The sequence below is a fragment of the Kribbella ginsengisoli genome, assembly GCF_039537185.1.
Classification (GTDB): domain Bacteria; phylum Actinomycetota; class Actinomycetes; order Propionibacteriales; family Kribbellaceae; genus Kribbella; species Kribbella koreensis.
In genome coordinates this window covers 227377-283282 of record NZ_BAABAA010000005.1, presented here as the reverse complement: position 1 = coordinate 283282, position 55906 = coordinate 227377, and the positions used below count along the sequence as shown (strand labels likewise).

Annotated in this window: 55 protein-coding genes (2 of these 55 running past the window's edge); 30 read left to right on the top strand and 25 right to left on the bottom strand. The window is 68.0% G+C overall.

Features of this window, described 5'->3' with window-relative positions; genetic code table 11:
- From ABD768_RS20080 to rsgA, 6 genes are all read left to right on the top strand, one after another.
- On the top strand, positions 1–356 hold the 3' portion of the coding sequence (locus ABD768_RS20080; protein ID WP_343964574.1) for an alpha/beta fold hydrolase. The gene continues 349 nt to the left of window position 1, outside the view; 356 of the gene's 705 nt are visible here — the last part of the coding sequence; its start codon lies off the left edge, out of view; it ends in the stop codon at positions 354–356.
- Between the two features lie 34 nt (positions 357–390).
- The gene (locus ABD768_RS20075) at positions 391–1188 is read left to right on the top strand and encodes an alpha/beta hydrolase (protein WP_343964572.1); all 798 of its coding nucleotides are present in this window, start codon (positions 391–393) and stop codon (positions 1186–1188) included.
- A gap of 91 nt (positions 1189–1279) precedes the next feature.
- Positions 1280–2005, top strand: coding sequence for a DsbA family oxidoreductase (locus ABD768_RS20070; RefSeq protein WP_344842716.1), 726 nt, complete (start codon positions 1280–1282; stop codon positions 2003–2005).
- 90 nt (positions 2006–2095) lie between these two features.
- Positions 2096–2686, top strand: coding sequence for a DoxX family protein (locus ABD768_RS20065; RefSeq protein WP_343964568.1), 591 nt, complete (start codon positions 2096–2098; stop codon positions 2684–2686).
- A 132-nt stretch (positions 2687–2818) separates the two neighbouring features.
- Positions 2819–4090, top strand: coding sequence for a 3-phosphoshikimate 1-carboxyvinyltransferase (gene aroA / locus ABD768_RS20060; RefSeq protein ID WP_344842713.1), 1272 nt, complete (start codon positions 2819–2821; stop codon positions 4088–4090).
- Complete coding sequence (gene rsgA / locus ABD768_RS20055; RefSeq protein WP_343964564.1) at positions 4090–5082, top strand: ribosome small subunit-dependent GTPase A; 993 nt, start codon at positions 4090–4092, stop codon at positions 5080–5082. The genes aroA and rsgA overlap by 1 nt, the downstream gene beginning before the upstream one ends.
- A gap of 41 nt (positions 5083–5123) precedes the next feature.
- Here rsgA and ABD768_RS20050 read toward each other — a convergent pair whose 3' ends face one another.
- Positions 5124–5618 (bottom strand): DUF2231 domain-containing protein, encoded by a 495-nt coding sequence (locus ABD768_RS20050; protein ID WP_343964562.1) that lies wholly within the window; start codon positions 5616–5618, stop codon positions 5124–5126.
- Positions 5619–5817: 199 nt separating this feature from the next.
- On the opposite strand from ABD768_RS20050, the gene hisN reads away from it, so the two are divergent.
- Positions 5818–6597: a histidinol-phosphatase gene (gene hisN, locus ABD768_RS20045; protein ID WP_343964560.1), complete on the top strand. Its 780-nt coding sequence runs from the start codon at positions 5818–5820 to the stop codon at positions 6595–6597.
- A 64-nt stretch (positions 6598–6661) separates the two neighbouring features.
- On the top strand, positions 6662–7477 hold the full coding sequence (locus ABD768_RS20040; protein ID WP_343964558.1) for an SAM-dependent methyltransferase: 816 nt from the start codon (positions 6662–6664) through the stop codon (positions 7475–7477).
- 4 nt (positions 7478–7481) lie between these two features.
- On the opposite strand, the gene ABD768_RS20035 is transcribed toward ABD768_RS20040, so the two are convergent.
- Positions 7482–8738 (bottom strand): MFS transporter, encoded by a 1257-nt coding sequence (locus ABD768_RS20035; protein WP_343964556.1) that lies wholly within the window; start codon positions 8736–8738, stop codon positions 7482–7484.
- Positions 8739–8822: 84 nt separating this feature from the next.
- Here ABD768_RS20035 and ABD768_RS20030 point away from each other — a divergent pair, with 84 nt between their 5' ends.
- On the top strand, positions 8823–9248 hold the full coding sequence (locus ABD768_RS20030; RefSeq protein ID WP_343964554.1) for a CBS domain-containing protein: 426 nt from the start codon (positions 8823–8825) through the stop codon (positions 9246–9248).
- Positions 9249–9298: 50 nt separating this feature from the next.
- Complete coding sequence (locus ABD768_RS20025) at positions 9299–10102, top strand: DUF4190 domain-containing protein (protein ID WP_344842707.1); 804 nt, start codon at positions 9299–9301, stop codon at positions 10100–10102.
- A gap of 58 nt (positions 10103–10160) precedes the next feature.
- Here the strand turns inward: ABD768_RS20025 and ABD768_RS20020 are convergent, their stop codons facing one another.
- From ABD768_RS20020 to ABD768_RS20005, 4 genes are all read right to left on the bottom strand, one after another.
- Positions 10161–11879, bottom strand: coding sequence for a S8 family serine peptidase (locus ABD768_RS20020; protein ID WP_344842705.1), 1719 nt, complete (start codon positions 11877–11879; stop codon positions 10161–10163).
- Between the two features lie 135 nt (positions 11880–12014).
- Positions 12015–12350, bottom strand: a complete 336-nt coding sequence (locus ABD768_RS20015) for a DUF4190 domain-containing protein (protein ID WP_344842702.1) — start codon at positions 12348–12350, stop codon at positions 12015–12017.
- Between the two features lie 57 nt (positions 12351–12407).
- Positions 12408–13760, bottom strand: a complete 1353-nt coding sequence (locus ABD768_RS20010; protein ID WP_343964546.1) for a M16 family metallopeptidase — start codon at positions 13758–13760, stop codon at positions 12408–12410.
- On the bottom strand, positions 13757–15064 hold the full coding sequence (locus ABD768_RS20005; RefSeq protein WP_344842699.1) for a M16 family metallopeptidase: 1308 nt from the start codon (positions 15062–15064) through the stop codon (positions 13757–13759). Before ABD768_RS20005 ends, ABD768_RS20010 begins: the two co-directional genes overlap by 4 nt.
- Before the next feature lie 30 nt (positions 15065–15094).
- Between ABD768_RS20005 and ABD768_RS20000 the strand changes: the two genes are divergently transcribed.
- On the top strand, positions 15095–15724 hold the full coding sequence (locus tag ABD768_RS20000) for an SGNH/GDSL hydrolase family protein (RefSeq protein ID WP_344842697.1): 630 nt from the start codon (positions 15095–15097) through the stop codon (positions 15722–15724).
- Positions 15725–15839: 115 nt separating this feature from the next.
- Positions 15840–16532 (top strand): Ig-like domain-containing protein, encoded by a 693-nt coding sequence (locus tag ABD768_RS19995; protein WP_344842695.1) that lies wholly within the window; start codon positions 15840–15842, stop codon positions 16530–16532.
- A 37-nt stretch (positions 16533–16569) separates the two neighbouring features.
- On the opposite strand, the gene ABD768_RS19990 is transcribed toward ABD768_RS19995, so the two are convergent.
- The 6 genes from ABD768_RS19990 to ABD768_RS19965 form a co-directional block, all read right to left on the bottom strand.
- Entirely contained in the window at positions 16570–17226 is a 657-nt protein-coding gene (locus ABD768_RS19990) for a response regulator (protein WP_343964539.1), read from the bottom strand.
- Positions 17220–18632 (bottom strand): sensor histidine kinase, encoded by a 1413-nt coding sequence (locus tag ABD768_RS19985; RefSeq protein WP_344842692.1) that lies wholly within the window; start codon positions 18630–18632, stop codon positions 17220–17222. Before ABD768_RS19985 ends, ABD768_RS19990 begins: the two co-directional genes overlap by 7 nt.
- Before the next feature lie 77 nt (positions 18633–18709).
- Complete coding sequence (locus tag ABD768_RS19980; protein ID WP_343964537.1) at positions 18710–19537, bottom strand: carbohydrate ABC transporter permease; 828 nt, start codon at positions 19535–19537, stop codon at positions 18710–18712.
- On the bottom strand, positions 19534–20469 hold the full coding sequence (locus tag ABD768_RS19975; RefSeq protein ID WP_343964535.1) for a carbohydrate ABC transporter permease: 936 nt from the start codon (positions 20467–20469) through the stop codon (positions 19534–19536). The genes ABD768_RS19980 and ABD768_RS19975 overlap by 4 nt, the downstream gene beginning before the upstream one ends.
- Before the next feature lie 28 nt (positions 20470–20497).
- Entirely contained in the window at positions 20498–21892 is a 1395-nt protein-coding gene (locus ABD768_RS19970; protein ID WP_344842687.1) for an extracellular solute-binding protein, read from the bottom strand.
- A gap of 180 nt (positions 21893–22072) precedes the next feature.
- Positions 22073–23089: an ABC transporter permease gene (locus ABD768_RS19965; RefSeq protein WP_344842684.1), complete on the bottom strand. Its 1017-nt coding sequence runs from the start codon at positions 23087–23089 to the stop codon at positions 22073–22075.
- A gap of 107 nt (positions 23090–23196) precedes the next feature.
- Here ABD768_RS19965 and ABD768_RS19960 point away from each other — a divergent pair, with 107 nt between their 5' ends.
- From ABD768_RS19960 to ABD768_RS19905, 12 genes are all read left to right on the top strand, one after another.
- Positions 23197–23811: a TetR/AcrR family transcriptional regulator gene (locus tag ABD768_RS19960; protein ID WP_344842682.1), complete on the top strand. Its 615-nt coding sequence runs from the start codon at positions 23197–23199 to the stop codon at positions 23809–23811.
- 37 nt (positions 23812–23848) lie between these two features.
- Entirely contained in the window at positions 23849–24082 is a 234-nt protein-coding gene (locus ABD768_RS19955; RefSeq protein ID WP_343964528.1) for a hypothetical protein, read from the top strand.
- 173 nt (positions 24083–24255) lie between these two features.
- Positions 24256–25578: an MFS transporter gene (locus tag ABD768_RS19950; RefSeq protein ID WP_344842679.1), complete on the top strand. Its 1323-nt coding sequence runs from the start codon at positions 24256–24258 to the stop codon at positions 25576–25578.
- Between the two features lie 10 nt (positions 25579–25588).
- Positions 25589–26764, top strand: coding sequence for a radical SAM protein (locus tag ABD768_RS19945; RefSeq protein ID WP_344842676.1), 1176 nt, complete (start codon positions 25589–25591; stop codon positions 26762–26764).
- Position 26765: 1 nt separating this feature from the next.
- Entirely contained in the window at positions 26766–27020 is a 255-nt protein-coding gene (locus tag ABD768_RS19940; protein WP_344842674.1) for an acyl carrier protein, read from the top strand.
- Positions 27017–28279, top strand: coding sequence for an ATP-grasp domain-containing protein (locus ABD768_RS19935; RefSeq protein ID WP_344842672.1), 1263 nt, complete (start codon positions 27017–27019; stop codon positions 28277–28279). The genes ABD768_RS19940 and ABD768_RS19935 overlap by 4 nt, the downstream gene beginning before the upstream one ends.
- Positions 28269–29219, top strand: coding sequence for a Gfo/Idh/MocA family protein (locus ABD768_RS19930; protein ID WP_344842669.1), 951 nt, complete (start codon positions 28269–28271; stop codon positions 29217–29219). Before ABD768_RS19935 ends, ABD768_RS19930 begins: the two co-directional genes overlap by 11 nt.
- Positions 29216–30106, top strand: coding sequence for a phosphotransferase family protein (locus ABD768_RS19925; RefSeq protein ID WP_344842666.1), 891 nt, complete (start codon positions 29216–29218; stop codon positions 30104–30106). Before ABD768_RS19930 ends, ABD768_RS19925 begins: the two co-directional genes overlap by 4 nt.
- Entirely contained in the window at positions 30103–31140 is a 1038-nt protein-coding gene (locus ABD768_RS19920) for a glycosyltransferase family protein (RefSeq protein WP_344842663.1), read from the top strand. Before ABD768_RS19925 ends, ABD768_RS19920 begins: the two co-directional genes overlap by 4 nt.
- Positions 31137–32291, top strand: a complete 1155-nt coding sequence (locus ABD768_RS19915; RefSeq protein WP_344842660.1) for a hypothetical protein — start codon at positions 31137–31139, stop codon at positions 32289–32291. The genes ABD768_RS19920 and ABD768_RS19915 overlap by 4 nt, the downstream gene beginning before the upstream one ends.
- Before the next feature lie 94 nt (positions 32292–32385).
- A complete protein-coding gene (locus ABD768_RS19910) occupies positions 32386–33201 on the top strand; it encodes an ABC transporter ATP-binding protein (RefSeq protein ID WP_344842657.1) in 816 nt (271 codons plus the stop codon).
- Positions 33198–35702, top strand: a complete 2505-nt coding sequence (locus tag ABD768_RS19905; protein WP_344842654.1) for an ABC transporter permease — start codon at positions 33198–33200, stop codon at positions 35700–35702. The genes ABD768_RS19910 and ABD768_RS19905 overlap by 4 nt, the downstream gene beginning before the upstream one ends.
- Before the next feature lie 281 nt (positions 35703–35983).
- Here ABD768_RS19905 and ABD768_RS19900 read toward each other — a convergent pair whose 3' ends face one another.
- The 3 genes from ABD768_RS19900 to ABD768_RS19890 form a co-directional block, all read right to left on the bottom strand.
- Positions 35984–36598 (bottom strand): NADPH-dependent FMN reductase, encoded by a 615-nt coding sequence (locus ABD768_RS19900; protein ID WP_344842651.1) that lies wholly within the window; start codon positions 36596–36598, stop codon positions 35984–35986.
- Between the two features lie 61 nt (positions 36599–36659).
- Positions 36660–37313 (bottom strand): DedA family protein, encoded by a 654-nt coding sequence (locus tag ABD768_RS19895; RefSeq protein WP_343964506.1) that lies wholly within the window; start codon positions 37311–37313, stop codon positions 36660–36662.
- Positions 37314–37388: 75 nt separating this feature from the next.
- Positions 37389–37988: a maleylpyruvate isomerase family mycothiol-dependent enzyme gene (locus ABD768_RS19890; RefSeq protein WP_344842648.1), complete on the bottom strand. Its 600-nt coding sequence runs from the start codon at positions 37986–37988 to the stop codon at positions 37389–37391.
- Between the two features lie 76 nt (positions 37989–38064).
- Here ABD768_RS19890 and ABD768_RS19885 point away from each other — a divergent pair, with 76 nt between their 5' ends.
- Entirely contained in the window at positions 38065–38499 is a 435-nt protein-coding gene (locus ABD768_RS19885) for a MarR family winged helix-turn-helix transcriptional regulator (RefSeq protein ID WP_344842645.1), read from the top strand.
- 11 nt (positions 38500–38510) lie between these two features.
- Here the strand turns inward: ABD768_RS19885 and ABD768_RS19880 are convergent, their stop codons facing one another.
- Genes ABD768_RS19880 through ABD768_RS19860 form a run of 5 tightly spaced genes read right to left on the bottom strand, consistent with a single transcriptional unit; the run spans position 38511 to position 44026 of the window.
- Positions 38511–39521: a LacI family DNA-binding transcriptional regulator gene (locus ABD768_RS19880; protein WP_343964500.1), complete on the bottom strand. Its 1011-nt coding sequence runs from the start codon at positions 39519–39521 to the stop codon at positions 38511–38513.
- Complete coding sequence (locus ABD768_RS19875) at positions 39518–40933, bottom strand: glycoside hydrolase family 1 protein (RefSeq protein WP_344842642.1); 1416 nt, start codon at positions 40931–40933, stop codon at positions 39518–39520. The genes ABD768_RS19880 and ABD768_RS19875 overlap by 4 nt, the downstream gene beginning before the upstream one ends.
- On the bottom strand, positions 40930–41781 hold the full coding sequence (locus tag ABD768_RS19870; protein ID WP_344842639.1) for a carbohydrate ABC transporter permease: 852 nt from the start codon (positions 41779–41781) through the stop codon (positions 40930–40932). The genes ABD768_RS19875 and ABD768_RS19870 overlap by 4 nt, the downstream gene beginning before the upstream one ends.
- On the bottom strand, positions 41778–42731 hold the full coding sequence (locus ABD768_RS19865) for a carbohydrate ABC transporter permease (protein WP_343964494.1): 954 nt from the start codon (positions 42729–42731) through the stop codon (positions 41778–41780). The genes ABD768_RS19870 and ABD768_RS19865 overlap by 4 nt, the downstream gene beginning before the upstream one ends.
- Positions 42728–44026 (bottom strand): ABC transporter substrate-binding protein, encoded by a 1299-nt coding sequence (locus ABD768_RS19860; RefSeq protein ID WP_344842636.1) that lies wholly within the window; start codon positions 44024–44026, stop codon positions 42728–42730. The genes ABD768_RS19865 and ABD768_RS19860 overlap by 4 nt, the downstream gene beginning before the upstream one ends.
- Positions 44027–44183: 157 nt before the next feature.
- Here ABD768_RS19860 and ABD768_RS19855 point away from each other — a divergent pair, with 157 nt between their 5' ends.
- On the top strand, positions 44184–44957 hold the full coding sequence (locus tag ABD768_RS19855) for an AlkZ-related protein (protein WP_344842633.1): 774 nt from the start codon (positions 44184–44186) through the stop codon (positions 44955–44957).
- Between the two features lies 1 nt (position 44958).
- On the opposite strand, the gene ABD768_RS19850 is transcribed toward ABD768_RS19855, so the two are convergent.
- The 3 genes from ABD768_RS19850 to ABD768_RS19840 all read right to left on the bottom strand — a co-directional run bounded on the left by ABD768_RS19850 (position 44959) and on the right by ABD768_RS19840 (position 48181).
- Positions 44959–45309, bottom strand: coding sequence for a VOC family protein (locus ABD768_RS19850; protein WP_344842630.1), 351 nt, complete (start codon positions 45307–45309; stop codon positions 44959–44961).
- Positions 45310–45315: 6 nt separating this feature from the next.
- Positions 45316–46137 (bottom strand): MerR family transcriptional regulator, encoded by an 822-nt coding sequence (locus tag ABD768_RS19845; protein ID WP_344842628.1) that lies wholly within the window; start codon positions 46135–46137, stop codon positions 45316–45318.
- 145 nt (positions 46138–46282) lie between these two features.
- Positions 46283–48181: a ricin-type beta-trefoil lectin domain protein gene (locus tag ABD768_RS19840; protein ID WP_343964484.1), complete on the bottom strand. Its 1899-nt coding sequence runs from the start codon at positions 48179–48181 to the stop codon at positions 46283–46285.
- 287 nt (positions 48182–48468) lie between these two features.
- Between ABD768_RS19840 and ABD768_RS19835 the strand changes: the two genes are divergently transcribed.
- Positions 48469–49740 (top strand): ricin-type beta-trefoil lectin domain protein, encoded by a 1272-nt coding sequence (locus ABD768_RS19835; protein ID WP_344842625.1) that lies wholly within the window; start codon positions 48469–48471, stop codon positions 49738–49740.
- Between the two features lie 97 nt (positions 49741–49837).
- On the opposite strand, the gene ABD768_RS19830 is transcribed toward ABD768_RS19835, so the two are convergent.
- Positions 49838–51187: a GH1 family beta-glucosidase gene (locus ABD768_RS19830; RefSeq protein WP_344842623.1), complete on the bottom strand. Its 1350-nt coding sequence runs from the start codon at positions 51185–51187 to the stop codon at positions 49838–49840.
- 106 nt (positions 51188–51293) lie between these two features.
- Positions 51294–52499, bottom strand: a complete 1206-nt coding sequence (locus ABD768_RS19825; protein WP_344842620.1) for an ROK family protein — start codon at positions 52497–52499, stop codon at positions 51294–51296.
- A 356-nt stretch (positions 52500–52855) separates the two neighbouring features.
- On the opposite strand from ABD768_RS19825, the gene ABD768_RS19820 reads away from it, so the two are divergent.
- The 3 genes from ABD768_RS19820 to ABD768_RS19810 all read left to right on the top strand — a co-directional run.
- Positions 52856–53881 (top strand): LacI family DNA-binding transcriptional regulator, encoded by a 1026-nt coding sequence (locus tag ABD768_RS19820; protein WP_343964476.1) that lies wholly within the window; start codon positions 52856–52858, stop codon positions 53879–53881.
- 208 nt (positions 53882–54089) lie between these two features.
- The gene (locus tag ABD768_RS19815) at positions 54090–55772 is read left to right on the top strand and encodes an ABC transporter substrate-binding protein (RefSeq protein WP_344842616.1); all 1683 of its coding nucleotides are present in this window, start codon (positions 54090–54092) and stop codon (positions 55770–55772) included.
- Positions 55773–55850: 78 nt separating this feature from the next.
- Positions 55851–55906, top strand: partial view of an ABC transporter ATP-binding protein gene (locus ABD768_RS19810; protein WP_343964472.1) — the beginning only. 1012 nt of this gene lie beyond the right edge of the window; only the first 56 of its 1068 coding nucleotides appear in the window; the start codon lies at positions 55851–55853; its stop codon lies off the right edge, out of view.

Sequence of the window (55906 nt, the reverse complement as noted above, 5' to 3'; positions counted from 1 at the left end):
GCCTCGCCCCGCACAACCTGCCGGCCGACGGCGACGACGAGACCTGGCTGAGCATCGCCACGGACAAGTTCCACGCGCTGTTCGCCGCCGACGTACCGGCCGCGCAGGCCGACGTGATGGGTCGCTCGCAGCGCCCGATCGCCGCCGCCGCGTTCGGTGAGCCGGCCCCCGCGGCCAGCTGGAAGCGCCTGCCCACCCACTTCCTGATCGCGACCGGCGACCAGGCGATCCACCCCGACGGCGAGCGCGAGATGGCCAAGCGCGCCGGCGGCACCACCATCGAGGTCGACGCCTCGCACGCCGTCTCGGTCTCCCAGCCGAAGGCCGTCGCCGACTTCATCGCCTCCGCCCTCTGATCTGCCACCCACGAAACCGCCAGGAGCAAAGACAATGAATCCCCTTCGCAAGGTCCTCGTGATCGCCGCCAGCGCTGCCCTGCTGGCCACCGGCGCCACCGCCGCCACCGCGACCACCGACAAGCACCCGAACAAGCCCAAGCCGACCATCGTCCTGGTCCACGGCGCCTTCGCCGACGGCGGCAGCTGGAACAAGGTCTCCGAGAAGCTCCAGCGCGACGGCTACAAGGTCGTCGTCCCGGCCAACCCGCTGCGCGGCCCGGAGAGCGACACCAAGTACCTGACCGGCGTACTGGCCGGCATCCCCGGCCCGAAGGTCCTGGTCGGCCACTCGTACGGCGGCGCGATCATCACCGAACTCGCCTCCACCCCGGACGTGAAGGCCCTCGTGTACGTCGCGGCCTTCATCCCGCAGGCCGGTGAGACCGTCGGCGGACTCAACTCCCAGTTCCCGGGCAGCGAGATCGGCCCCGACACCACCGATGTCATCCAGTACGACGGTGGCGTCGACCTGGCGATGAAGCCCGAGGCCTTCCGCACCGTCTTCGCCGACGACCTGCCGTACCGCGAGCAGTCCCTGCTCGGCGCCTCCCAGCGCCCGATCGCGGCCTCGGCCTTCACCGAGGTGATCCAGAAGTCCGCCCCGGCCGACCTCCCGAAGTACGCGGTCCTGCCGTCGAAGGACCGTGCGATCGCCCCCGCCGCCGAGGCCTGGATGGCTCAGCGGGCCGGTGCCAAGACCGTCAAGGTCCAGGGCGCGTCCCACCTGGTGATGCTGTCCGAGCCCACCCCGGTAACCAAGCTGATCGAGCAGGCCGCCACCAACCGCTGACCATCCTTCCAGCCCAAGTCGCCCGGTCCCGGATCCTCGGGGCCGGGCGTTCTTGGGAATACAGCGGCAGTACTGACTGTTTTTCACCTTCATGCGTATTGATATCTGGTCCGACGTCGTCTGCCCGTTCTGCTACATCGGGAAGCGGCACCTGGAAGAGGCGCTGACCGCCTCCGGCGAGCAGGCCGAGATCGTCTGGCACAGCTTCCAGCTGGACCCCTCGTCGACCAACGACGACCCCCGCGACCTGGCCTTGCGGCTCGGCGAGAAGTACGGCCAGGGCCGCGAGTGGGGCGAGCAGGCGAACGCCCACGTGACCAAGAGCGCCGCCGCGGTCGGGCTGGACTTCCACCTCGAGAACGCGAAGTCGGCGAACACGCTGGACGCGCACCGGGTCCTGCACCTCGCGCTCGAGCTCGGCGAGGCCGGCGACGTACCGGCCGACACGCAGGACCGGCTCAAGGAGCGGTACCTCAAGGGCTACTTCACCGACGGCCTCCCGATGGGCGACCACACGACGCTGACCAAGCTCGCAGTCGAGGTCGGCTTGCCTGAGGACCAGGTGACAGAGGTCCTCGCCGGTACGGCGTACGCCGACGACGTCGCGGCCGACCAGGCTCAGGCGCTCGCGTACGGCGCGAACGGCGTCCCCTTCTTCGTGATCGACCAGAAGTACGGCGTGAGCGGCGCCCAGCCCGTCGAGGTGTTCACCGAAGCGATCCGGCGCGCGGCCGCGGACCGCCCAGCGGTGACGCTGATCACCACTCCCGGCACCACCGACGACGCCGCTTGCGGACCCGACGGCTGCGCGATCTAGCCCGAATCGCACGACCGGATTCAAGCTGGGTACAAGACACACGGGCACCTGGTGCCCCACCGGGATTGTCGGACCAGGTAAGAAGGAGCCATGACTGTCGTGCGTGCACTGGCCAGGCCGTTGCTGTCCACCATCTTCGTCGTCCAGGGCGCGAAGGCGGTCCGGGACCCCGAGCCGCACATCGCGAAGGCTCAGCCGGTCGCCGACCGGTTCGTCCCGCTGATCCAGAAGGTGACGCCGCCGCAGATCGGCGACCGGATCCCGGAGAGCACGGCGAACCTCGTCCGGCTCAACGGCGCCGCCCAGGTGATCGGCGGGCTCGCGCTCGCGACCGGCAAGGGCCGCCGCCTCGGCGCGGTACTGCTGGCCGGCTCGCTCGTGCCGACGACCCTCGCCGGGCACTCGTTCTGGCAGGAGACCGACAAGGCAGCCAAGGCGGCTCAGAAGGTCCAGTTCATGAAGAACCTGGGCATCATGGGTGGGCTGCTGCTCGCAGCCGTCGACACCGAGGGCAAGCCCGGCGTCGCCTGGCGCGCCACCCACGGCGCCAAGGCGGCCAAGCGCGAGACGAAGCGCGGCGCCAAGCTGGCGAAGCGGGAGGCGAAGCAGTTCGCCCGCACCGCCCGCCGCGAGGCCAAGCTGGCAGCCCACGCCGCCAAGGCAGAACTCCCCTTCGGCTGAAGCTGAGGCTTGTTCCAGTGCAGGTTCGGGGCCGTGAGTGCCTCGAACCTGACTTCGTACGGTTCCGCCGCGCACGGGCGGCAGGCCCGACCGATAGGCTCGGGGCGGAATCTTCGGAGAGCTGGGAGTGAGATGACAGCGCAGCAGGGGTGGCCGGCACCTTCCGCGACGGTAGCGGTCCGCGGCCGGGTGACCGTGCCCGGGTCGAAGTCGATCAGCAACCGGGCGCTCGTGCTCGCCGCGATCGCCGACGGCCCATCCACCCTGTCCGGGCTGCTCGTGGCCCGCGACACCAACCTCATGCGCCAAGCTCTGGTCTCCCTGGGCGTCGGCATCACCGAGCAGGACGGCCTGGTCACCGTCACCCCCGGCTCCCTCAAGGGCCCGGCGAGCGTCGACTGCGGCCTGGCCGGCACGGTCATGCGCTTCGTACCCCCGGTCGCCGCGCTGGCTGACGGCGAGATCGCGTTCGACGGCGACGCCTACGCCCGCGAGCGTCCGATGAACGTCATCCTCGGCGCGCTGCGCGCTCTCGGCGTACAGATCGAGGACCACGGCACCGGCCGGATGCCGTACTCCGTGAGCGGCACCGGCTCCGTCCGGGGCGGCCAGGTCACCCTCGACGCGTCCGGATCGAGCCAGTTCGTCTCGGCTCTCCTGCTGGCCGGCGCCCGGTACGACGAGGGCGTCGACATCATCCACGACGGCAAACCCGTCCCGTCGCAGCCGCACCTGGACATGTCCGTCGCGATGCTGCGGGAGCGGGGCGTGCAGGTCGACGACAGCCAGCCCAACCGCTGGATCGTTGCCCCCGGCCCCATTCGCGCGCTCGACTACGCGATCGAGCCCGACCTGTCCAACGCGGCGCCGTTCCTGGCCGCCGCGATCGTCACCGGTGGCGAGGTGACCGTGACCGGCTGGCCGGCCCAGACCACCCAGCCGGGCGGCCAACTGCCCGACATCTTCACCCGCTTCGGCGCCGACGTCACGCTGGCCGACGGCGAGCTGACCGTCCGGGGCACCGGCCGGATCGAAGGCCTGGACCTCGACCTGAGCGAGGTCGGCGAGCTGACGCCGGTGCTGCTGGCGATCGCCGCGTTCGCCGACGGCCCGTCGTACCTGCGCGGAATCGCCCACCTGCGCGGCCACGAGACGGACCGGCTGGCCGCGCTGGAGACCGAGTTCAACGCGCTCGGCGGCGACGTCACCCAGACCCCCGACGGCCTGGAGATCCGCCCGAAACCCTTGCACAGTGGGCTTTTCGGCACGTACCACGATCACCGGATGGCACATGCCGCCGCCGTGCTCGGCCTGGTCGTTCCCGGTCTGGAGATCGAGAACATCGCGACCACCGCGAAAACCCTGCCGGAATTCCCCGAGCTCTGGTCGGCGCTGGTGAGCTGATGTCGAAGTACGACGAGGAAGCCAAGTACGACCGGCCCAAGCGCCACACCCGGCCGCGGACCAAGGACCGGCCGACCTACGACAACGCCGTCATCGGCTTCGTGATCACCCGCGACCGCGGCCGCTACACCTGCTGGGTCGGCGAGTCTGATCGCGTCGTCACGGCGATGAAGGCCCGCCAGCTCGGCCGCAAGGGCGTCATCGTCGGCGACCTGGTCAAGCTCGACGGCGACTCCAGCGGCGACAAGGACACGCTGGCCCGGATCGTCGAGGTGCTCCCCCGCAAGACCCTGCTGCGCCGGTCCGCCGATGACGACGACCCGGTCGAGCGGCCGCTGGTCGCCAACGCGGACCAGCTCGTCATCGTCGTCGCGGTCGCCAACCCGGAACCGCGGACCAGGCTGATCGACCGCTTCCTGGTCGCGGCGTACGACGCCGGCATGCGCCCGCTGCTCTGCCTGACCAAGACCGACCTCGCCGACCCCGGTCCGCTGCTGTCGATCTACCGGCCGCTCGGCGTCGAGTCCGTCGCCACGCAGATCGACGGCGATCTCACCGAACTGCGCGAGCAGCTCCACGACCGGACGAGCATGATGGTCGGCCACTCGGGCGTCGGCAAGTCGACGCTGGTCAACGCGTTGGTGCCCGGTACGAACCGCGCGATCGGGGTCGTCAACGACAACACCGGTCGCGGCCGGCACACGTCGACCAGCGCCTTGCTGCTCCGGCTGCCCGAGGGTGGCTGGATCGTCGACACCCCGGGGATCCGGTCGTTCGGGCTGGCGCATGTGCAGCCGGATCAGCTGATCAACGCGTTCCCCGACCTGGCCGAGGAGACGCACGACTGCCCCCGCGGCTGCACTCACTCCGAGACCGAGCCCAACTGCGCCCTCGACGAAGCGGTCGCCGCGGGCCGGGTCGACGCGGAAAGAGTCGCCTCGTTCCGCCGCCTGCTGGCCAGCCGCGAGGGCCGCGATCTGGAGACGACCTAGCCGGTACGCCGAGCAGCCGCGCTCGCGTACCGGCGTACGGGCTACTTCGGCGGGAGTTGCCCGCTCCAGACCGCCCTGGCGCCGGCGTCTCCGGTGCGGATCGTCTGGATGATCACGATCACGCCGATCACCACGATCGCCGCGCTGGTGACCAGCTCCAACGGACCGCTCTTGGTTGCCTTGGCACCCTTTCCGCTCGCCAGCGCCGACGGCCCGCTGAGCAGCAGGAACGCGGCCACCGCGACCAGCGCGAAGACCAGCACGCACCAGAACAGCAGATTGCCCCGCTCACGGTGCACCTTGACCAGCGGCTCCAGCTGCGGAATCGCGGCCACGAAGGCCTCGCCGCTCTTCTTCGCCACGAACGCGCAGACGAGTGCCCCGACGCCGAGCACCAGGGTCGGCCAGCGAAGCAGCCAGCGCCACTTCGGCACCACCGCGTAGACGATCGCAGTGAGCGCGGCGACCGGCAGCACCAGCACCGTCAGGTGGATCACCAGCACGTGCAGCGGCAGATCTCCGAAGCGCTCGAACATGACGCCTCCAGCTAGTCGATGTGCTCAGACACTAGCTGCACGTTCAATCAGTCCGGATGGTTCAATCCAAGCCGAGACGAAGTTGCGACCTCGGACACCCAACGGAGACCTGGGACAGGTTATTTCATGTCCCAGGTCGCCGGTTGGTGTTCAAGGTGCCCACTTCTGGCTGGACAGGGGGCAGGCTAGCCTTCCGGTCATGCCCTCGCACACCGACGACTTGCGGCTCGCCCACATCCTGGCCGACGACGCCGACTCCACCACGATGGACCGCTACAAGGCGCTCGACCTGCACGTCGCCACCAAGCCGGATCTGACCCCGGTGAGCGACGCCGACCGCAAGGTCGAGGACGTGATGCGCAAGACGCTGGCCCGGGCCCGGCCGCGGGACGCGTTCGTCGGCGAGGAGGAAGGCACCACCGGCTGGGGCATCCGCCGCTGGGTGGTCGACCCGATCGACGGCACCAAGAACTACATCCGCGGCGTACCGGTCTGGGCCACCTTGATCAGCCTGATGATCGAGGACCAGGTCGTCGTCGGCGTCGTCTCCGCGCCCGCGCTCGGGCGACGCTGGTGGGCGTCGTACGGCGACGGGGCCTGGACCGGCCGCGCGCTGATGTCCGCCCAGCCGTGCCGGGTCAGCGACGTCTCGACGGTCGAGGACGCGTCGCTGTCCTACTCCTCGCTGAAGGGCTGGGAGAAGCTCGGCAAGAAGGACCAGTTCGCGGACCTGATGGAGTCGGCCTGGCGGACCCGCGCGTACGGCGACTTCTGGTCGTACATGCTCGTGGCCGAAGGCGCTGTCGACGTCGCGGCCGAGCCGGAGCTCAACCTGTACGACATGGCAGCGCTGTCCATCATCGTGGACGAGGCCGGCGGCAAGTTCACCTCCGTCGACGGCACTCCCGGCCCGAACGGCGCCAACGCCGTGGCGACGAACGGCCGCCTGCACGAAGAGATCCTCCGCCGCCTGGCGTAGCGACCTGACGAATCGCCTAAAGTAGTCACTGTCGAACAAGCCGTATCGGAAGGACCATGCCGCGATGGGCGAAGCAGGTAGAGAAGGCGTCGTGATTCCGGGCGTCGACACGACCAGGCCGAGCATCGCGCGGACCTACGACTACCTGCTCGGCGGCAAGGACAACTTCGCCGTCGACCGGGCCCTCGGCGACAAGTTCATCCACGGCCTGCCCGGCTCGCAGGCGATCGCCTTCGACAACCGCGGCGCACTGATCCGGGCCGTCCGGGAGATCGTCCGGACCAGCAAGGTGCGGCAGTTCATCGACCTCGGCAGTGGCCTCCCGACGGCCGACAACGTGCACCAGGTCGCCCAGCGGCACGCGCCGGAGACCAAGGTCGTCTACGTCGACAACGACCCGGTGGTGCTCGCGCACGGCCGCGCCCTGCTCGCCGAGAACGAGAACACCGCCGTCTTCCAGGCCGACCTGCGCGACCCCAAGTCGATCTACGACAGCCCGGAGACGCGAGCGCTGATCGACTTCGGCAAGCCGGTCGCGATCATCCTGAGCGCGGTGCTGCACCACCTCAACGACGACGAGGACCCGGCCGCGGTGGTGCGCTTCTGGTACGACCGGGTGCCGGCCGGGAGCTACTTCTTCATCAGCCACTTCCGCAGCGAGAACGACCCGCGCAGCGCCGAGATGCAGCAACTGCTGCAGGGCTCGCTCGGGCGCGGCCGCTGGCGCACCGACGACGAGATCCTCGCCCTGTTCGGCGAGGGTCTGACCGTGCTCGAGCCGGGGATCGTGCCGTCGGTCGAGTGGCGGCCGGAGAGGCCGGTCGACGACCTCAGCGACTGGTCCCGGCTGATCGCCGCCGCCCTCGCGGTGAAGGACTGAAGGCCTAGGTCGCGTCCTGGACCTGCTGCCCACCAGGCAGCTTGTCCTGCACGGAGTGGTGGCGTTGCAGCCGCCAGACCGACGGCACCAGCAGGGTGGCCGCCACGATCGCCAGGTGCAGCCCGGCGCCGTACAGCTCGACCGCCTTCACGCTGGTGACCGCCGCGAGGTACCCGACCGTGAGCTGACCGATCGGCCCGGCGACGAACGAGCCGAGCATGTCGTACGACGCGACCCGCGACAGCTTGTCGAGCGGGATGTGCTGGCCGAGCGCCGTCTCCCAGCCGATCCCGAAGATCTCGAACCCGACCCCGACCACGAAGCCCATCGCCGCGACCGCGACCGTGTAGGGCGCCAGCGCCAGCACCAGGTACATCGGCACCATCACCAGCATGCCGAACATGCCGATCCGGACCGGGTACTTCGGCTTGACCCGGATCATCACGATGCCGCCGGCAATCAAACCGGCGCCGAAGCAGGCGCTCACCGCACCCCAGCCGATCCGGCCGAAGGTGTCGTCGGCGATCACCGGCCCGAGCGTCGAGTAGCAGGCCGAGAAGATCATGTTCAGCACCATGAAGGCGACCACGACCGTCCAGACCCACTGCCGGGAGACGAACTCGGTCCAGCCGACCCGCAGGTCGTGCAGCACCGACGTCTCCGACCGCTCGATCGGTGGCAGCCGCAGCCTGGACATCAGCAAGGCGCCCAGGGAGAACGTCAGCGCATCGACGGCCAGCCCGATCCCGGGACTGGTCAGACCGACGATCACACCGGCCACCGCGCTGCCGCCGATCAGCGCGGTCGAGCGGGCGAAGCCGGAGACCGCGTTCGCCTGCGGCAGCTCCGCGCGGTCCACGATCGACGGCAGGATGCCGGTCATCGCTGGCATCACGAACGCCGCGGCGATCCCGTTCACCGCCTCGATCGCGGCCAGTTGCCAGATCTGGGCGTGGCCGGACAGGACCAGTCCCGCCGCGAGCGCCTGGGTCAGGGCGCTGACCGAGTTCGCGACGATGATCACCAGTTTGCGCGGCAGCCGGTCGGAGATCACCCCGCCGAGCAGCACGAAGACCACGTTCGGGATGCTCCGGGCGGCCAGTACCAGGCCGACCGCGCTGGCCGCGTCCGAGACGTCCAGGACGGCGAAGACGAGCGCGATCGGGGCGATCGAGGAGCCCAGCATCGAGATGAAGCGGGCGCTGACGAAGAACCGGACGTCGCGATGCCGTAGTACGGACAGGTCCTCACGCCAGGTCACTGGCTGTATTGTGCCAGACCTGCCGCTCACTGGTTCTATTCGCTACCTTTGGGTATTGGGCTCACTCCATCACCAGGAGGCTCCGTGAAGATCAACGACGTACTGCGCGGTAAAGGCAACCAGGTCGTCACCATCTCCCCAGAAGCCACCGTCACCGAACTCCTCGCGCTGCTGGCCGAGCACAACGTCGGCGCGCTGGTGGTCAGCGCCGACGGCAGCTCCGTGGCCGGCATCGTCTCCGAACGCGACATCGTCCGGCTGCTGCACCGCACACCCGACGCGGGCGACGTCCGGGTGAGCGCGATCATGACCGAGCAGGTGCACACCTGCGGGCCGGACGACCTGGTCGACAACCTGATGCGGCTGATGACGGATCGCCGGATCCGGCACGTCCCGGTGGTCACCGACGGCGCGCTGACCGGGATCGTCAGCATCGGCGACGTGGTGAAGACCCGGATCGGCGAGCTGGAGTTCGAACGCGAGCAACTTTCCAACTACATCTCCGGCTAGCAAGGCGTCACCTCACCGGGTTCGTCCCTGGCCGGGTCTACATTCCGACCATGGACCCGACACCACCCCCACAGAACCCCGGGCAGGCGCAGTCAGGCGGAAACCCGCCGGGGCCGTACCAGGCCGCGGCGGGTGGTCCGCCGCCCCCGGGCGGTGGCTACCCACAACCGGGCCCGGGCTACCCACCCCCGCAAGGCGGTCAGGGTGGCTATCCGCCGCCACCAGGTGGATACCCGGGCTACCACCCCTACCCCGGACAGAGCGGTCTGCCTGCGCCGGGCTCCGGCGGGACGAGCACACCCGCCATCATCGGGTTCATCCTCAGCATCTTCGGCATCGTGCTGTTCAGCATCATCCTGTGCATCGTCGCGCTCAGCCAGATCCCCAAGCGCGGCCAGCGCGGCAAGGGACTGGCCATCGCGGGTCTGATCATCAGCGGCCTCTGGGTGGTCATCGGCGGGCTCCTCGTCATCGGTCTGATCTCCACCTACAACGACAACGAGCCCAAGCGGGATGCCTCCGGGCAGGTGACCACCACGGTCGACACCAAACCGAACAAGCTCCGGGTCGGCGACTGCGTCACCGGCATCGAGGAAGGCGTAGTCAAGGACATCAAGGTCCAGCCCTGTGACCAGCCCAACGGTGGCAAGGTGTTCGCCGTCTTCGAGCTCCCGGCCGGTGAGTGGCCCGGCCTGGCCGCCGTCCAGGCCGCTGCCGAGAAGGGCTGCACCGACCGTTTCAAGGCTCTCAAGCAGACGCCGGACAAGCCGTCGGACGTCTTCTTCCTGCACCCGATCGAGAACGGCTGGACCCTCGGCGACCGCAACGCCACCTGCCTGCTCGTCCCCGAGTAACAGGACGAACCTCGGGCCCGGCACACACTGTGTGTGCCGGGCCCGGGGTCGTTGGAGCTCAGTACCTGGTCACCGCCGCGTAGGCGTCGGCGATGCCGTAGCCGTAGAAGCCGTTGAACGACCGCGGTCCTTCACAGAGCGCGTCGAACTCGGCCGGCCGGCCCTCGTTCGTGTACGTCTGCAGGCGAGGCGTCGGGCAGGCCCGCCGCTGCGCGCTGTCCAGCAGGATCTTGCGCGCCTTGTCCGGGGCCAGCCCGAACGAGTCGTGCGATCCCTTCTTGCCGTACTCGCTGACGATCAGCGCCACGACACCGGTGACGTGCGGCGACGCCATCGAGGTGCCCTGCAGCCAGTTGTAGTAACCACACTTCGTGTAGTCCGTGACCCCGGCCGGGCACTGCTTCTGTACGCCGCCGGCCACGCCGGCCGCGGTGATCTCGCCCGCTGCGTCGACGAGCGGCGTGGCCGCGTTCTGCAGCACGTTGACCGGGTAGGTCGACAGGATCAGGTTCTCGTTCGTCCGGTACTGCGGCGTACCGAAGTAGTCGCGGAACCAGCCACCCGGCGCCGCCACATCGATCTGCTCGGTGCCGTAGTTGGAGTAGTCCGCCTTCTTGCTCGACGGGCCGAGCGCGGACACACCGATCACGTGCGGGCCTTCGACCGGCAGGTCGATGCAGGTCGCGTTGTCGATCGGCCGCGGGTACGGCGCGACGTCGCCGAAGTCCGGGCTGGAGATGTCGGTCCGCGGCTTGCCGAGGTCCTCGTGGTTGTTGCCGAGCGACCCGACCAGCGAGACGCCCTTGTTGTGCGCGTAGTCGAGCGCCCGGCTCATCGTGGCGATGATGGTGCGCTGCTCGGCCTGTGCCTCCGGGCTGTCGGCCGGGTTGGCCGTGCAGTTGTAGAGCCACGGGTCGACGTAGAAGGACATGTTGACCACGTCCAGCCCGACGTCACCGGCGTAGGTGAGTGCGTCCGTCACCGGTCCGAGGAACAGGAAGCCACCGTCCTGGCCGCCGCGGATCTCGACCAGCGAGACACCCGGCGCGACACCGGAGACACCGATGCCGTTGAGCGCGGCACCAACGGTGCCGGCCACGTGCGTGCCGTGCCCACTGTCGTCCCAGCCGACCGGGTCGACACAACCACGGAACTCACACGGGCCGTCGATCTCCGGGATGTCCGTGACGAAGTTGCGGGACAAATTCCAGTCGAAGTTCGGCGCCAGGTCGGGGTTGCGCGCGTCGATCCCGGAGTCCAGGATGCCGACCTTCACCACCTTCTTGCCCGGGTGCTTGGCATGCGCCAGGTCCGCCCGGATCATCTTCAGGCCCCAGAGCTGGGCGTCGAGCGGATCGGCGGTGCTCTTCGCGGCCGCCGTCTTGGCGGTGACGCTCTTGCCCTTGGCAACGGCGCTCAGGTGCTCCTGCTCGACCGTGCTCGGCCTTGCCTGCGGCAACTGCCCGATCGGGCGGGTGCGCGCCGCGCCCTGGATGCCCGACGAGCCGGACACCCGCGTGACGAACCCGGAGGCGGCGGCCTGCACCGTCATCGTGCCCAGGTTCGTGTTCTCCTTGACCAGCTTGCCCCCGGCCGCCTGGACCGCGGCGAGCGCCTGGGCGTGGTCGGCCCCGGCCTGCAGCAACACCGTGTACTCCGTGGTGCCACCGGCAACCGCCGTCGTCCCGGCACCGGCGGTGACCGGAACTGCCAGCGCGCCGGCTACCAGCGCGATGGCGCCAGTGGCCGCACACAACGATCTACGGACGTCTCTCACGAGCGGATCCCCTCCCTGAAGTGAGTCTGACCCGGCACACGCTAAATGTGTGGAGCCCGGTTCACCAGGGGTCAGCGGGATGCCGACGTTGTCAATCCACAAGCAAGCGACTGACCGGATCAGTCCGGTCAGTCGCTAGGAGGCGAGCAGCAGGCCAGCGACGACCACGCCGACGATCAGCTCGAGGCCGAGCAGGGCGGTGCCGATCATGCCGGTGATCCGGCCCGCCACCGCCATCCCCCGGTTGCCGTACACCCCGGGATTCGCGTCGATCTCCTCGAGCGCCTGGCTGCCCTTGGCCCAGGCGAACGGCGACAGGAAGGCCAGGCAGGTCCCCAGCCCGATGATGCCCAGCACCATCGAGACCGTCGCGGCCGAGTTGTCCAGCGGTCGCTGGTTCAGCGGCTGCGGGTACACGTACTGCGACTGCCGCGGCCAGCCCTCCGGCGGGTACTCCTCGTCATCCGGCATACCCGATGTTCTCCTCTGCTCGGGGTCAACGGGGTTGGCCCCGAGCAGAAGATGATGTCAGCTCAGCTCGGTGATATCGCCGATCCCCAGCCCGGCGAGCTGGCCGCGGACCTCCTTGGCCTCCCCGACGACGACGACCAGCAGGCCGTTGGCTCCGACGTACCGGCGGTAGGCCTCGGTCGCCGTCTCGGCCGTGGTGGCGGCGATCTGGGCCAGGTAGGTGTCGGCGAAGTCGAGCGGCACCCCGGCGGCGATGTTGCTGCCGACCTGCTGCGCGATCGAGTCGGCCTGCTCGTAGCGCAGCGGGGCAGTACGGATCAGGCTGTCCTGCGCGTCCTGGACCTCCTGGGCGGTCAGGCCGTCGCGGGCCTCGAGCAGGATCTTCAGCGCGTCACCGATCGCTGCACCGGTCACCTCTGTGCGGACTGCGCCGCCCAGGCTGAAGGTGCCGCCCTTGCGCGGCGCGGTGAAGCTGGTGCGGGTGCCGTACGTGTAGCCCTTCTCCTCGCGCAGCACAGTGTCCACGCGGGAGGTGATCGTGCCGCCGACAACGTGGTTGGCGACCGCGGCTGCACCCCAGATGTCCTCGCGGCGGTCGGGGCCGGGGCAACCGATCAGCAACTGGCTCTGAACGGAGCCGGGCCGGTCCACGAGCACCAGCTTGTTACCGGCGATGTAGAGCGGCTCGGGTGTCTCCATCGCGGTACCGGCGTCAGAACTCCAGTCGCCGAAGGCATCGTCGATCACCGCGGCCACGTCGACCCCGGTCGCGTCGCCCGCGAACAGGATCTCGGCCCGGGCCGGACCGATGTTGGCGTGGTAGAACTCGGCCACTTGGACGTTCGTCAGCGGCCGGATGGTGTCCGGCGTACCAGCGGTCGGGCGGGACCTGCGCGACGACGGGTCGAACAGGTTGGCGGCGAACGCCTCACGGGCGCGGTAGCCCGCGTTGGCCCGCTCCTGGTTGATCTCACCGAGCCGGATCGTCACATGCCGCCCGACGTCGGCCTGGTTGAAGGCCGGCCGGGTGACTGCCTCGGCGAGCAGCTTGACGGCCGGGGCGAGCTGCGAGGTCGGGACCGAGATCTCGACGTGCAACGCGTCCGAGCTGACATCCACCCCGTACGCCGCGCCGTGCCGCTCCAGAGCCGCCGCGAACTCGTTGGCCGACTTGAGCTCGGTGCCCTCGTCCAGAGTGCGCGACATGATCGTGGCGACGCCCTCCAGCTCACGTGGCTCGACGGCCAGCGGCATCGCGACGGTGACGCGTACTGTGGCGACGTACTGGCCGGGGCGGTCGAAGACGTGGACCGGGGTGCCGGAGCGGGTCGTAGTGCTGGTCGCCAGCGGGAAGCGCCACGGGCGCGGCGGTGCGACGGCCGGCGGTGTGGTCAAGGCCTGGCTGTTCATTCCTGCTCCCCTGCTTCTGTGCCTGCCACTGCGTTGTCTGTCTGACGCCGGTACGTCACCTGCGCGCGCGAACCGGCACGGATCCACTTGCTCGCCGCTGCCTGGACCTGGTCCGCCGTCACCGCGCGGAGGTCGTCGATCCGGGTGTTGATCCGGTTCGGGTCGCCGAACAACAACGCGTGGTGCGAGATCTCGTCGGCACGACCGCCACACGTGGCCAGCTGCTCCAGCCAGTCGCGCTCGGCCTGCGCCTGCACGGTCGCCAGCTCGTCCTCGGTGATGCCGTCCTTGGCGAGCTTCTCGACCTCCTCGACGAGCGCGTCCTCGACCTGCTGCAGGTCGATGCCCTCGGAGGCGATCCCGGTCAGCGTCCCGAACGAGACGCCGCCGATCAGCGGCAGGGCTCCACCAGAGACTGATTGAGCGATCTGCTCGTCGCGGACCAGACGCCGGTTGAGGCGTCCACTCTGACCGCCGGCCAGGACGTCGAGCGCCAACGCGGCGGCGTCGAGTTCCGGCGTACCGTCGACCGGGAGCCGGAACATCATCGTGATCAGGTCCGACGGCACGTCGTCGACCACGTCGTCGCGGAACACCCCGTCGAGCGGGCCGACCGTGCCATCCGGTGCGGGCGGCGGCGTCGGGATGGCCGGCAGGTGCCCGAAGTACCGCTTGGCGGCGTCGAACGCGTCCTCCTCGGAGACATCTCCGACGATGGTCAGGACGGCGTTGTTCGGGCCGTAGTACTTGCGGAAGAACGCGTGCACGTCCTCGACCGCGGCCGCGTCCAGGTCGGCCATCGAGCCGATCGTCATGTGCGCGTAGGGGTGGTGCTCCGGGAAGAGCAGCCGGACGAGCCGCTCGTACGAGTCGCCGTACGGCCGGTTGTCGTAGCTCTGCCGCTTCTCCTCCTTCACCACGTCGCGCTGGTTGTCGAGGTTCTCCTGGTTGACCGCGTCGAGCAGGTAGCCCATCCGGTCCGCCTCGAGCCACAGCGCGAGGTCGAGCCCGCCGCTGGGCAGCGACTCGAAGTAGTTGGTCCGGTCGAAGAAGGTGCTCGCGTTCAGGCTCGCCCCGACGCTTTCCAGCAGCGAGAAGTGCTGCCCCGACTCGACGTTGCGCGACCCCTGGAACATCAAGTGCTCGAACAAGTGCGCGAACCCGGTCAGCCCCGGCGGCTCGTGCCGTGATCCCACGTCGTACCAGAGGTTCACCGACACGATCGGCACGTTCCGGTCAGAACTGACAACAACCCGCAGACCGTTGTCCAACGTCTGCTCAGCAAGCGGATAGTTCAGCGGCATGCAGCCCACCCTACGTGCCACCCTGAAGCCATGCGGATCCTGTTCGTCGGCAACAGCTTCACCTCGCGTAACGACCTGCCTGGCCTGATCGCCGCGATGGCGGCCGAGCGTGGTATCGCTGTCGGGCACAAGCTGATCTCGGCCGGTGGCGCCTCGTTGCGCCAGCACCTGAACGCCGGGAAAGCCCTGGCAGAGCTTGCCACCGGCAACTACGACACGGTTGTCCTGCAGGAGCAGAGCACTCTCCCGCTGAAGAACCCCGCCCGTATGCACGAGAACATCCGCGACTTCCACACCGCGATCACCGAGGTCGGCGCCCAGACCGTGCTGTACATGACCTGGTCCCGCAAGAACCAGCCGCAGGCCCCGTTCACCGCGGCGTACGCCACCATCGCGGCCGAGCTCGGAGCCACCCTCGTCCCGGCCGGTCTGATCTGGGAGCACTTCCAAGCGGCCCACCCGACGCCCTCCCTGCACGACGCCGACGACTCCCACCCAGCCCTGGCCGGCAGCTACCTCACCGCCTGCGTCTTCCTGATCACCCTCCTCCACGAAGACCCCAGCCAGCTGGACCTACCGGTGAAGGGACTCCCCGAGGAGACGGCCGCCGCTCTGCGCCGCGCGGCCTGGACCATCAGCGAGCTCATCGCGGGCGTTTAGGTATTTGAACGCTCAAAGAGACCTTCGGCCCTAGTCCGACCGCGTCTTCACTACTTAGCGTTACGGCAGGTGGTGCACGCGGAGGGGTGTGCACCGTACCTACGGAGGGTTGTCGATGTCCGAGCGCGTCTTCTTCACCCGGCACGCATCACTGGCGGTGGTCATGACCGTGGCCGCCGTGGTGTTCGCCGGGATCGTTCACGCCGGCGACGACGACCACGCGAGCGGCGGTGACCGGCCCGGCCTGGCGACGATGGCCGGCCAACTGCCGACCTCCGAGCTGCCGGCCCCGGCCGGCGTGCCTGCGGATGCCGACGGCGACGAGGGCTCGCCGCTGACCACCCACGGGTCGTTCACCGACGGCAAAGGCAAGCTGACCGTCACCAGGGTGAGCGGGGCGGGAACGGTGACCGACCACGGTGACGGAACCTGGTCCTGGTCGTACACCAGCGCCGACGACGCGTCCGGCATCGTCGTGGTCCGGGTGACGGACGGTCAGCGCGCGACCGGTACCGAGTCGTTCGGCTGGACGGCGGCCAACGTCGCGCCGAGTTTCGAGCGGCCGCGGAGTACCCGGCTCGGCGCCCGTGCGGTTTCGGTGATCGCGCCCTACCGCGATCCGGGAACAGCCGACACGCACACCGCCTTCGTCCGCTGGGGTGATGGCACCACCACGCTCGCTGCCTCGGCGCGGGGCGCGGTGACCGGAAGCCATGTCTACGCAGCGACCGGCAGCTACCAGATCGGCATCAGCATCATCGACGACAACGACGGCAGGGATTCGGCGCGGCTCGGGCTGCGCACCTAGACGGTCGTGAGGGCGGCCAGGAGGGGGGAGGCCGCCCTCACGACAGATCGTCGTCGCTGAGCAGGTCGATCGCGGCCTGCCGGTCCTTGACCCGGAGCTTGCGGAGTACCGACGAGATGTGCACCCGCACGGTGGTCGGCGACAGGAACAGCCGCCGGGCCACCTCATCGGTGCTCAGCCCGTCGGCCAGCAGCTCCATCACCTCCCACTCACGCGAGGTGAGCCGGGCCGCCACCTTCGGCCGACGGCCGAACCGGGGCCGGCCGGGCGTACGGAACTCGTTCAGGATGCGGGCCACCAGCGAACGCGGAATCGCCGCCTCGCCGGACAGCACCCCGCGCAACGCGGCCGGCAGCCGGACCGGGTCGGTGTCCTTGAGCAGGTAGCCCGACGCGCCGGCCCGGAGCGAGTCGAACAGGTCTGAGTCGTCACGGGAGACGGTGAGCATCACGATCGCCACCTCAGGCCGCAACTGAGCGATCTCGGCCGCAGCCCGGATGCCGTTGCCCGGCATGTGCACGTCCAGCAGCACCACGTCCGGCTCGTGCTCCTGCACCAGCCGCACTGCCTCCGGCCCGCTCGCCGCCTCGGCACAGACCTCGAAATCGCCTGCCTCCAGGGCCGCCCGGATCTGCTGGCGCAGTTGCGGGTGGTCGTCGGCGATCACCACCCGGCGGGGCTCGGGGCTCACCATCTGACCTGCACCGTCGTTCCGTCGCCCGGCGTCGACTCAAGACGGAACACCCCCGGCAGGGCCTCCGCGCGTTCCCGCATGCTGGTCAACCCGAAACCTTGCCGACCGGAGGTCCGGCGAGCGGGATCGAACCCCGTCCCGTCGTCGGTCACCTCCAGCAGCCGGCTCTTGCCCTCCTGAGCGAGCCGCACCCGGATCCGCTCCGCCTGGCCATGCCGTACGGCGTTCAGCACCGCCTCCCGAGCCACCCTGACCAGGGCATGCCGCTGCTCGGTATCGGCTGTGATCGAGGCGTCCAGCTCCAGTGCCAGCGCAACGCCGTACCGCTCGGCGATCTGCTCGACCGCGCGTTCCAGGGCATCGGCGAGTGGCTCGTCACCGGCCCGGCCCAGCGCGACCAGCATCTGTCTCGCCTCGTCCAGGGCCCGGTCGCTCGAGGCGACGATCCGGCCGACGCGTTCCTCGTCCACCGAGGCGAAAGCGGCCAGCTCTGAGCGGATGTAGCCCAGCTCCTGCAGTACGCCGTCGTGCATCTCGCGTGCGACTCTCCGCCGGTCCTCGGCCACGGCTGCCTCGGCCTGCGCTCCCCAGTAGCGGCTGATCTCCCGGCCGGCACCGACCAGCAGCAGGAAGTAGCAGCCGGTCCGGAGTACGTCGCCGCTGTAGACCCAGTCCGGCCCGCTCGCCGGGAAGATCAGGTAATTCGCTCTGGCCAGTGCACCCAGTGCGCACGCTGGTCCGAGCCACCGCATCAGTACGTCGTCCCGCTTGCGCGCCTCGACCATGAACGCCACCGCCGCCGCGGCGAAGGCGAGCAGCGAGACGACCTGCGTGATCAGGAGAGCAGGGTGACCATGACTGCTGATCGGGGGACGAAACCCGCCCGCCACCTGCTCCGACCCCGGCAGGTTCTCGCGCTGGAACAGCACAACGAGAACGATGACCAGTACTACGCCGAGGAGCGGCGCAAACAGCCACCGTCGCCACGCCGATCGCGCCGAGCGCCGTGGAAGCAACGCGGCCGCGGCGATCAGCAACGCGCCCAGCACCCGGAGCGGAGGGGGCAGCCACAACCCCAGCAGAGCCACCCATTCCGTCTGGGCCAGAGTCAGCGCCAAACAAGCATTCGCCAAGCCCAGCGAGGCGAATCCCTGCAGCAGCAGCAAGTCCTGCCGACTCCCACTGCGCCGGAAGCGGCCGTACACGAGGTAGGACACGAGCACCGCCACACAGGCGTCGACCGTCTCCAGCACCAGGTGCGACGCAGGGCTCCGGTACTCCCACGCGCGCTGCCCTGCCGCGAACAGAGCGACCGTGACCACTACGCCGACCGCAGCGATCAGCATGGTCACAGCAGACGTGCGGCCCCCGGTCCCCGGCCGCGCCCTCGTCACGGCATTGCTCATAGTCACCGACCGTACGCCCTCGGCGCGGCTCCCTGCACCTCCACGACCCGCCGGGCCGCGGAGATGCAGGGTCTGGCTCAGCCCTTGATGGCACCGCCGAGTGCGAAGGCGCCGCCGAGCTTCCTGCTGAGCAGCAGGTAGAGCAGCAGGACGGGCAGGGTGTAGATGAGGGAGTACGCAGCCAGCTGGCCGTAGTTCGGTTCGCCGTACTGACCGAAGAAGGTGAAGATGCTCACCGAGGCCGGCAGGCGTTCGGGCGACAGCAGCAGCATGAAGGGGACGAAGAAGTTCCCCCACATGCCGATGAAGGTGAAGATGCCGACCACCGCGATACCCGGCCACATCAGCGGCAGGACGATCCGGCGGAGCGCCTGCATGTTGCTGGCGCCGTCGACCCAGGCCGCTTCCTCCAGCGAGATCGGCACGCCGTCCATGAACGTCTTGGTCAGCCAGATCGCGAACGGCAGCGACGAGGTCGCCATGAACAGGATCGTGCCGCCGAGCGTGTCGACCAGGTTGAGCTGCACGAACAGTCCGTAGACCGGCACCATCACCGCGGTGATCGGCAATCCGGTGCAGAACAGCACGGTCAGCAGGAACGGCCGGTTGAACTTCGTCTTGAAGCGGGACAACGGATACGCCGCCAGTACCGAGCAGAGCATCGTCAGCAACGCCGACCCGCCGCACAGCACGATCCCGTTCAGGACCGGCCGGTACGTCGTGGTGACGTTCAGCACCGCCTTGAAGTTCGCGAAGGTCGGGTCGGTCGGCAGCTCGACCCGCAGCCCCGCCGTCCGGTTGACCGAGGCGAACAGCACCCACAGCAACGGCAGGATGAACAGCACACCGAGGAAGAGCAGGACCAGGTTCTGGGTCAGCTTGCTGATCCGGTCACGGGCGATCATGCGGCCTCCGCATTCAGTCCACGCAGGTAGATCAGCGAGAAGACCGCGCCGATCGCGAGCATCACCAGCGCGATCGCGGTGCCGTAGCCGATCTGCGAGAAGCTGAACGCCTGCTCGTACATGTACAGCGGCAGCGTCTGGCTCTTGGTGCCAGGGCCACCCCGGGTCATCGCGAAGATCAGCCCGAACACGCTCAGCGTCTGCAGCGTGATCAGCATCAGGTTCGTCATGATCGCCCGGCTGATCATCGGCAGCGTGACGAAGATCAGCCGCTTGAGACCGGACGCGCCGTCCATCTCGGCCGACTCCTCGATCTCCTTCGGTACTTCGCTCAGCGCCGCCGAGTAGACCAGCATCGAGAACGCCGTACCCCGCCAGATGTTGGCGATCGACACCGCGATGATCGGCGCCGCGTACAACCAGTCCTGGCCGGGCAGCCCGACCTTGTGCAGGATCACGTTCAGGGTGCCGTCGGTGTTGAAGAACGCGCTGAGCAGGTACGCCGCCACCACCTCCGGCAGCACCCACGCGCCGATCACGGCGGTACCGACGAAGCTACGGATGAACTTGGTCGACCGGCGCATCAGCAACGCCAGGCCGAGGCCGAGCGTGTTCTGGCCGATGATCGCCGAGATCAGCGTGAAGACCAGGGTCAGCCAGATCGAGTTGGTGAAGGCGTGGCTGCCGAAGGCCTTGCGGAAGTTGTCCAGCCCGACGAACTTCACGTTCGCCGCCCCGGTCCCGGTCAGCGCCATGTTGGTGAACGCGGCGTAGACGCAGTACAGGATCGGGCCGGCCAGGAAGACCAGCATCAGCCCGATGGCCGGTGCCAACGGCAACATCTTGAACAGCTTGGCGCCGCGCGGTGGCCCGCTCCCATCGGCAGGCTTGCTGCCGATGGGAGCGGGCACGGCGGGAGCAGTTGTCGTCACAGGGGAAGCCCTTTCGGAAAACTTCTGCTTAGTTACCGGCGGTCGTCTTGTCCTTGCCGACGATGCCTTCGACCGCCTCGTCGTAGTTCTTGGCCGCGTCCTCCGGCGACGACTGGCCGGTCATCGTGGCCTCCATCGCGGTGATGATCTCGTTGGAGACCTTCGGGTACTCCGGCAGCGCCGGACGGTAGACGGTGACCGCGACCAGGTCGGTGAAGAACTGGGTGCTCTTGGCCGACGACTTGTAGCCGGCGTCCGAGGCGACGTCCTTGCGGACCGCGATCTGGGCGCCGTCGGTGGCGTACTTGGTCGCGTTCTTCTGCGTCTGCAGGGACTGGATGAACTTCCAGGCCGCGTCCGGCGACTTCGACTTGGCCGGGATCGCCCAGGTCCAGCCACCGGAGAGGCTGACCTTGCCCTTGCCGCCGCCGTCCTGGGTCGGCATCGCGGTCTGGCCCATCACCTCGGTCCACTGCGGCCACGGCTTGGCGCCGGTCTTCTGCCAGTTGCCGTAGATCCAGGATCCGTCGAGCGCGATCGCCAGCTTGTTGCCCGGCAGCAGCTCGGTACCGACCTTGCTGCCCATGTTCGGGTCGAGCGCCTGCTTCGGCGACGGGCCGAGGCCCTCGGTGTAGACGGTCTTGATGAAGTTCAGCGAGTCCTTGAAGCCCTGGCTGCCGACGACCCACTTCTGCTGGTCGAAGTTGTACAGGGTGTCCTTGGTGCCGTAGAGCAGCATCTCGAAGCCCTGCATGGCCGAGGCCTCGCCCATCGGCTTACCGGAGTACACGTTCATCGGGATCACGCCGGGCAGTTTCTGCTTCAGCGTCCGCGCGGTGTTCAGCACGTCGTCCCAGGTCTTCGGCTGCCAGTCGGTCGGCAGGCCGGCCTGCTTGAACAGGTTCTTGTTGTACCAGAGGGCGCGGGTGTCCGTGCCGTCCGGAATGCCGTAGGTCTTGCCGTCCTGGCCCTTGGCCGCGCCCTTGGCGGTGTCCTCGAACTGACTCCAGTCCGACCAGTCCTTGATGTAGTCGTCGAGCGGCTTCAGGTACCCCGCGGTGATGTCGGAGTTGATCAGGAAGGTGTCCTCGTAGACGATGTCCGGCGCCGTGTTCGGCGACCGCATCATCAGCTGGAGCTTGGTGTAGTAGTCGTTCTCACTCGCCACGATCGGGAGGATCTCGACCTTCGAGCCGGGGTTGGCCGCCTCGTACTCGGTCTTCGCGCCGGTGAGGAAGTTCTTCATCACCGTGCCGGGGCCCCACTGCTGGTAGGCGATCTTGATGTTCGCCGGACCGCTGCTCTGACTTCCGCCGGCCTCCGGCGTTTTCGTGGTCGACCCCTGACTACAGGCCGACACCCCCAGCAGGAGCGCGCCGACAGCTAGCACACCTGCGGTCTTGAAACCGTTCTTCATGGCCATCACGTCCACCTTCGGGCAATCGTTGTCATCCCGGTACCACCGCTCAAACCCCCTGGGCTTTCCGTGACCGTAGGAGGCCCAGACCAGTGAAGTCAATGGTTGAGAGACAACGTTGTCCTCGCCGTGACGCCGTTGCGCGGAGACCGGGTCGTAACGATCCGGTCACCGCGCCGTCATCTGTCAAACGGTAACCGGCGACGCCTCCGAACGGGCTTGTACGACGCTCCGGCCACGACTCCGCACCGCGGCGAACCCGCAGAGCAGGAGTCCCAGGACCAGCCAGCACCCGAGCACGAGGAAGGACCGGCCCGAGCCCGCGCCGTCGAAGAAGCTCACGGAGCGCAACGCGGTACCGGCTGCCCCCGGCGGCAGGAACTGGCCGAGCGAACCCCACCCGGTCGGCAGCATCTCCGGCGCGCTGGCCAGCCCGGACAACGGGTTGCCGAGCAACATCATCACCGCACCACCAGCAGCCAGGCCGACGAATCCGAACAACCCCTCCAGGCCCAGGAGCGTCAGCGAAATGGCACCGATCGACAACGCGATCACACTCGCGTTGGCCAGGTAGTTCCCCTCGAACGACCCCAGCCAGAACTGCAGCACCGCGGCCAGCGCCAGCGAGCCCGTCACGGCGAAGGCGAGCGCCCCCGCGACCCGCCGGCCGCCGCCCTTGATCCGCTGGGTCAGCACGGCCGCGGCGATGATGCCACCGAGCACCAACGGCAACGCACCGGCAGCCAGCCCGGCCCCGCGCGGATCGTCCTTCGGCAGCGGAACGACATCGGTCACCTTGACCTGTACGCCGGGATTCTCCGCCGCGAGCCTGGTCGACAACTGGGTGAGGATCTGGGCCACCGCCGGACCGCCGGCCGATGCGGTCAGCACCTCGGGCGCCTGCGGATCGAGCACGATCGCGCCGTACACGTCACGGTCCTTGATCGCCTCGACGGCGGCCGCCCGGTCGGCGACCGGGTCGATCTCGAACCCGCCCGGCATCGCCTGGTCGAGCCCGCCCTTCACCTGCGCGGCGGCCTGCGCCGGACCCGCGACGGCGATCGGCAGGTCCCGTGGCTGGGACCGCGCGGCCGGCCAGGCGAACGCGATCAGCACGACGGTCAGCATCGCGGTCAGCAAGGTGACGACGACCGCCACCGGAACGCGACGGGTCTCCTCTGCGACGGCTTGGTCCTCGGACATCCCGGGTCAGCTCCTCATTAAAACCGAATGATCGTTCTTTATCGATTCCGAGCCTGACGGGATCACGCTCAGTTGTCAAGAACGGACATTCGTTTTATGTTTGCGGTATGCCCAAGGTCACCGAGGAACACCGCGCCAACCGCCGCCGCGAGATCGTGCTGGCCGCGCGCAAGTGCGTGATGGACCAGGGCTTCCACAAGACGACGATGGCGGACGTGATCCGCGAGTCCGGGCTGTCGGCCGGCGCCGTCTACGGCTACTTCAAGAGCAAGGAGGAGATCGTCGCGGCGATCGCGGACGACGCGCTGGGCACGATCGACCAGCTCTTCGAGGGCATCCTGGCGACCGAGGCGCCGCTCACTCCGGCGGCGGCGCTCGAGGCGACCCTGGAGCACATCGTCGGGATCGCCAGCCAGCCCGGTGGCGACCTGACCAGGGTGGCGATCCAGGCCTGGGCCGAGGCGCTGCACAACGAGACGATCATGGGCACCGCCTGCTCGAAGTACCAGCACCTGCGGAGCCATTTCGAGGCGGTCGCCCGGCGGGCGCAGGCCGATGGCACGGTCACCCCGGACGCCGATCCCAAGCTGATCGCCCAGGTGCTCTTCGGCCTTGTCCCAGGCTTCATCCTCCAGCGCCTGCTGCTCGGCGACGTAACCCCCCACGGCTACAGCACCGGCCTCGCCGCCCTGCTGAACACACCAGTCCCCAAACCGGTCTAGCCCAGGGAACGATCGGCGTCTCACCTACGTCCTTCGGGTGGAGGTGGGAGCGATCGACGGGATCTGGATTCTGTTCCTCAGCCTTGCCGTCGTGGCGGGGTTCCTGGGCCTGCTCGCCTGGGCCGCGGCACGCTCGCGCAGGCGCGGGATCGGGGCGTCGATGATGGGCCCGTTCGAGCAGATGTGGCTGCCGACGGCGGCCGAGTCGCGGATCGAGATCCAGCTCCAGCAGGAGCGGAAGAAGCCGGTCGAATCCCCCGACGACCTGTGAACCTTCAAAAACTGAAGGCTTCTCCCACTTCGCGACTGTCTGCGATCGAGATGTGACGGAGGGCTTGAGACTCGCGACTTACCCGGTTAGGTTGTGCCGAGCCGCTTATTTCAGAGCTTGAACTAAGCGGGTGACAGGCAGGCACACAACGGCGCTGGGGAGTCGGAGGTGCGGTGCGTACAACCGTGGGGACAGCTCCGCCCAAGGCGGACTTCAGCTGGTACTGGACCAGCCAGACCGCAAGCTTCGTAGGCGACCGCCTGACCGGTTTCGCCGTCCCCAGCATCGCCATCCTGACGCTGAACGCCACTTCCGCCCAGGTAGGCATCCTCTCCGCCATCGGCTGGCTCGCCTACCCCACCCTCGGCCTGGTCGCCGGCGCCGCCCTGACCCACCTCCCCCGCCGCCGGGTCATGATCACCGGCGAACTACTCCGCTTCCTCCTCTTCACCACCATCCCCCTGGCCGCCCTGGCCGGCTTGGTCACGATCCCCCAACTCCTGATCGTGGTCGCCCTGGCCGGCGTAGCCACCGTCTTCGTAGACATAGCCGGCCAGTCCTACCTCCCCGTAGTAGTCCGGCCCGGAGGCCTGGTAGCCGCCAACGCCAACCTCCAAAGCTCCGACAGCCTCTCCAAACTCGCCGGCCCCGCCCTGGCCGGCCTCTTCCTCAAACTCACCGGCCCGTACACCGGCCTCCTCCTCACCGCATTGCCCTTCCTCACCTCAGCCCTGACCCGAACCCGAATCCAAACCCGCGAGCCCCCCACCACCACCAACCCCACCGCGCAATTTCAGGGGTTAACCCCTGGATTTGTGGGTTGCCAGCCCGGAACCAAGGGGGGCAACCCACAATCTGAGGGGTTAACCCCCCAAATGGCGATGTGGGGGCGGATCGCCCTGGGGCTTCGGTTCGTGAAGGGGCACGGGGTGTTGCGGCCGTTGGTGGTCGGGGCGGCCGTGCGGAGTTTCGGGACCGGGATGGTGGACGCCGTTCTGTTGCTGTTCGCCTATCGGGTGCTGGGGTTGTCGAGCCTGCAAGGCGGACTGCTGATCGCGGCCGGGTCCGTCGGCGGGCTGGTCGGGGCGTTCGCCGCCAACCGCCTGGTCGATCGGATCGGGACACACCGCACTCTCCTGCTGACTGGGCTGGAAGGCGTGTTCTGGTTGGCGATTCCGGTCAGTTTGGTGTTTGCGCCGGCGATCGTGCTCGTCATCATCCGCGTCTGCGCGTCGGTCTGGACGCCGGTATGGAACGTCCTCACCACCAGCATCCGCCAGAACGTCACCCCCGCAGACCTCCAGAGCACCGTCCACGCGACCGCCCGCACCGTCACCTCCTCCACCATCCCGCTCGGCGCACTGACGGGCGGCTTCGCGGCCGGCGTACTGGGTGGACATCTCGGAACGTCCACAGCACTGGTCCTCGTCCTCGCGACGGGAGGTGTGATCGCCGGAGCCAGCGTCTTGTCGATCGGAAGAACAAGCCAAGCCTGAGGGAGATCGTATGCGCCCCACTACGACGCGAACGCTGAACACCAAGGAATTCGCGGACATCAAGCACACTGTGTCCATCCGTTCCAAGGCCCGCAAGAACCTCCTGCTCGACCCCAGCTACGCCGCACCCCTGCCGCAGGAGGTCAGCCTCCAACTGACCTACCGCTGCAACCTGCGCTGCACCCACTGCTACCAGTGGAACGAGCAAGGCTTCTTCCGCGACTTCAGCATCCAGAAGCAGAAGACCGAGCTGGACCTCGAGGTGATCGAGGACGTACTCCGTACCACCGCCCCCGTCCGCTCCAAGCTCTTCCTCTGGGGCGGCGAGCCGCTCATGCACACCAAGTTCGACCAGGTTGCGGACCTCCTGGTGAAGTACCCGCGCACCGTCAACATGTGCACCAACGGCCTGCTCTTCAAGCGCAAGCTCGACGACCTGCTGAAGATCGGTGAGAACCTCAACCTGCTGGTCAGCCTGGACGGCCTCGGCGAGGACCACGAGGCGCTGCGCGGCCGCGGCACCTTCAAGCGCACGATGGAGAACATCCAGCTGATGCTGGACCTCAAGCGCAAGGGCGAATGGGACGGCGAGCTGTCGCTGTCCTGCATGGTCAGCCACGTCACCGTGCACAAGATGTACGAGTTCATGGAGTGGGCCGAGGAGCTCGGCGTGAACACCGTCTACTTCCAGTTCCCCTGGTACATCAGCCCATCGGTCGCCAACTCGATGGACGAGCTGTACGAGAAGACCTTCTCCTGGCTGAACCCCAGCACCGACACCAAGAAGCCCACCTGGCACTCGTACACCTACCAGCTGCCCGAGGAAGAGCTGCCGGCCTTGAAGGACTCGATGGCCCGCCTGGCCTCCCGGGCCTGGAACGTCCGCCTCCGCTATCAGCCGCAGCTCGAGGACGACGAGGTCGACGACTTCATCCTCGGTACGTCCCGCCCGGCCCAGCACCGCAGCAAGTGCCTCGCGGTGTCGAACCGGATGGAGGTCCACGCCGACGGCGCCGTCAGCTCCTGCAAGTTCTTCCCGGAGTTCGTGGTCGGCAACCTGTACGACCAGTCGGTGAACGACCTGTGGCAGAGCCAGTCCTTCAAGGAGGTCCGCCGGATCATGTCCGAGAACGGCATGATGCCGGTCTGCTCGAAGTGCATTCTCCTTTATCTGAACGGAGTCTGAGGTGGAGATCGAAGAACGCGTCAAGAACGTCCTGGCCAGGGTCCTCGACAACGGCATCACGGCCGGGGAGATCGGCCCCGAGGCGGACCTCGTCGAGCAGTACGGCCTGGACTCGCTGCAGACCATCACCTTCCTGCTGGCGATCGAGGACGAGTTCGACCTCGAGCTCGACTACCCGAACCTCCAGCTGGACGATCTGCGCTCGGTCCGCCAGTTCAGTACCTTCGTCGCCAACCTGGCGGCCCCAGTTCGATGAGCAGTCATCTCGTGAACCGGGTGGTGCGGCTGGGCACGTTCGACGCCGAGTCAAGATGGCGCCCGACGGACCTGGCCGCCCTCCCGGCGATCGGTACCAGCGCCAGCGACCCAGCCGTCGACGCGATGGACGAGCTACTGGCCGGCTTCTGCGACCCCGGCGACCTGCTGATCACCCGGCGCCCGATGTCGGCGGCGGTACGCGAAGGCCTTGCAGCCATGGGATTGCACTTCGATCACCTGGCGCTCGGCGAACCCGGCCCCGGCCCGATCGAGCGCCACGTCCTGGCCGACCAGGCGATCATGAGCCGGATCCGCGGCGCCACCATCGCGCCGTACGCCGTCCTGCCGGAGACCTGGACCCTCGCGGAACAGTTGCTGCCGGCACCGGATGTGGTTGCCCAGGTCAACTCGAAAACCTGGTCCGACGAGCTGGTCCGGCGACTGGGACTGCCCGGTGCCGGCCGGGTGGTTCGCAGTACCGACGAATTGGTCGACGCCGTCACTTCCCTTGATTTCAAGGCCTTGATCAAGGATCCGTACGGCGTCTCCGGCCGGGCACTGCTCGAAGCGAGCTCCCCCGGCATCCTCAAGGCGATCGAGCGAGTCCTCCGCAAGCAGGTCGGCAACGGCCTGCGGATCGAGCTCGTCGTACAGGAGAAGCTCCCCAAACAGCACGACTTCTCCGGCCACTTCCACCTCGACCAGAACGGCAGCTGGGAGTTCCTCGGCATCCAGCAGATGACGAATCGCGGCTTCCGCCACTTCGGCTCCAGCCCCGCGACCCCGTCACTGATCGACCAGGGCTGGTACGCCGAAACCGTCAGCGAAGTCATCCCCGCCCTCACCGAGGCCGGCTACTGGGGACCGGTCGGCGTCGACTCGATGCTGCTCGACGACGGCACCGTGATCCCCGTCCTCGAGATCAACGCCAGGCAATCACTCGGCCTGCTGGCGATCCGCCTCGACCGCCAGGCCAGGGAGCACGGCCTCACCGGCCACCTCTGGCAACTCGAACTCAACCTCGCCGCCGGCGAGACCATCGAAGACCTGACCCGGGCCTTCGCCCCCATCCGGTACGCCGGAACCGCACAGCCAGGCGTCACGGTGCTCAACGGGAGCACCCTGGCGTCCCCCGGCGGGCGGGTCCACGTCGCCATCTTCTGCGCCGCCGGTGAGATCCACCGTTGGCGGCAACGCCTGCTGACCGAAGTGATCTCGGCCGGCCTGACACCACGAGGGATGACCGATGCCGCTTGAGATCGGCTTGATCGGAGCCACCGGGATCGCCGAACGTACTCTGCTGGCGCAGGGTGCCGGCGTCAGAGCAGTCGCCGCGAGCGATCCCGTCCGCGCCAAGGAATACGCCGGCCGGCACGAGATCCCGGTCGTGCACGAGAACTATGCAGCGCTGCTCGCCGACCCGGCGATCGACGCCGTCTACATCTCGCTGCACAACTCCGCCCACCACCGCTGGGCCGTCCGGGCGGCGGTCGCCGGCAAGCACGTGATCGTCGAGAAGCCGCTCTGCCTCACCGCCGAGGAGCTGGCCGAGCTGTCCTTCGCCGCCACGGACGTGAAGGTCTTCGAGGCCGTCGCGACCGCGGATCACCCGTGGCAGCAGACGGTTCACGACTTCGTTCACGGCGAGCCCTACGGGCCGTTGGTCAAGGCGGAGACGACCGTCAGGTTCGCAGTACCGGCTCCCGGTGGGTATCGCGATCGGCCGGAGCTCGGCGGCGGCATCTTCTACGACGCCGCGAGCTACTGGCTACAGGCTGTCCAGGCGACGATCGGGCTGGACCCAGTCGCTGCCGAGGGCAGGTCGGACTTCGACGGACCCAACGGCGTCGACCGTTCGTTCGAGGCTTCGTTGCGCTGGGCAACCGGTGTCGAGGCGACGCTGACCGCCGACGTCGGCGAGCAGCACATCTCGGACCATGTCTTCACCTTCGAACGCGCCACGGTCAAGCTGAGGAACTTCCTCCGCCCGGTCGCCGGGGCGGTGCCGCTCAACCTGATCGTCACCCCCACCGACGGCGACCGCCAGGTGATCGGCTTCCCGGCGATCTCGTACTACGAACGCCAACTCACCCGAATCCTCGACAGCCTGACCGACGACCTGGACGCGGCCACCCCGCGGATCACGTTGATGGACGAGATCTACTCCGACGCCCGCCGCCGCAAGGACAACCGATGAGCAACAAGCGCGAACTCGACCGCCCGGCCATCACCCAGATCCTGGAGGAAGCCGGCGTCGACCCCAGCGGCGAGGTCACCGAGCTGACCGAGGGTACGTACAACACCGTCTACCGGATCGGCTCCGACCTGATCCTGAAGGTCTCCCCCGACCCGGACGCGCCGGTGCTGAGCCATGAGCACGACCTGATCCACACCGAAGCCCTCTTCTACCAAGCGGCCCGCGGCAAGGCGCCGGTACCCGAGGTCATCCACAGCGGCGACGACTACCTACTGATGACGGCACTCCCCGGTACGACGATGCAGGGCGTTCCCGACGATGAGCGGGCCGTTCTCCAGCGTGAGCTGGGCGGGATCGTGTCGACTCTCCACGAAGTGACCGGCTCGGCCTTCGGGTATCCGCAGAAGGGGCTGGTCGCCACCTGGAGCGGGGCGTTCCTGTCGATGGTCGACGACGTCCTGGCCGATGCCAGCCGGTTCGCCGTGGAGCTGCCGCGGCCGGCCGAGCAGCTCCGGCAACTCGTCCTCAGCCGGCTCGACCTGCTGGACGAGGTACAGACTCCGCGATTGATCCACTTCGACCTGTGGGACGGCAACATCCTGGTCGAGGACGGGCGGATCACCGGGCTGATCGACGGGGAGCGCGCGTTCTGGGGTGATCCGGTCGCCGAGTTCGCCTCGCTCACCTTGTTCCGCTCCGCACCTGATGCCGACCTGCTGGCCGGGTACGGCGAGCTCGAGTTGGGCGAGACTCTCGTTCTTTACCGGGTCTATCTCTACCTGATCATGCTGGTCGAGGGGACGCCCCGCGGCTACGAGGGTCCGGACCGCGAAGCGATGGTGAATCTGATCCTTCGGCACCTGAACAAGGACCTGGACCGCCTGTGATCGAGATCCTCACCTCGGGCGTAGCACTGGGCGTCCACGTTCCGGGCCTGCTCCTCGCAGACCGCCTCGCCGAACAAGGCCAGGCTGCGAACGTCTCCGTGCTGGAGCGCCTGATGCCGCCCGAGACGCTCGCCACCACGGCCCGCTCCAAGCAGGCCTTCCACCGCGACTTCCGGATCGCCCTGGCCGGTCAGAAGCTCGCCCGCGATGCCTCAGTCGCCACCGAGGAGGCAGCTGTCACCGCACTCCTCGACGACTGGCATGCGCGGCGCGTGACCCGCTTCGTGGTCTTCTCCGGCTTCTGGCTCCCACTGGTCGAGCGGTACATCGCCCAGTACGGCGAAGTCCCCGTGGACGTGTGCCATGTCGACTCGGTCCAATCGCCATCCTTCGACAAGGCCGGCCCGACATCCCTGCCGGTGCGGCACATCTGGCTCGCAGACGCCGACAACCTGACTATTCCCTGCAGCATCCCAGTCAGCCGCGACGCCGCTGTGCCTTGGCGGGAGAGGGAACAGCGCCTCCTCGTGCACGGCGGTGGCTGGGGCATGGGCACCTACCGCGAGCGAGCCGATGACCTACTCCAGGCAGGCTTCGAGCTGGACGTGGTCGCGTACGAGGACCGGGACCTCTCCACCAAGGGCGTGCGCTACTTCATGATCGACCCGGAGTGGCACCCGTGGCTCGACGACGGCTATCCGCCCTTCGGTCAGGTAGTAGCAGGGCGGCCGACCACCTTCCACCAGCGGTCCGGGCACCACGGCTCCTTCGACCTGTGCCGCCAAGCGCTCGCCACAGTGAGCAAGCCCGGTGGAGGCACACTGCTCGACTCGCTGTGGTCCGCGACACCGACAGTCCTGCTGGAGCCGTTCGGCCCACATGAGCAGCGCAATGCCGACCTGTGGATCGAGCTGGGCTTCGGCATCTCGTTCGAGCGGTGGCAGCAGAAGGGGTTCGCTGTGGAGGTACTGGAGGACCTGCACAAAGCACTGGTCGCTGCGGACGTCCCCGACTACTCGCAGGCCCTCCTATGAAGACTTCTTTGTGGCAGACGTTCGCCCTGGAGATGGATGAGAAGCGTCCGGGCTTCGCCAAGGGGCCCTGGTTCACGATGAACACAGTGCTGACGCTGGACGACAGACTGGACGCCGACCGGCTAGCTACGGCTTTCCACCGGCTACAGCAGCGCCACGAGGTACTGCGCACAGAGGTCAGCAGCGACCGGCTCCAACTGATCCACCCCGAGCCCCGCTCGTCGCTGGAGCTGGTCGACGAGGTCAGCTCGCACGCCCCGGTAGACATCGCCCGCCCGATCAGACTGCGCCTAGCCGGCAACCAGCTCGCACTGCACCTCCACCACATGGTCTCCGACCCAGTAACCCTCTGGGAGACAGTCACCGAGCTAGCAGCCCTCTACACCGGCCAAGAGCTACCACCGCCCGCCCAGTACACCGACTACACAACAGCAGAGGCAGACCAGGTACGCCGTACCAGCAAAGAAGCCGCCGCCTGGTGGCACTCGAAGATCCGCGATACCAAGGTCTCACCGCAACCCTCCTCAACCGGCGATCCGCTGGCCTACCGTGACGACCTGCTCAGCGCGCAAGAGGTTGCCGCCGTCGACGCACTGACCAAGCAGCACCGGAGCACACCCCTCGTCACCTACCTGGCCGCACTTGCCCACGGCATGGACCCCCACGTCGGCCCCGGCGACACCCTGGCGTTCACCACCCTCTTCGGCAAGCGCGACCGCCCAGCCTGGCAGCACCTACTCGGCCCCTGCATCGTCCCCTCCTATTTGGCCATCCCCCGCGTCACCGGCTCGCTAGCAGCCGACGTACCGGCAGTACGGGACGCCGTAGTCGGTTGCAGCCGCTACGCCCGCTACCCCGCCTCAGCGATCTACGCGACGATCCAAGACCCCCAGCGCACCCCGTTCTTCGAGTACGTCCCCCAGCAATGGCCCACCGGCTTCACCTTCGGCACGGTCAAAGCAGAGGTCGCCACAGCCGCCGGCCCCAAGGACACTGGGCTAGCGGACGCTCTGGCGATCCGCGTCCGCACCAGGACGGATGGCGTACTCACTGGCCACTTCAGTGCCGACGGCACCGACTGGACCGAGCCGCTGGTCCACCAAGTGCGGGCCGGCATCCGCGACTACCTCCTCCACGAAGAGGGGACCTAGCACTACCCCCAGAGGCTGCCCAACTCCCTGGGGAGCGCGTCTGGCTCTCCGTAGCGTCGTTCTCGTCAGTCGGGACAGCTACAAGGGGTCAGTCATGAGGCGTAACAAGGAAGCACTCACCAGATCGAACCACTCGGTCGTGCTGCAGGACGTACGCCGGGTCTATGGCAAGGGCGGCAATGCCGTCACCGCGCTGGACGGTGTCACGATCAGCTTCGCGCGGGGCACCTTCACCGCCGTGATGGGGCCGTCGGGCTCGGGCAAGAGCACCTTCCTGCACTGCGCTGCGGGACTCGACCGGCCGACCGCCGGTACGGTCGCGATCGACGACGTACCGCTGGCCGGCCTGAACGAGCGGCAGCTCACCGAGCTGCGCCGGGAGCGGATCGGCTTCGTCTTCCAGTCGTTCAACCTGCTGCCGGCCCTGACGGTCTGGCAAAACGTCACGCTGCCGCAGGAGCTCGACGGCCGCCGTACCAACAAGGCCGCCGTCCGCGAGGTACTGGACCGGGTAGGCCTCAGCGGCAAGCACAAGAGCCGCCCGGGCGAACTGTCCGGCGGCCAGCAGCAGCGCGTCGCCATCGCCCGCGCCCTGGTCGCCCGGCCCGCGGTGATCTTCGCCGACGAGCCGACCGGCGCTCTGGACACCCAGACCGCCGCCGACGTCCTCGACCTGCTCCGCGAGCCCGTCCGCACCCAGGGCCAGACCGTCGTCATGGTCACCCACGACCCGGTCGCGGCCTCGTACGCCGACCAGGTGGTCTTCCTCGCCGACGGCGTACTGGCCGGCAGCCTGGTCTCACCGACCGCCGAGCAGGTAGCAGACCGCCTCACCCACCTCGGCGCCCGCGCGGCCCGCGCCGCCCAAGCAGCCCGTGCGGCGCACGAAGCAGCCGGAGTCGGACGATGATGCGCCTGGCCGTCCGCACCCTGCGCTATCGCAAGAGCGGCTTCATCGCCACCTTCGTCGCCGTCATCTTCGGCACCGCCATCGTGCTCGCCTGCGGTGGCCTGATGGAGACCGGCATCCGCTCCAACGTCGCACCCGAGCGCCTCGCCGCAGCGCCGATCGTCGTCACCGGCAAGCTCACCCACCTCCGTCCGGGCAAGGAAGATGTCACCCACCTGACCGAACAGGTCGGCATCGACGACTCGGTCGCCGCCAAGATCCGTTCCCTGCAAGGCGTCACCGACGTCATCGGCGACCAGACCTTCCCCGCCCCGGTCCCCCAGGGCCAGGGCTTCAGCAAGGGCGAAGGCCACGACTGGTCAGCCGCGGCCCTCGCCCCCTTCACCCTCACCTCCGGTACTGCGCCTCGCCCCGGCGGAGTCGTCCTGGACGCAACGACCGCGCGGGACCTCCACGCGAAGCTCGGTGGCAAGGTGAACCTGCTGGTCGGTGGCCGGCGAACCGCCTTCACCGTCGACGGAATCGCCGCCGGCCCGGCCGGCAACACCTTCTTCTCCGACCAGGACGCCAGCCGTCTCGCCGGCCAACCCGGGAAGTTCTCCTCCCTCGGCGTACTCGTTGCCCCTGGCACCGACCTGAAGGCACTGCGGAAGCAGATCGAGAAGACCGCCGACGTGTCCGCGCTGATCGGTCTCGATCGTGGCCAGGTCGAGCACCCGGACGCGGCCGTCAAGAAGGTCGTGCTGATCTCGGTGGCCGGCTCGTTCGGTGGCATCGCGACGATGACGATGATGTTCGTCGTCGCCTCGACGCTGGCCCTGGCCGCCCAGCACCGGCAGCGCGAGTTCGCGTTGCTACGCAGCATCGGGACGACGCCTGGCCAGGTCCGGCGGATGATCCTGGGTGAGGCGATGCTGGTGTCGCTGCCCGCAGTACTGGCTGGTGTGATCCCCGGCGCGTTGCTCGGGCGCTTCCTCTTCGATCAGCTCTCGAAGAACGGGGTGGCGTCGCCTGACGTGACCTTCTACCAGGGGCTGATCCCGTTCGCTGCCGGTGCGGGAGCCGCAGTACTGGCGGCTGTCGGTGCGGCGTTCATGGCGTCGCGGCGGTCAGCCAAGATCCGGCCGGTCGAGGCGCTGGTCGAGTCCTCGCTGCAGACCAAGTGGTTCAGCTGGGTGCGACTCGTGATCGGCCTGCTCTTCGTCGGCGGCGGTCTCGCGCTGATGATCGTGACGGGAGCCGTGATGAGCGGGCCGCTGGCCGGCGCGACTGCAGGTCCCGCGGTGCTGTGCTGGGCGATCGGTCTGGCAGTGCTCGGCCCGCTGGTCACCAAGCTGATCCTCGGCATCCTCCGCTGGCCGTTGTACGCGGTGAGCCGGGTCAACGGACGGCTCGCGATCCTCAACGTGACGGCGCGATCCGTCGCCATGTCGGCCGCGGTGATGCCGGTCATGCTGGCCGTCGGGATCGCCACCGCCAACATCTACATGCAGACCACCAACGTCGACGCGGCCTCGAAGGCGTTCACCAAGGACCTGCGCGCCGACGCAGTACTCGTCTCGACCGCCTCGGGTCTCTCGCCGTCGCTTCTCCCCCAGGTCCAGGCGCTGAAGGGGGTGGCGAGCGCGTCCGCCTACGTCACCAGCCTCGGCGTCATCGACGAGCCGCGGAACGCGCCGTTCGACGAAGACGGCGCACTCCTGCAGGGCATCTCGCCCCAGGGCTCGGACGGTACTGCGCCGGTACGCCTGACCACCGGCTCCCTCGAGGGCCTGACCGGCAACACGGTCGCGCTCCCCGACGCGGTCGCCACCAAGATCCAGCGTCCGGTCGGTACGTCGATCAAGATGACCCTCGGCGACGGCACCCCGGTGGAGCTGAAGGTAGTAGCCACCTTCGCGGCCGAACGCGGCTACGAAAGCATCGTCCTCCCCGCCGACCTGGTCGCCGCCCACACCACCGATCGCCTGGCCCCGCAGATCCTCGTCCGCGCCGAGCCCGGCGCGTCGATCGCACCCGCCCTGGCCGAACTCGCCGCCGCGACTCCCGGCGTACAGGTAGCCGACCGCGACGCTCTCATCGCCGGCAACAACGAAGACCTCAAAACCCAAGCCTGGATCAACTATCTCCTGGTCGGCATGCTCATCGCCTACACCGCAGTCTCGGTAGTCAACACCCTGGCGTCCGCCACAGTCCGCCGCCGCCGCGAGTTCGGCCTCCAACGCCTCACCGGCTCCACCCGAGGCCAAGTCCTCAGAATGCTCACCACAGAAGGCATCCTCGTAGCCCTCTCCGGCATAGTCCTAGGCACCCTGGTAGCCCTGGCCACCCTCCTCCCCTACGCCTCAGCAGTCTCCACCAGCGCAACCCCCTCAGGCCCCATCTGGATCTACCTGATCATCATCGGAATCGCCTTCGTCCTGACGATGCTCTCCACCCTCATCCCCGCCACAAAGTCCCTCTCCACCAGACCTGCCGAGGCCGCCGCACGCGCCGACTGACCCCACGCGTCCCCCTCGGCCAGGAACTGGGACCCCGGACCCCCCGTCCGGGGCCCCAGTCCCCTCCCCACCCACCCACCCACCATTTGAGGGGTTAACCCCTGAGATGGTGGGTTGCCCCCTCAGAACCACGTAGGGCAACCCACCAACTGAGGGGTTAACCCCCGAAATGGGCAGAGCCGCCGCAGCCTCGCGCCGCATCTTCCGCGCGGCAGGCGCGGCGCGCGCGGCGGGCGCGGCGGGCGCGGGGGGCGCGGCGGGCGCGGGGCGGATTGGGTGAGTTACTTGGCGGGGGTTGGTTCGGCGACTGGCTGGAGAGCGATTGTGGTTGCCTGCACCAGACCAGCGTGACGACGGAGCCAGACTGAGACCGGGAGCTGGAGGTCTTCAAAGTCCTTCTCCTCCAGCGCGACCGGCGGAGTCGGCACGCTCGCACCGAGCTCGGCGAGGACCGGACGCAAATGCAGGTCAGCAAGCAGCTTGTGACTGGGAGCAGCCGACACAGTGACCGGTACGACGACCGAGCCAGCCAGCGCCAGATGCGGCAGCACGTCGAGGAAGCTCTTCAGCAACCCCGTGTAACTCCCCTTGTAAACAGGCGTAGCCAGCACGATCACCGAAGCCGACGACACCAGCTCGATCGCACTGTCCAACGCCTCCCGATCCGCCTCGGCCGCGCTCTCCCCCTGGAAGATCGCCGGCGCGAACGTGACGAGATCGACCAGCTCGTCGATCCGGTACGGCGTACCGAGCTCAGAAGCAAGCAACTCGGCCACCGACGCGGCAGCCGCCGCCGTCCGGGACCCGGCTTTCGGATTCCCCACCACGGTGACGACGGATTGCGGCCAGACCGGCGGATCCGGCACGATCCGCGGCTCGAAGACGGTTGAGGGCATCGGGACCCAACTCCTGGGAGGTTCGGCAGTGAGATCTCGAGCCTAACCAAAGTCGAGCTGGCTACTTGACTTTCTCAGCTGGTGAACGATTCGCCCTCACCTTGACAACCACGAACCAGGTCACCGCGGCCACCGCACCCGCCAGTACGACGTACTGCAGCACCCCCACCGACGACTCCACGACATGCCACTTCTCACCCAGCGCATACCCCGCGACGATCAGCGCCGTGTTCCACACCGCACTCCCCAGCGCCGTCAGCGCGAGGAACAACGGCACGGTCATCCGCTCGACACCGGCCGGCACGGAGATCAGACTCCGTACCACCGGCACCAACCGCCCGATCAGGACCGCCTTGGCGCCATGCCGGTCGAACCACTCCTCCGCCTTGTCGACGTCCTCGAGCTTGACCAACGGCAGCCGCGCCGCCAGCCCGCGCGTCCGCTCCCGCCCGAGCACGCCGCCCACGCCGTACAGCGCGAGCGCACCCACCACCGACCCGAGCGTCGTGAACAAGATCGCGCTGATCAACCCGAGATCACCCCGATTGGCCGCGAACCCCGCCAGCGGCAGGATCACCTCGCTCGGCAACGGCGGGAACAGGTTCTCCAGCGCCACCGCCAGCCCGGCGCCCGGAGCACCCAGCTTCTCCATCAGGTCGATCGCCCAACCGGCCACACCGGTCGGCTCCTGCGTCGTCTGCGCGAGCGCGCTCATCGTCACACCTGGTTCGTCGGGGTCATGGGGTCATTTCCTCGGCCCTCCCAACGTACCCAGCCGGCAAAACCCCACTCAACGACGCGGAAGCAGCGCCGACTCACGCCCGCTGAGCAACAGCAGCAACCCGGCGATCGGCCCGCGTACCTCAGCCCCCGCACCCACCGACCACTCGATGTCAGAGGCAACCAATCTGAAGCCACTCAACCGCTTGCGGGCCTTGAACGGAAACGACTTGGCCCAGATCCGATCGGCCGCCACGACCGCCGCCTCGACCGGCATCTCATGCCGGCGCCCGAGCGGCAGCACGATGTCCTGGGTATGGATCAGCACATCGAGCAGCGGATCGACAACCGTCGTACCGAGCGGCCGCTGACGCGATCCGGCAAACCGCCGGTACTGCGCAACGATCTCCTCCCCCGAGTACTTCGCCCCCGCCCGCCGCGCCTCCTCGAACACGAATCGATTGAAGTCGCCCCGCGCCCGAACCATCCCGCCCATCACCGGCCGCACCCGGGCCTGCGGCGACGAGATCACATGCGCCGCGACGTCGCGGACCGTCCAGCCCGGACAGACCGACGGCGTCGACCACTCGGCCTCGGTCAGCCCGGCGAGCAGGTCGGCCAACGCCGCGCGCTCGGCATCGACGTACCGCCAGATCTCTTCGGTCTCCATCACGCACCCCAGTGGAACTAGTCAGCCTCTCTGACCAAATTAGACAGCCTCTCTGACCATCGGTCAAGATGGCCGGGTGCCGGACGACGACCCGAACCTCGGACTGCTGCTGTTCATCCCGTACCGCTGCCTGGAGAACCGCGTCTTCGCGCGACTGGCCGCGGCCGGCTTCGACATCACGCCCGCCCAAGCCCGAGTGTTCCAGCGAATCGGCGCGAACGGCACCCGGCTGACCGACCTCGCCGACCAGGCCCAGGTCACCAAGCAGACCGCCGGCTTCCTGGTCGACCAACTCGAGAAGGCGGGCTACGTCCGCCGCGTCCCCGATCCGAGCGACGCCCGCGCCCGCCTCGTCCAGATCACCGAGTACGGCGCCCGGACGATCCCCATCGCCGCCGCCGAGATCGCCGACATCGAGGCCGAGTGGACCGCCCACCTGGGCACCACCCAAGCCACCCAGCTCCGCCGTGCCCTGACCAAACTCCGTGAGGTCACCGATCCCTACGCCTGATCCAGCAGGACTCAGGCGCTGCCGCGAAGCTCCAGCCTGGTCTCGACGATGATCTGAGTCTCGGCAGGCTGCTCACCGCTCAACTGAGCCAGCAGTAGCCGGGTCATCTCGCGCCCCATCTCCTCGGTCGGCTGGAACACGGAGGTGAGCGGCGGGTCGGAGTGCCGGCCACCAGGCGAGCCGTCGAACCCGATCACGGCCACATCCTCCGGAATCCGCCGGCCGGCCGCCTTCAGCACCCGCATCGCCCCGAAGGCCATCGGGTCCGATGCCGCGAAAACAGCATCCAGCCCGGGCGCCCGGTCCAGCAGCGCCACCATCGCCTTCGCGCCGCTCTCCTCACTGAAGTCCCCGTACTCGACCAGGTCCTCGCCGATGACCTGGCGGAACCCCAGCAGTCGCGCTACCCCGGCGGACATGTCCTGCGGACCTGCGATGCACGCGACTCGTTTCCGGCCCTGATCCACCAGGTACTGCGCTGCCTGCCGCCCGCCGGTCGCGTTGTCGGCGTCAACGAAGGGAATGTCCCCGACCGGACGGTTGTCCGGCCCGGCCAGTGGCCGCCCGCACAGCACCAACGGCAGTCCGCCGGCCCGGACCTGGGCCGGCAGGGGATCGTCCGCGTGCTGCGAGAGCATCAGCACCCCGTCGACGTGCTCCCTGGTCAGGAAGCGGCCGGCCCGCTCGCGCTCGGTCGCGCTCTGCACCATCGACAACCACAACTGCAGCTGGGTCTGGGCCATCGCCGAACTGATCCCGCGGACGATGCCGGCGAAGTACGGCTCGGTGAAGAGCCGCTCGCCCGGTTCGGAGATCACCAGGGCCACGCAGTCGGTCCGCCGGGTGACCAGATTGCGAGCCGCCCGGTTCGGCACATAGCCCAGCTCGTCGATCGCCTTCAGCACGGCCGCGCGGGCCGCCGGGCTGACCTGGGAGGATCCGTTCACCACTCGCGAAGCGGTACCCCGCCCCACCCCCGCCCTTGCCGCGACGGTTTCGATGGTGGGACGGGGTTCGGTCATACCGCTAGCCTGCCTCGGATCAGATCGCCGTACCAATAAGCGCTGCTCTTCGGTGTCCGTGTCTGCGTCTCGTAGTCGACATGGACCAGGCCGAAACGCCGCGAGTACCCCCAGGACCACTCGAAGTTGTCGAACAGCGACCAGCAGAAGTAGCCGCGCAACGGGACTCCCGCGTCGATCGCCGCCCGACAGGCCCGCAGGTGGCCGTCCAGGTAGCCGATCCGGTCGGGATCACGGACCAGACCATCCGCATCCGGTACGTCCGCGAAGGCCGCGCCGTTCTCGGTGACGTACAGCGGCACCGGCGGATACTCCCGCGCGACCCGCTCGAGAACACCGGTGAGCCCCTCGGCATGGATCTCCCATCCCATCGCGGTGACCGGCAAGTCGCCCTTCACGAACCCCACGTCCTCGCTACCGGGCCAGGGCGACGCGCCGGCGCCGCCCCCTCCACCATGACCGTCGTCGCCGCCGGTCGGCTCGCCTGTCACCACATGCCGGGTGTAGTAGTTCACGCCCAGGACGTCGAGTGGGGTGGAGATGACGGCCAGGTCCCCGTCCCGTACGTGCGCGAAGTCGGTCACCGGCGCGAGATCCGCGATCACGTCCGCCGGATAGGACCCGCGCAGGACCGGGTCGAGGAAGAAGCGGTTCTGCAGTCCGTCGATCCGCCGGGCCGCGTCCAGGTCGATCGCCCGCTCACTGGCCGGTACGACCTCGTACAAGTTGATGGTCACGCCGACCTGATGCCCGGCGGACCGGAGCAGGCCGGCGGCCAGGCCGTGCCCGAGCATCAGGTGATGCCCGGCGCGAACAGCCGCAGCAGAATCCTCACGACCCGGTGCGTGCACGCCCGAGCCGTAGCCCAGGAAGGCCGAACACCAGGGTTCGTTCAGCGTCGTCCACTGCCGGACCCGATCGCCCAGTGCCGCGGCGATCGCGCCCGCGTAGTCCGCGAACCGCTCCGCCGTGTCCCGCTCGGGCCAGCCGCCTGCGTCCTCCAGCGGCTGCGGCAGATCCCAGTGGTACAGGGTCGGCCATGGCTCGATACCGGCGGCGAGCAGCTCGTCGACCAGCCGCGAGTAGAAGTCGACGCCCGCCTGGTTGAGTGCGCCGCGACCGCTCGACTGGACCCTCGGCCAGGCGATCGAGAAGCGGTAGGCCTGCAGGCCGAGGTCAGCCATCAAAGCGACGTCGTCGCGGTACCGGTGGTAGTGGTCGATCGCGACGTCGCCGGTCTCGCCGCCCAGCACCCGGCCGGGCGTGTGCGAGAAGGTGTCCCAGATCGAGGGACCACGCCCGTCGGCGGTCGCCGCGCCCTCCACCTGGTAGGCGGCGGTGGCGGCGCCGAACAGGAACCCGGTGGGGAACTCCAGTCCGGTACCGGCCTCGGTCTGGCTGTCAGTTGTCACGACTTGATCGAACCTTCCATGATGCCGCCGATGATCTGGCGGCCGAACAGGACGAAGACCGCGAACAGGGGCAGCGTAGCCAGCGCCGTCGCCGCGAAGACCTGCGCGTAGTCGGTGTAGTAGGCCGTCGCCAGCAGGCTGAGCGACAACTGGACGGTCGGGGTGTTCGCGTCGAGGACGGCGTACGGCCAGATGAACTCGTTCCAGGTCTGCATGAAGGTCAGCAGACCGAGTACGGCCGCGGCGGGCCGTAGTACGGGCAGCACGACGTTCCAGTAGATCCGGAAGGTCGAGCAGCCGTCCACCCGGGCGGCTTCCACCAACTCGTCGGAGATCGCCTCGGCGGCGTACTGACGCATCATGAAGACGCCGAAACCACTCACCAGGAACGGCACGATCACCGCCTGCAGGTGACCGTTCCAGCCGATCTTCACCATCAGCATGTAGAGCGGGATCAGGCCGAGCTGGACCGGCACCATCATCGTGCCCACGATCACCAGCAGCAGGCCGTTGCGGCCGCGGAACCGCAGTTTCGCGAACGCGAAGCCGGCCAGGGTGGAGAAGAAGACCACCGAGACGGTCACCACGCTGGAGACCACGACCGAGTTCACCAGGCCGTAGGCGAAGGCCGCGTGCTCGTTGGCGAACACCCGGCCGACGTTCGCGGCGAGCTCACCGCCGGGGAGCAGTGGCGGCGGTACGTCGTTGATCACGTCGTTGGACCGGGTGGCCACGACGGCCATCCAGTAGATCGGGAACAGCGACAACGCGCACGCGACGACCAGCGCCAGGTACGTCGCCGGGCTGGTGCGCCACAGCCGGGCCGAGGCGGCTTTCAGCGCGCTCACCGCGCGGCCCGCCGGACGATCAGCAGGTTGATCAGCGAGAACACCACGATCAGCCCGAACAGCGACCACGCGATGGCCGCGCCGTACCCGTACTGGAAGCGCTGGAACGCCGTCTCGTACATGTACATGGTGACCGTCTGGAACTGCCCGAGGGTGCCGCCGAGCATCCTGCCGTTGCCGAAGATCACCGGCTCGGTGAACAACTGCAGACCGCCGATCGTGGAGATGATGACGGTGAACACGAGCGTCGGGCGCAGCAACGGCACGGTGATCCGCCAGAACTGCTGCCGGGGCTTGGCCCCGTCCAGGGAGGCCGACTCGTACAGGTCCTTGGGGATCGCCTGCATCGCGCCGAGCAGGATCAGTGTGTTGTAGCCGGTCCAGCGCCAGTCGACCATCACGGCGATCGCGATCCAGCTGGACCACCAGTTGGCCTGCCAGTCCACCGCGTCCAGGCCGAACGCGGTGATGACGTAGTTGACCAGGCCGACGTCGCGGGCGAACAGCTGGCCGAAGACGATGCCGACCGCCGCCACCGAGGTGACGTTCGGGATCAGCACCCCCATCCGGAAGAAGGTGCGCGCGCGGATCTTGCGGTTCAGCAGATTGGCCACCGACAGCGCCATCAGCAGTTGCGGGACGGTCGCCAGCACGAAGATGCCGACCGTGTTCTTCAGCGCGTTCCAGAAGTCCGGATCCGAGAACAGCGCGGTGTAGTTGTCGAACCAGACGAAGGTGTGGTCACCGATCAGGTGCCAGTCGTGCAGCGAGACCCAGCCGGTGTAGACCAGCGGGAACGCCCCGAAGACACCGAACAGGACGAAGAACGGCGCAATGAAGACGTACGGCGCGAACTTCATGTCCGCGCGGGTCAGCCGGGAGCGCCAGGAAACCCGGCCGTCGGCGGCACGCGCTGCCGCCGACGACCGGATGACGCCGGAAGAGGTCACTTCGCCTCTTTGACAGCGCTCTTCAGCGCTTGCTGCCAAGCCTTGTCGGGGGTGAGCTTGCCCTGTTCGACCGCCTGCATGGCCGGCTCGAAGGCCCGCTCCTTGACGGCCTGGTGCTTCGGGCCGAGGACGACCGGCTTCAGCGACTTGGCGCCCTCACCGAAGATCTTGCCGACCGGCGCCTTGGAGAAGTAGTCGTTCGTCAGCGCCAGGAACGCGGGGTCGTCCAGCGCCTTGGGCGACGACGGCAGCGGGCCCGCCTCCTTGAAGGCGGCGACCTGACCCTCGGGGCTGGTCAGGAACTTGGCCAGTTCGTAGGCCTCCTTGGGGTGCTTGCTCTGGGTGGGCACGGCCAGCCACGAGCCGCCCCAGTTGCCGCCACCACCAGGCACCGCGGCCACGTCCCACTTGCCGGCGTTCGCGGCGCCGGAGTTGGTCTTGATGATCCCGAGCATCCACGACGGGCACATGGTGACCGCGAAGCTGCCGTTCTTGAAGCCCGCCTCCCAGTCCTTCGACCAGGTGGCGATCTTGGCGCTGACCCCCTCCGACACCATCTTCATCGAGGTGTCCCAGGCCTGCCGCACGACCGGGTTGGAGTCCGCGATCAACTTGTTGTCACGGTCGTAGAAGTTGGTGTCGCCGGCCTGCGACAACATCGCGCTGAAGCTGGTCGTGACCGAGTCGACGAAGCCCTTGGCACCGGTGTTGGCCGCGGTGAACTTCTTGCCGGTAGTGATGAATTCGTCCCAGGTCGGCCACAGCTTCGACACCGCCTCCCGGTCGGTCGGCAGCTTCGCCTTCGCGAACAGGTCCTTGCGGTAGCAGACCGCCAGACCACCGACGTCGGTACCGAGCCCGATCAGCGGCCCGTCGGCGCCGACCCTGCCCAGGCCCCACTTCCACGGCAGGAAGTTCGGCTGCAGGTCGGCCGCGCCCTGATCGAGCAGGTTGACGAAGTTCTGCGGCTGGGTCTTGAACTCGTTGAGAATGCCCTCCTCGAGCGCCACCACGTCCCCGGCCCCGGTCCCCGCCGCGAGGTACTGGGTGAGCTTGGGCTTGTAGTCGTCGAGCTTCTGCACACTGCGCAGCTCGACCTTCACGTTCGGGTGGTCGGTCTGGTACTGCGCGACCAGCGCCTTGTAGCCGAAATCCCCGAACGTGTCGACCACGAGATTGACCTGGCCGTCTGCTGCCGGCTTCGCGTCGTTCGTGTTCTTGCTGCATGCCCCGACCATGCCCATGGCCGTCACGGCAGCCACCGTGACCGCCAGGAACCGCTTCGTCTGGCTCATCGCCTGACCCCTCCTAGGTACTCAGGGCGCTCCATCTGGGAGCGCTCCCAAGAGCATCGAGGTGACGTAGGCCACTGTCAATAGCTCAATGGGAGCGTTCCCAAATCGAGTCCGAACTGTCGGTGGCCGATGATTGACTGTCCGGATGGCGCGCACGATGACTTCGACCGGACAGCCCGACGACCTGCTGGCAGCGGCCCGTGGCGAGCGGTGGTGGGTGCGCGGACGCCGGGTCGGCTCGGTCGGCCGCGCCGGGAAGTTCGTCGACGACGTCGGCTTCGCCCTGCTCTTCCCCGCCGCCAAACCGATCGGCCCGTCCCTGTGGGAGGCCGTCGCGGGCGAGGACGAGGAGCCCTTCGCCGGCGGCATGAACGACAACGAGCAGAAGGTCTGGAGCTGGAAGGACGAGCTCCCCCGCCGCGGCCTCGCCTGGTACGGCGCCTTCCTCGGCGGCCGAGGCTCCTTCCTCTCCCCCAGCCTGCTCGCCGCCCTCTACCCAGGCGAGGGCGAGCTGGACGACCACCAGCACCTGGAGCTCTCACCCGCGGCCCACGAGCTAGCCGAGGCCCTGGCCGCCGAACCACTCTCCAGCGCCACCCTCCGCGCCCTGCTCGGCGACAAGAACAAGTACCAACGCGCCGTCGGCGAGCTGCAGAAGAACCTGCTGGTCACCACCGCCGGCATCGAAGAACAAAGCAACGGCTGGCCCGCCGCCCTCCTCACCCTCACCTGCGAACAGTTCGATGTAGGCGGCCGCCAGGACCACCACGAAGCAGCCCGCCATTACCTCGACACCATGCTCGAAGCAGCCCCGGTCGACCTGGCTCGAGCCTTCCGCTGGCCAACCCCCAAAGCCCGAGCCCTACTCAACGACCTGGTCGACCAAGCCCAAGCAACGACAGACGGCCGCAGGTACCAACCACTCAGCTAGCTCACTTCTGCTCGGCGAGGTCGAAGACGTTGCCTTCGGGGTCGGCGAGGGTCACCCAGTGGGCGCCGTACTCGTCGAACTCGCCGACCCGCTTGGCGCCCAGGCCGACGATCCGGTCGATCTCCTCGGCCCAGCCGGTGGTGGACAAGTCGAGGTGCAGGCGGTTCTTGCCGGCCCGCTCCTCGGGCACCTGGATGAACATCAGCGCCGGGCCGTCGGCCTCCTTGTTCACGGTGGCGAAGAATTCGTTGCCCTCAGCATCGACTGAGGAGTTCAGCACGCCGGCCCAGAAGGCGGCCAGTTCGGCGGCGTTCTTGCAGTCGAAGACGACGTGTTCGAGAGTGATGGACATCCTGGTTCAGCCTTTCGGAGTGGGGATCCGCTGGATCGGCCAGCAGATCTCGGTACGGAAATCACTGGCCGCGGCACCGTCGCCGGGCCCGGTCAGGTACAGCTCACGGATCGGCCCGGGCGCCACCTCGCAGTACTCCGCGACATGGCTGCCGAGCGCGCCGTAGGTGCGGTCGAAGTCGGCGTACGGTCCGTCGTGCCGGGTGATCGCGAAGTAGCTCGCCGGCAGGTCGACCAGCGAGACCCGCTCGAGCGCCGGCTGATCGGGCGCGACCGGCAGGAACCCGACCACCTCACCGACGTCGTCAGTGAAGAACTCGTCCCCGTACGTCGCTCCCGCGGTCGCGTCGATCCCGTACCGGCCGGCGATCTCGCCCAGCAACCCAAAGGTCTCCGAGCACCAGTCGTCGATCGAGTCCCGGTCGACGCGGTCGGTCACCGCGTACGCCCGGAAGGCCGGCATGAACCGGTACTCGACCGTCAACTCACCAACCGGCAGCGTCAGCATCGACCGCAGTGACGCGACCACGTCCCGCGTCTGCGCCAACTCGCGCTCCATCTGATCCAGATGCAGCCGCAACGTCTGGTCGCGGGTCTGGACGTCGGGCGCCTCGACCACCGCCCGTACCTGAGCCAGCGGCATCTGCAGGTCGCGCAGCCGCCGGATCAGCTGGGCCACCGGGACCTGCGCCGTCTCGTACCGGCGGTAGCCCGACGACGGGTCGATCCGCGCCGGCGCCAGCAGGCCGATCTCGTGGTAGTGATGCAGGGTCTTCACGCTGAGATGCGTGAGCCTGGAGAACTCACCAATCGTCACTGACGCCGTCATGAGGCAACCCTCCACCCTCCGCCTACCGGAGAGTCAAGCACCCCAGAACGCAACTCGACCGCCACCGGGGGCGCGGTGGCGGTCGTGCTGCAGGTGTCCCCGTGCGGACACCGCGTTCGGTCTGGCCGGTGTCAGTGCCTACCGGCTAGGAGATGGTCCACTTCTGGTTCGCGGCTCCGGTACAGGACCAGATCTGCAATCGGGTCCCGTTGGCGGAGTTGTTGCCGGTGACGTCCAGGCACTTGTTCGCCTGGGGGTTCGTCAGGTCGTTGTTCGCGTAGTTCCATTGCTGGGCGCCGCTGCCGTTGCAGGTCCAGAGCTGTGTCTGCGCTCCGTTGGCGACCGAACCGCCCGACACGTCCAGGCACTTGCCGAGTGCACGGAGGGTGCCGTCACCAGGCCGGCTCCACTGCTGGGCAGCGCTGCCGTTGCAGTCGTACAGGTTGACCGGAGTACCGTCCGCGGTGTTCGCGCCGGCCACGTCGATGCACTTGCCGGCGAGGCCGGTGATCTGGCCGCCCGTACCGCCGCCACCCTGGGTGCCGGACCAGGTGAAGGTCGCCGAGGTCTTGGTCGGCAGGGTGTAGGTGAAGGACTGGCTGCCCCAGTTCACCCGGACCGACTGGTTGCCGCCGGTGGTGTTGAAGGCGATCAGCGACTTCGAGCCGTCGGGGTTCTTCCAGGCGACGTTCTTGACCGAGGCGTTCGCGGTCGAGTCGATCCGCAGCGCGCCCGGCTTCACGAACTTGGTCAGGTGACCCATCGTGTAGTACTCGACGGTCTTGGTGACCTGGCCGGCCTGGCCGTCGTTGCGGTGCACGGTCACCAGGCCGGTGCAGACGTTGCAGCCGGAGCCGACGAACGGCAGGTGGTTCTCGTCCAGCGCGATGCCCCACTTCACCCACGACTTGTCCCAGTTGCGGGTGTAGTCGATCAGGTTGTTCATGTCCTCGACCTGCTGGTTCGGGATCCAGGTACCACCCGAGTGCTCGGTCATGTAGGCGGGCACGTTCGGGTACTGGTTATGGATCTGGGTCTGCAGGTTCACGTCACCGCCGTACCCGTGCCAGGCGATACCGCCGAAGTTCGGGTCGTTGCGCAGCGTTGCGTCGGCCAGCGGTACCGAGCCGAGGTCGTTGTAGTTGCCCCAGTTGTAGTCGAGCACCATCACCTTGGTGGACAGCCCGGCCGCGTGCAGCGCCGGGAACAGGTGGTTCTTGGTGAACTCGAGCAGGCCCGAGCCGTTCCAGTTCATCGACGCGTAGCCGGTGCTGTCGCTGCCGCAGCAGGTCGGCTCGTTCTGCACCGTGACGTAGTCGATGTGGTTGCCCTGGGCCTCGTTCTGCTGGATGTACTTGACGAAGTACTGGGCGTACATCGGGTAGTACTCGGCCTTCAGCCAGCCGCGGTGGACGAAGTCGTTGTTGTCCTTCATCCAGGCCGGCGCGCTCCACGGCGAGCCCATCACCTTGAGGTTCGGGTTGAGCTGCTTGGCCTGCTTGGTCAGCGGCACCACGTCGGCCAGGTCGTGGTTGATGGTGAAGTCGTTCAGGTTGCAGCAGGTGTCGTCGTAGGAGTAGTTGAACCGGGCCAGGTCGGAGGCGCCCATCGGGTTGCGGACGAACGACAGGCCGATCCCGTTGACCGGGTCGAACAGGTCCTTCATCACCTGGTTGCGGGTCGCCGCCGAGATCGTGTTGCTGCTGTTCAGCAGCCACGCGGAGCTGTCGGCGAAGGACGCGCCGCCGCCCTCCCAGGACTGGTACGTCGTGTTCTCGTTGACCGTGATCGTCTGGTTGGCCGTGCCGCCGGCCGGGCCGAAGTTGACCGGCGTCTGCTGCTGCAGCCCCCGGGTCACGTTCTGGCCGGCCGAGTCGTTGGTGGTGGTCAGGTAGACGTTGACCTGCTCGCCGGCGGCGTGCGCGGGCTCTGGATTGCTGATGCCGATTCCGGTCGCGATCACGGACAGGGCCGCGAGCCCGGCGAGCGCCGGCAGCACACGCCGGCGACGACCGCCGAGACGGAGGGTCCAGTTCGGAGACATGGGCGGATCTCCCTTTTGCTCAAGGGCTTTCTCAGGGGTGGGTAGGACCCCGAGGTACCGGCGTCTGCCCGCGCCGCAACTGGTGGTCAGCTTGAGATAACCATCGGTGAATGACTGTGTCAACGTCACGGCCTCACTTTTTTCACGTCTTATATTTATGTGTGGTCTTGACCTGAGAGCGTTCTCACAGCAAGCTGCCACCCAGCGAAACCCTGTCTCGCGACAGTCCGCCCCACCGCCCCCCAACGGCCGGACGCCCCTCCGGCCGCGCGAGAAATGAGGCACGCATGAGGCTCACGCGTACCCGGTTCCGGTCAGCCGCCCTGCTCGCCGCAGGCGCCGCCCTGGTCGGCACCGCTCTGCTCCAATCCCCCGCGACAGCTGGTACCTCCGCAGTCGACTCGGCGGCTTCGCCGATGGCGGCGAACGCGGTCGGGCCGGTCATCTGGGAGGACAACTTCGACGGCCCGGCCGGCCAGGCCCCCGACTCCAGCAAGTGGCGCTACGACATCGGCGGCTCCGGCTGGGGCAACGACGAACGCCAGTACTACACCAACAGCACCCGCAACTCCGCCAAGGACGGCGCCGGCAACCTGGTGATCACGGCGCGCCAGGAGAACGGCGGCTTCCAGTGCCACTACGGCCCGTGCCAGTACACGTCGGCCCGGCTGCTCACCGCACAGACCTTCACCCAGACGTACGGGCGGTTCGAGGCACGGATCAAGATCCCCGGCACCCAAGCGGTCTGGCCCGCGTTCTGGATGCTCGGCGCCGAGGGCGGCGGCTGGCCGAACAACGGTGAGATCGACATCATGGAGAACATCGGCCGCGAGCCGAACACCGTGCACGGCACCATCCACGGCCCGGGCTACTCCGGCGCCGAGGGCATCGGAGCCGCGTACAACTCCCCCAACGGCCAGGCCTTCCGCGACGGCTTCCACACCTACACGGTCGACTGGGAGCCCGGCGCGATCACCTGGTACGTCGACGGCGTCCAGTACCAGCGCCGCACCCCGGCGGACCTCGGTGGCGACACCTGGGTCTTCAACCACCCGTTCTTCCTGATCATGAACGTCGCGGTCGGCGGCTACTGGCCGGGCTACCCCGACGGCAGCACGGTGATGCCGCAGACGATGACGATCGACTACGTCCGCGTCAACCAGCTCACCTCCGGTGGCGGCGGTACCGGCGGCGCGATCAAGGCGCTCGGCAAGTGCATGGACGTCGCCGCGGCCAACTCGGCCGACGGTACGCCGGTACAGCTCTACGACTGCAACGGCTCCGCCGCCCAGCAGTGGACCCGCCCCGGCGACGGCACCATCCGCGCCCTGGGCAAGTGCCTGGACGTAGCCGGCGGCGGCACCGCTGACGGCACCAAACTCCAGATAGCCACCTGCAGCGGCAATCCCGCCCAGCAGTTCACCTACACCGGCGCCCAAGACCTGGTGAACCCCCAGGCCAACAAGTGCGTAGACATCCCCTCAGCCAACACAGCCAACGGCAACCGCCTACAAATCTGGACCTGCAACGGCACCGCCGCCCAAAAGTGGACCCTCTAGCCAACCCCCACCCCAACCACGCCCATCTCGGGGGTTAACCCCCGAGATGGTGGGTTGCCCCACCAGAATCTGGTGGGGCAACCTTGCGTTTGGGGGGTTAACCCCTCAGATTGCGGTGGGTCTTGATGAGGGCGGTGTAGGTTTTGCCGCTGGTTTTCATGACTCGTTTGCCGGTGGGGTAGTCGACGTAGGCGAGGCCGAAGCGGGGGGCGTAGCCGTAGGCCCATTCGAAGTTGTCCATCAGGGACCAGGCGAAGTAGCCCGCGAGTGGGGCGCCTTGCTCGACGGCGCGGACGCAAGCGGCCAAGTGGCTGTCCAGGTAGGCGGTCCGGTCGGTGTCGTCGACGTTGAAGTCGGCGTCGGGCTGGTCGACCCAGGCCGAGCCGTTCTCGGTGATGTAGATCTTTTCGGCGCCGTACTCCTTGGCGAGGCGGAGGATCAGCTCCTCCAGACCCGCCGGGTGGACCTCCCAGTCGAGCATCGTGTGCGTGACGTTCGGACCCGGAACCTGGCTGAATCCCAGCACAGGAACGGATTCGTCCGCCTTCACGATCTGCCGGAAGTAGTAGTTCAGCCCGACGAAGTCCGTCGGCGCCGCGATGATCTCGGCATCACCGGGCCGCTCGGGCAGCTCGACGCCGTACACCTCGACCATGTCCGCCGGGAAGCCGCGACCGAACAGCGGGTCCAGCCACCAACGGTTGATGTGGCCGTCGGCAACCTGCGCCGCGCGGATGTCAGTGGCAGCGGTCGAAGCCGGCTCGATGCCGCTGAGGTTGACGACCAGCCCGACCTGCGGCGGCTTGGGCGCCGATTCGCGCAGCGCCGCGACGCCGAGCCCGTGCGCGAGCATCAGGTTGTACGACACCCGCACAGCGATCTCGTGATCCTTGATGCCAGGCGCCATCCGCCCTTCCCAGTGGCCGATCCAGGCCGAGCACAACGGCTCGTTCAGCGTCACCCAGTCAGTGACCCGGTCGCCGAGCCGCGCCCCGACGACGGCCGCGTACTCCGCGAACCGGTACGCCGTCTCGCGGTTCTCCCAGCCGCCGAGATCCTGCAGCGCCTGCGGCAGATCCCAGTGGTACAAGGTGACGAACGGTTTGATGCCATTGGCAAGCAAGTCGTCGACGACCCGCTCGTAGTAGGCGAGACCGGCCTCGTTGACCTCGCCGGAGCCGGTCGGGAAGATCCGCGGCCAGGCGATCGAGAACCGGTAGGCGTCGACACCGAGCTGCTTGATCAGCTCCAGATCCTCGGGCCAGCGGTTGTACGAATCACATGCGACGTCACCGGTATCACCGTTGTCGATCGCGCCGGGAACCCGGCAGAACGTGTCCCAGATCGACGGCAGCCGGCCATCGGCATCGATCGCACCTTCGATCTGGTACGCCGACGTTGCGGTACCCCAGACGAAGTCCTGCCGGAGCGGGGAGAGCTCGACCATCGGTGACCCCCAAGGGGTAGTAGGCGGGTTTTTTCAAAGCATAGTTGAAGTCCTGAACCCCGAATAGCGAACGAGGTTCCGGAAGCGTCCGAGCAGAAAGCCGGCGTCAGCGAACGCGCGCGGTGAGATTGCGTGGCGCACGCGAGGTGGTGCCGCCGTCGCGGAGCAACCGAAGAATCGGCAGCGTCGCGGCACCCATGGCGACCGCGTCACGACCGAGCTCGCACAGCTCGATGGAAACCTGCGCATAGGGCTGCCGCAACGCGTGCCGAGCAGTGGCCGCGCGCAACTCGGGGAGGTAGCGCTCGCCCAGCAACAGTCCGGACCAACCGCCGAGCACGATCCGCTCGGGGTTGAACAGGTTGACCAGGTTGGCGAAACCAGCGCCCAGGTAGCCGATCGTGTCCTCGACCACCTTCGCGGCGGCCTCGGACGAGTCGACCGAGTCGAGCAGCGCGATGAAGGCGGCTTCCTCGTCAGCCCCGAAGGAGACCTCGCTGCCGCCGGCCAGTCGATGCCGATCGAGCACGCCTTCCGCGCCGACGTACGCCTCGAGACAGCCGTCCGATCCACAGCGGCACCGGCGTCCGCCGTACATGATCGTGGTGTGGCCCCACTCGCCCGCGCTGCTGCGGGTGCCGCGATAGCTGGTGCCGCCCGTGACGAGCGCGGCGCCGACGCCGGATCCGACCAGCGCGACCACCGCATCGGTCGCACCCCGGCCGGCCCCGAACCACATCTCCGCCTGGCCGAGAGTGTTCGCGCCGTTGTCGACCTGGATCGGGATGTCGGTCTTGGCCGCGAGCAACGCACCCAGCGGAACCGCGTCCCACCCGAGCGTCTGCGCATGCACGACCGCGTCAGCCGGCCCCTCGACGACACCAGCCACAGCAACACCGAGGCCCAACACGCGATCCTCAGCGATCCCAGCCTGAGCCAGTACTTCGGACAGCCCGGCGAGCACGTACTTGACCACGAGCGCAGGGTCCGGCTTCGGCGTCTCGATCGGGTAGACCTTCGTCGCCAGCTGGTTCATCGCCAGGTCGAAGAGCTCGACCCTGACCCGCGTCTCGCCGACCTCCGCGCCGACGACGTACCCGAAGGCCGGGGCGACCCGGAGCAGCACGCGGGGCCGGCCACCGTCGGACTCGACCGAGCCGGCCTCCTCGACCACGCCCTCGTCGAGTAGCTCGCCGACCAGGTTGCTCACGCTCGCGGCGCTCAGCGACGTCTGGTGTCCCAGCTCGAACCGGCTCAGCGGTCCGTCGCGGTAGATGCTGGTGAGCAGCACGGAGCGGTTGGACCTGCGCATGTCGCGCACAGTGGTCCGGCGTCCATCCATCGTTGTGTGTTCCGCCCTCGGGGTCTGCGCCGGCCGGCGGCTGAAAATCGATCTTTCGGCCGACACTCCATCATGCACCAGCGCCGGTCCGGAAGGGCCTGGAGACGCTGTGCTCGATGCCTCCCTCACCGCACCACCCCGGTCCGCGGTCAAGACAACGAAGGACTTCTTACAAATCGTGAACTTAGTCGTGATTCGTTATCGCACCGTGATTGACGTGAGCTGACTCACTCGGCTTCACTCTACGGAACCGCTTCCGAAACCGGTTCCGAACATTCCGGACACGTCGCGGCAACATGAACCCCAACCGCCCGAGGGGAGCTGAAGTGTCGATCACCATCGCCGATGTCGCCGCCCGTGCAGGCGTCAGCAAGACCACCGTCTCCCGTGTCCTCAACGGCAAGGGCGAGCTCGACATGCGCACCGCCGAGCGGGTCCGCCAAGTGATCGCGGAGCTCGGTTACGTGCCGAGCGCCCGCGCCGTCGGGCTGGCCCGCGGCCGGACCCGGATCGTCGGCATGCTGGTCCCTTCGCTCACCTGGCCCTGGATGGGCGAGGTGCTGCAGGGCGCCGTGGACGTGGTCGAGTCCGAGGGCTACGGCCTGCTGCTGTTCACCTGTAACCGGGGTGAGGAATCCATGCAGCAGTTCGCCTCCCAGGTCTCGGCCCAGTCCTTCGACGGCCTGCTGGTGATCGAGCCGGAAGGCACGCTCGCCTACATCGAACAACTGCACTCCCGCGGCTTGCCCGTCGTCCTGATCGACGACCGGGCCAAGCAGCCCGTCTTCCCGTCCGTCGCCACCACCAACCGCGCCGGTGGCGCGGCCGCGGCCCAGCACCTGCTGGAGCTCGGCCGGCACCAGCCCTTGGTGATCACCGGCGTGGACTGGTTCGGCTGTACCCAGGAACGCCTGGACGGTTTCCGCGACACCTACGCGGCGGCCGGGATCGAGCTCGACCCGAGACTCGTCTTCGAAGGCGACTTCACCCATGACTGCGGCCGCAAGGGCGTCCAGCAGGCCCTCGACGCCGGACTGAAGTTCGATGCGATCTTCGCGCACAACGACCTGTCCGCCGGCGGCGCCATCCAGGCCGTCCGGGAGACCGGGCGGAACGTGCCGAACGACGTGTCGGTGGTCGGTTTCGACGACATCCCCTACGCCCAGCACACCGAACCGCCGCTGACCACGGTGCATCAGCCGATGCGCCAGATGGGTCAGGCGGCGGCCCGGATGCTGATGGGCTACTTCGGCGGCAGTCCGATGCCGGAAGAGCCCCAAGTGCTGCCGACGACCCTCATCGTCCGCAGTTCAACCGCCCCCGTGACCGCCCGCCACACCGTGAACCGCTAGTCACCAGACTCCGGCGGCGGAGTGGCTGCCCCCGCTCCGCCGCCGGTGAAAAGCATCCGTCACCGATCAGCACCGATACCGATCTGTTAGCGCCGCCGATATTCCCATGAGAGCGCTTTCACGGCACGATGCGAAGGCCCCCCAGGCACCACCCGACAGTCATCCCACTGTCATCCGCCAACCAGTTGGACGAAACACAGGAGGAACGATGCGAGCTCGACGCTCAGTCGCGCTAGCCCTCACGGGCGTGCTCGCGGCAGCCCTGATGGCTGCCTGCAGTAACGGGGACGACAGCAAGAACACCGCCGGCACGGGCGGCAGCACCACCACCGTGCTCAACGTGGGAATGCCGAACGGCCCGCAGACCGAGAACCACAACCCGTTCCTCGGCTCGTCGGCCGGTGCGTCGCTGGGTTACCGCTGGATGATCTTCGAGCCGCTGGTGATGATCAACGGCATCAAGCCCGCCGAGCCGGGCAAGCCGTGGCTGGCCACCGAGTGGAAGTGGGACGCCAACTTCACCAAGCTCTCGCTGACCATCCGCGACGGGGTCAAGTTCTCCGACGGTACGCCGATGACCGCCGACGACGTCGCCTACTCGTTCCAGCTCCGCAAGGACAACGAGGGCCTGAACACCGACGCGATCCCCTACGGGACGATCACCGCGTCGGGCAACAAGGTGGACCTGACCTTCACCCGGTCGCAGTTCACCAACCAGAACAAGGTCCTGACCGTGTTCGTGGTGTCGAAGAAGCAGTGGTCGGCGATCACCGACCCGACCAAGGACATCCTGAAGAACCCGATCGGCACCGGCCCGTACACGGTCAAGTCGTTCACCCCGCAGACCACCACGCTGACGGTCCGCGACTCGTACTGGCAGGACCTGCCGAAGATCAAGGAACTGCGCTACACCTCGTACAACGACAACAACGCGCAGACCACCGCGCTGGCCAACGGCGCCTCGGAGTGGAGCTTCGTCTTCGTCCCGAACGTGAAGGCGGTCTACCAGTCGAAGGACGAGAAGAACCACAAGCTGTTCTTCCCGGCCAACCTGGGCATCCACGGACTGTGGATCAACACCACCCGCAAGCCGTTCGACGACCCGGCGCTGCGCCGGGCGATGGACAAGGTGATCAACCGCGACGACATCTTCCAGCAGGGCGAGGCCGGGTACTTCTACCCGAAGGTCGAGTCCGTCACCGGCATCCCGACGCCGGCTGGTGAGTCGTTCATCGCCCCGGAGTACAAGGACAAGAAGCACGTCGTCGACGTCGACGGCGCGAAGGCCGACCTGGCCGCCGCCGGCTACAAGCTCGAGGGCGACGTGCTGAAGGACAAGACCGGCAAGCCGGTCACGATCACGCTGACCGACCCGGCCGGCTGGTCCGACTACATCACCGACCTCGAGATCATCAAGGACAACCTGTCCACGATCGGCATCAAGGCGACCGTCGACAAGGCCAACCAGGACGCCTGGTTCAAGAAGATCGACGAGGGTGACTTCGACGCCGCGATGCACTGGACCAACGGTGGCGCGACGCCGTTCGACATCTACCAGAACATCATGGACGGCAAGATCCTCAAGCCGATCGGCAAGGGCGGCGTGAGCGGCAACTACGGCCGGTTCAACTCGCCGGAGGCCACCAAGGCGCTCGACGAGTACGCGAACGCCGCCGACGAGGCAGCTCGCACCACCGCGCTGAACACGCTGCAGAAGATCATGGTCGAGCAGATGCCGATCATCCCGACCTCGGCGTCCAACGTCGGCGGTCTGTACAGCACCAAGAACTGGTCCGGCTGGCCGAGCGACGCCGACCCGTACGCACCGGGTCAGCCGACCCAGCAGAACGCGCTCGAGATCGTCCTGAAGCTGAAGCCCTCCGGAGCCTAAGCACAAGACCGCGGCCGGATCCCACCACCTGGGGATCCGGCCGCGGTGCCACGATCGAGCTAGGAGCATCGACAAGTCATGACGGCGACCGAGACAGAACCGGTGACCACGGGCGACGTGGTCCTCGAGGCCGA

What these genes read in the sequence shown, in the direction of transcription:
- ABD768_RS20075 (WP_343964572.1), top strand. Translation starts at nt 391, where the DNA reads ATGAATCCCCTTCGCAAGGTCCTCGTGATCGCCGCCAGCGCTGCCCTG.
- ABD768_RS20070 (WP_344842716.1), top strand. Translation starts at nt 1,280, where the DNA reads ATGCGTATTGATATCTGGTCCGACGTCGTCTGCCCGTTCTGCTACATC.
- ABD768_RS20065 (WP_343964568.1), top strand. Translation starts at nt 2,096, where the DNA reads ATGACTGTCGTGCGTGCACTGGCCAGGCCGTTGCTGTCCACCATCTTC.
- aroA (WP_344842713.1), top strand. Translation starts at nt 2,819, where the DNA reads ATGACAGCGCAGCAGGGGTGGCCGGCACCTTCCGCGACGGTAGCGGTC.
- rsgA (WP_343964564.1), top strand. Translation starts at nt 4,090, where the DNA reads ATGTCGAAGTACGACGAGGAAGCCAAGTACGACCGGCCCAAGCGCCAC.
- ABD768_RS20050 (WP_343964562.1), bottom strand. Translation starts at nt 5,618, where the DNA reads ATGTTCGAGCGCTTCGGAGATCTGCCGCTGCACGTGCTGGTGATCCAC.
- hisN (WP_343964560.1), top strand. Translation starts at nt 5,818, where the DNA reads ATGCCCTCGCACACCGACGACTTGCGGCTCGCCCACATCCTGGCCGAC.
- ABD768_RS20040 (WP_343964558.1), top strand. Translation starts at nt 6,662, where the DNA reads ATGGGCGAAGCAGGTAGAGAAGGCGTCGTGATTCCGGGCGTCGACACG.
- ABD768_RS20025 (WP_344842707.1), top strand. Translation starts at nt 9,299, where the DNA reads ATGGACCCGACACCACCCCCACAGAACCCCGGGCAGGCGCAGTCAGGC.
- ABD768_RS20015 (WP_344842702.1), bottom strand. Translation starts at nt 12,350, where the DNA reads ATGCCGGATGACGAGGAGTACCCGCCGGAGGGCTGGCCGCGGCAGTCG.
- ABD768_RS20010 (WP_343964546.1), bottom strand. Translation starts at nt 13,760, where the DNA reads ATGAACAGCCAGGCCTTGACCACACCGCCGGCCGTCGCACCGCCGCGC.
- ABD768_RS20005 (WP_344842699.1), bottom strand. Translation starts at nt 15,064, where the DNA reads ATGCCGCTGAACTATCCGCTTGCTGAGCAGACGTTGGACAACGGTCTG.
- ABD768_RS20000 (WP_344842697.1), top strand. Translation starts at nt 15,095, where the DNA reads ATGCGGATCCTGTTCGTCGGCAACAGCTTCACCTCGCGTAACGACCTG.
- ABD768_RS19995 (WP_344842695.1), top strand. Translation starts at nt 15,840, where the DNA reads ATGTCCGAGCGCGTCTTCTTCACCCGGCACGCATCACTGGCGGTGGTC.
- ABD768_RS19990 (WP_343964539.1), bottom strand. Translation starts at nt 17,226, where the DNA reads ATGGTGAGCCCCGAGCCCCGCCGGGTGGTGATCGCCGACGACCACCCG.
- ABD768_RS19985 (WP_344842692.1), bottom strand. Translation starts at nt 18,632, where the DNA reads ATGAGCAATGCCGTGACGAGGGCGCGGCCGGGGACCGGGGGCCGCACG.
- ABD768_RS19980 (WP_343964537.1), bottom strand. Translation starts at nt 19,537, where the DNA reads ATGATCGCCCGTGACCGGATCAGCAAGCTGACCCAGAACCTGGTCCTG.
- ABD768_RS19970 (WP_344842687.1), bottom strand. Translation starts at nt 21,892, where the DNA reads ATGGCCATGAAGAACGGTTTCAAGACCGCAGGTGTGCTAGCTGTCGGC.
- ABD768_RS19965 (WP_344842684.1), bottom strand. Translation starts at nt 23,089, where the DNA reads ATGTCCGAGGACCAAGCCGTCGCAGAGGAGACCCGTCGCGTTCCGGTG.
- ABD768_RS19960 (WP_344842682.1), top strand. Translation starts at nt 23,197, where the DNA reads ATGCCCAAGGTCACCGAGGAACACCGCGCCAACCGCCGCCGCGAGATC.
- ABD768_RS19945 (WP_344842676.1), top strand. Translation starts at nt 25,589, where the DNA reads ATGCGCCCCACTACGACGCGAACGCTGAACACCAAGGAATTCGCGGAC.
- ABD768_RS19935 (WP_344842672.1), top strand. Translation starts at nt 27,017, where the DNA reads ATGAGCAGTCATCTCGTGAACCGGGTGGTGCGGCTGGGCACGTTCGAC.
- ABD768_RS19930 (WP_344842669.1), top strand. Translation starts at nt 28,269, where the DNA reads ATGCCGCTTGAGATCGGCTTGATCGGAGCCACCGGGATCGCCGAACGT.
- ABD768_RS19925 (WP_344842666.1), top strand. Translation starts at nt 29,216, where the DNA reads ATGAGCAACAAGCGCGAACTCGACCGCCCGGCCATCACCCAGATCCTG.
- ABD768_RS19915 (WP_344842660.1), top strand. Translation starts at nt 31,137, where the DNA reads ATGAAGACTTCTTTGTGGCAGACGTTCGCCCTGGAGATGGATGAGAAG.
- ABD768_RS19910 (WP_344842657.1), top strand. Translation starts at nt 32,386, where the DNA reads ATGAGGCGTAACAAGGAAGCACTCACCAGATCGAACCACTCGGTCGTG.
- ABD768_RS19905 (WP_344842654.1), top strand. Translation starts at nt 33,198, where the DNA reads ATGATGCGCCTGGCCGTCCGCACCCTGCGCTATCGCAAGAGCGGCTTC.
- ABD768_RS19900 (WP_344842651.1), bottom strand. Translation starts at nt 36,598, where the DNA reads ATGCCCTCAACCGTCTTCGAGCCGCGGATCGTGCCGGATCCGCCGGTC.
- ABD768_RS19895 (WP_343964506.1), bottom strand. Translation starts at nt 37,313, where the DNA reads ATGAGCGCGCTCGCGCAGACGACGCAGGAGCCGACCGGTGTGGCCGGT.
- ABD768_RS19890 (WP_344842648.1), bottom strand. Translation starts at nt 37,988, where the DNA reads ATGGAGACCGAAGAGATCTGGCGGTACGTCGATGCCGAGCGCGCGGCG.
- ABD768_RS19880 (WP_343964500.1), bottom strand. Translation starts at nt 39,521, where the DNA reads ATGACCGAACCCCGTCCCACCATCGAAACCGTCGCGGCAAGGGCGGGG.
- ABD768_RS19860 (WP_344842636.1), bottom strand. Translation starts at nt 44,026, where the DNA reads ATGAGCCAGACGAAGCGGTTCCTGGCGGTCACGGTGGCTGCCGTGACG.
- ABD768_RS19855 (WP_344842633.1), top strand. Translation starts at nt 44,184, where the DNA reads ATGACTTCGACCGGACAGCCCGACGACCTGCTGGCAGCGGCCCGTGGC.
- ABD768_RS19850 (WP_344842630.1), bottom strand. Translation starts at nt 45,309, where the DNA reads ATGTCCATCACTCTCGAACACGTCGTCTTCGACTGCAAGAACGCCGCC.
- ABD768_RS19845 (WP_344842628.1), bottom strand. Translation starts at nt 46,137, where the DNA reads ATGACGGCGTCAGTGACGATTGGTGAGTTCTCCAGGCTCACGCATCTC.
- ABD768_RS19840 (WP_343964484.1), bottom strand. Translation starts at nt 48,181, where the DNA reads ATGTCTCCGAACTGGACCCTCCGTCTCGGCGGTCGTCGCCGGCGTGTG.
- ABD768_RS19835 (WP_344842625.1), top strand. Translation starts at nt 48,469, where the DNA reads ATGAGGCTCACGCGTACCCGGTTCCGGTCAGCCGCCCTGCTCGCCGCA.
- ABD768_RS19830 (WP_344842623.1), bottom strand. Translation starts at nt 51,187, where the DNA reads ATGGTCGAGCTCTCCCCGCTCCGGCAGGACTTCGTCTGGGGTACCGCA.
- ABD768_RS19825 (WP_344842620.1), bottom strand. Translation starts at nt 52,499, where the DNA reads ATGCGCAGGTCCAACCGCTCCGTGCTGCTCACCAGCATCTACCGCGAC.
- ABD768_RS19815 (WP_344842616.1), top strand. Translation starts at nt 54,090, where the DNA reads ATGCGAGCTCGACGCTCAGTCGCGCTAGCCCTCACGGGCGTGCTCGCG.